The 57,671-nt window shown below is 59.8% G+C and carries 42 protein-coding genes, 2 tRNA genes, 1 other RNA gene and 1 riboswitch (1 of these 46 only partly in view); of the genes, 17 read left to right on the plus strand and 28 right to left on the minus strand.

The features are described from left to right. Positions 1-600 precede the first annotated feature (600 nt). Positions 601-3,612 (minus strand): DNA polymerase I, encoded by a 3,012-nt coding sequence (gene polA, locus HMPREF2927_RS07705; protein ID WP_070686919.1) that lies wholly within the window; start codon positions 3,610-3,612, stop codon positions 601-603. A 426-nt stretch (positions 3,613-4,038) separates the two neighbouring features. Here polA and HMPREF2927_RS07710 point away from each other — a divergent pair, with 426 nt between their 5' ends. The 3 genes from HMPREF2927_RS07710 (at position 4,039) to HMPREF2927_RS07720 (ending at position 6,316) form a co-directional block, all read left to right on the plus strand. After that, positions 4,039-5,316: a dicarboxylate/amino acid:cation symporter gene (locus HMPREF2927_RS07710; RefSeq protein WP_070686921.1), complete on the plus strand. Its 1,278-nt coding sequence runs from the start codon at positions 4,039-4,041 to the stop codon at positions 5,314-5,316. Between the two features lie 132 nt (positions 5,317-5,448). Further along, positions 5,449-5,955, plus strand: a complete 507-nt coding sequence (locus HMPREF2927_RS07715; protein ID WP_070686923.1) for a PaaI family thioesterase — start codon at positions 5,449-5,451, stop codon at positions 5,953-5,955. Between the two features lie 112 nt (positions 5,956-6,067). Further along, positions 6,068-6,316, plus strand: a complete 249-nt coding sequence (locus HMPREF2927_RS07720; RefSeq protein ID WP_070686925.1) for a hypothetical protein — start codon at positions 6,068-6,070, stop codon at positions 6,314-6,316. Between the two features lie 267 nt (positions 6,317-6,583). Here the strand turns inward: HMPREF2927_RS07720 and HMPREF2927_RS07725 are convergent, their stop codons facing one another. Next, entirely contained in the window at positions 6,584-7,195 is a 612-nt protein-coding gene (locus HMPREF2927_RS07725) for an ANTAR domain-containing response regulator (RefSeq protein WP_070686927.1), read from the minus strand. Between the two features lie 439 nt (positions 7,196-7,634). Between HMPREF2927_RS07725 and HMPREF2927_RS07730 the strand changes: the two genes are divergently transcribed. Then, positions 7,635-8,537, plus strand: a complete 903-nt coding sequence (locus HMPREF2927_RS07730; RefSeq protein ID WP_070686929.1) for a PIN-like domain-containing protein — start codon at positions 7,635-7,637, stop codon at positions 8,535-8,537. 140 nt (positions 8,538-8,677) lie between these two features. Here HMPREF2927_RS07730 and HMPREF2927_RS07735 read toward each other — a convergent pair whose 3' ends face one another. Further along, positions 8,678-9,724, minus strand: a complete 1,047-nt coding sequence (locus HMPREF2927_RS07735) for a glycosyltransferase (protein WP_070686931.1) — start codon at positions 9,722-9,724, stop codon at positions 8,678-8,680. A gap of 676 nt (positions 9,725-10,400) precedes the next feature. On the opposite strand from HMPREF2927_RS07735, the gene HMPREF2927_RS07740 reads away from it, so the two are divergent. The 3 genes from HMPREF2927_RS07740 to HMPREF2927_RS07750 all read left to right on the plus strand — a co-directional run bounded on the left by HMPREF2927_RS07740 (position 10,401) and on the right by HMPREF2927_RS07750 (position 12,750). Next, positions 10,401-10,604 carry a hypothetical protein gene (locus HMPREF2927_RS07740; protein ID WP_168165231.1) on the plus strand — a complete coding sequence of 68 codons (204 nt, stop codon included), beginning with the start codon at positions 10,401-10,403 and terminating at the stop codon, positions 10,602-10,604. A 122-nt stretch (positions 10,605-10,726) separates the two neighbouring features. Further along, entirely contained in the window at positions 10,727-11,644 is a 918-nt protein-coding gene (locus HMPREF2927_RS07745) for a hypothetical protein (protein WP_070686936.1), read from the plus strand. 209 nt (positions 11,645-11,853) lie between these two features. Further along, on the plus strand, positions 11,854-12,750 hold the full coding sequence (locus HMPREF2927_RS07750) for a hypothetical protein (RefSeq protein ID WP_070686938.1): 897 nt from the start codon (positions 11,854-11,856) through the stop codon (positions 12,748-12,750). An 86-nt stretch (positions 12,751-12,836) separates the two neighbouring features. Here HMPREF2927_RS07750 and HMPREF2927_RS07755 read toward each other — a convergent pair whose 3' ends face one another. Beyond that, positions 12,837-13,640 (minus strand): hypothetical protein, encoded by an 804-nt coding sequence (locus HMPREF2927_RS07755; protein ID WP_070686940.1) that lies wholly within the window; start codon positions 13,638-13,640, stop codon positions 12,837-12,839. Between the two features lie 234 nt (positions 13,641-13,874). After that, a complete protein-coding gene (ftsY, locus tag HMPREF2927_RS07760; protein WP_044150495.1) occupies positions 13,875-14,984 on the minus strand; it encodes a signal recognition particle-docking protein FtsY in 1,110 nt (369 codons plus the stop codon). A 180-nt stretch (positions 14,985-15,164) separates the two neighbouring features. On the opposite strand from ftsY, the gene HMPREF2927_RS07765 reads away from it, so the two are divergent. Further along, complete coding sequence (locus tag HMPREF2927_RS07765; protein ID WP_070686942.1) at positions 15,165-16,583, plus strand: MFS transporter; 1,419 nt, start codon at positions 15,165-15,167, stop codon at positions 16,581-16,583. 303 nt (positions 16,584-16,886) lie between these two features. Here the strand turns inward: HMPREF2927_RS07765 and trpC are convergent, their stop codons facing one another. From trpC to HMPREF2927_RS07865, 20 genes are all read right to left on the minus strand, one after another. Further along, positions 16,887-17,702, minus strand: a complete 816-nt coding sequence (gene trpC / locus HMPREF2927_RS07770; RefSeq protein ID WP_070686943.1) for an indole-3-glycerol phosphate synthase TrpC — start codon at positions 17,700-17,702, stop codon at positions 16,887-16,889. Positions 17,703-17,716: 14 nt separating this feature from the next. Beyond that, positions 17,717-19,327 (minus strand): anthranilate synthase component I, encoded by a 1,611-nt coding sequence (locus HMPREF2927_RS07775; RefSeq protein ID WP_070686945.1) that lies wholly within the window; start codon positions 19,325-19,327, stop codon positions 17,717-17,719. A 297-nt stretch (positions 19,328-19,624) separates the two neighbouring features. Next, complete coding sequence (gene ribH, locus HMPREF2927_RS07780; protein ID WP_070686947.1) at positions 19,625-20,101, minus strand: 6,7-dimethyl-8-ribityllumazine synthase; 477 nt, start codon at positions 20,099-20,101, stop codon at positions 19,625-19,627. 87 nt (positions 20,102-20,188) lie between these two features. Beyond that, positions 20,189-20,995, minus strand: a complete 807-nt coding sequence (locus HMPREF2927_RS07785; RefSeq protein ID WP_070686949.1) for a GTP cyclohydrolase II — start codon at positions 20,993-20,995, stop codon at positions 20,189-20,191. Between the two features lie 8 nt (positions 20,996-21,003). Next, positions 21,004-22,296, minus strand: coding sequence for a 3,4-dihydroxy-2-butanone-4-phosphate synthase (ribB, locus tag HMPREF2927_RS07790; protein ID WP_070686951.1), 1,293 nt, complete (start codon positions 22,294-22,296; stop codon positions 21,004-21,006). 254 nt (positions 22,297-22,550) lie between these two features. After that, positions 22,551-23,861, minus strand: a complete 1,311-nt coding sequence (gene ribD / locus HMPREF2927_RS07795) for a bifunctional diaminohydroxyphosphoribosylaminopyrimidine deaminase/5-amino-6-(5-phosphoribosylamino)uracil reductase RibD (RefSeq protein WP_070686953.1) — start codon at positions 23,859-23,861, stop codon at positions 22,551-22,553. Beyond that, entirely contained in the window at positions 23,862-24,593 is a 732-nt protein-coding gene (gene pnuC, locus HMPREF2927_RS07800) for a nicotinamide riboside transporter PnuC (RefSeq protein WP_070686954.1), read from the minus strand. It abuts the gene before it with no gap. 372 nt (positions 24,594-24,965) lie between these two features. After that, a riboswitch (FMN riboswitch) is annotated at positions 24,966-25,163 on the minus strand. 1,414 nt (positions 25,164-26,577) lie between these two features. Next, positions 26,578-27,849: a beta-ketoacyl-ACP synthase II gene (gene fabF, locus HMPREF2927_RS07805; protein WP_070686955.1), complete on the minus strand. Its 1,272-nt coding sequence runs from the start codon at positions 27,847-27,849 to the stop codon at positions 26,578-26,580. Positions 27,850-28,118: 269 nt separating this feature from the next. Next, positions 28,119-28,361, minus strand: a complete 243-nt coding sequence (locus HMPREF2927_RS07810; protein WP_005507475.1) for an acyl carrier protein — start codon at positions 28,359-28,361, stop codon at positions 28,119-28,121. 222 nt (positions 28,362-28,583) lie between these two features. Further along, a complete protein-coding gene (locus HMPREF2927_RS07815; RefSeq protein WP_070686957.1) occupies positions 28,584-29,609 on the minus strand; it encodes a beta-ketoacyl-ACP synthase III in 1,026 nt (341 codons plus the stop codon). A gap of 117 nt (positions 29,610-29,726) precedes the next feature. Continuing rightward, entirely contained in the window at positions 29,727-30,626 is a 900-nt protein-coding gene (locus HMPREF2927_RS07820) for an ACP S-malonyltransferase (protein ID WP_070686958.1), read from the minus strand. Between the two features lie 250 nt (positions 30,627-30,876). After that, the gene (locus tag HMPREF2927_RS07825; RefSeq protein ID WP_070686960.1) at positions 30,877-32,010 is read right to left on the minus strand and encodes a tyrosine recombinase XerC; all 1,134 of its coding nucleotides are present in this window, start codon (positions 32,008-32,010) and stop codon (positions 30,877-30,879) included. 238 nt (positions 32,011-32,248) lie between these two features. Further along, positions 32,249-34,030, minus strand: a complete 1,782-nt coding sequence (dprA, locus tag HMPREF2927_RS07830; protein ID WP_070686962.1) for a DNA-processing protein DprA — start codon at positions 34,028-34,030, stop codon at positions 32,249-32,251. Positions 34,031-34,091: 61 nt separating this feature from the next. Next, positions 34,092-35,630 (minus strand): YifB family Mg chelatase-like AAA ATPase, encoded by a 1,539-nt coding sequence (locus HMPREF2927_RS07835; protein WP_070686964.1) that lies wholly within the window; start codon positions 35,628-35,630, stop codon positions 34,092-34,094. Beyond that, the gene (locus HMPREF2927_RS07840; RefSeq protein WP_083311235.1) at positions 35,630-36,100 is read right to left on the minus strand and encodes a YraN family protein; all 471 of its coding nucleotides are present in this window, start codon (positions 36,098-36,100) and stop codon (positions 35,630-35,632) included. The genes HMPREF2927_RS07835 and HMPREF2927_RS07840 overlap by 1 nt, the downstream gene beginning before the upstream one ends. A gap of 317 nt (positions 36,101-36,417) precedes the next feature. Continuing rightward, complete coding sequence (locus HMPREF2927_RS07845) at positions 36,418-36,744, minus strand: DUF2469 domain-containing protein (RefSeq protein WP_005506259.1); 327 nt, start codon at positions 36,742-36,744, stop codon at positions 36,418-36,420. A 98-nt stretch (positions 36,745-36,842) separates the two neighbouring features. Beyond that, a complete protein-coding gene (locus HMPREF2927_RS07850; RefSeq protein ID WP_070686966.1) occupies positions 36,843-37,664 on the minus strand; it encodes a ribonuclease HII in 822 nt (273 codons plus the stop codon). Positions 37,665-37,670: 6 nt separating this feature from the next. Beyond that, positions 37,671-38,828, minus strand: coding sequence for a signal peptidase I (lepB, locus tag HMPREF2927_RS07855; RefSeq protein ID WP_141754892.1), 1,158 nt, complete (start codon positions 38,826-38,828; stop codon positions 37,671-37,673). A 209-nt stretch (positions 38,829-39,037) separates the two neighbouring features. After that, positions 39,038-39,385: a 50S ribosomal protein L19 gene (gene rplS, locus HMPREF2927_RS07860; RefSeq protein WP_012903660.1), complete on the minus strand. Its 348-nt coding sequence runs from the start codon at positions 39,383-39,385 to the stop codon at positions 39,038-39,040. A 217-nt stretch (positions 39,386-39,602) separates the two neighbouring features. Continuing rightward, on the minus strand, positions 39,603-40,190 hold the full coding sequence (locus HMPREF2927_RS07865; RefSeq protein ID WP_070686968.1) for a single-stranded DNA-binding protein: 588 nt from the start codon (positions 40,188-40,190) through the stop codon (positions 39,603-39,605). Positions 40,191-40,536: 346 nt separating this feature from the next. On the opposite strand from HMPREF2927_RS07865, the gene HMPREF2927_RS07870 reads away from it, so the two are divergent. After that, positions 40,537-41,439, plus strand: coding sequence for an HNH endonuclease family protein (locus HMPREF2927_RS07870; protein WP_070686970.1), 903 nt, complete (start codon positions 40,537-40,539; stop codon positions 41,437-41,439). Between the two features lie 96 nt (positions 41,440-41,535). Here HMPREF2927_RS07870 and HMPREF2927_RS07875 read toward each other — a convergent pair. Beyond that, positions 41,536-41,611, minus strand: a tRNA-Arg gene (locus tag HMPREF2927_RS07875). A gap of 103 nt (positions 41,612-41,714) precedes the next feature. Next, entirely contained in the window at positions 41,715-43,388 is a 1,674-nt protein-coding gene (gene mptB / locus HMPREF2927_RS07880) for a polyprenol phosphomannose-dependent alpha 1,6 mannosyltransferase MptB (protein ID WP_070686972.1), read from the minus strand. A gap of 241 nt (positions 43,389-43,629) precedes the next feature. On the opposite strand from mptB, the gene orn reads away from it, so the two are divergent. The 3 genes from orn to def all read left to right on the plus strand — a co-directional run bounded on the left by orn (position 43,630) and on the right by def (position 45,298). Beyond that, positions 43,630-44,316, plus strand: a complete 687-nt coding sequence (gene orn, locus HMPREF2927_RS07885; RefSeq protein ID WP_070686974.1) for an oligoribonuclease — start codon at positions 43,630-43,632, stop codon at positions 44,314-44,316. Positions 44,317-44,422: 106 nt separating this feature from the next. Further along, positions 44,423-44,495 (plus strand) — tRNA-His (locus tag HMPREF2927_RS07890). A gap of 230 nt (positions 44,496-44,725) precedes the next feature. Further along, a complete protein-coding gene (gene def / locus HMPREF2927_RS07895) occupies positions 44,726-45,298 on the plus strand; it encodes a peptide deformylase (protein ID WP_049362109.1) in 573 nt (190 codons plus the stop codon). A gap of 131 nt (positions 45,299-45,429) precedes the next feature. Here the strand turns inward: def and rnpB are convergent. Beyond that, positions 45,430-45,835, minus strand: an RNA gene (gene rnpB, locus HMPREF2927_RS07900) — RNase P RNA component class A. A 114-nt stretch (positions 45,836-45,949) separates the two neighbouring features. On the opposite strand from rnpB, the gene HMPREF2927_RS07905 reads away from it, so the two are divergent. The 5 genes from HMPREF2927_RS07905 to HMPREF2927_RS07925 all read left to right on the plus strand — a co-directional run. Further along, a complete protein-coding gene (locus HMPREF2927_RS07905) occupies positions 45,950-46,741 on the plus strand; it encodes a YaaA family protein (RefSeq protein WP_070686976.1) in 792 nt (263 codons plus the stop codon). Between the two features lie 375 nt (positions 46,742-47,116). Then, a complete protein-coding gene (locus HMPREF2927_RS07910; RefSeq protein WP_070686978.1) occupies positions 47,117-48,187 on the plus strand; it encodes an S-layer homology domain-containing protein in 1,071 nt (356 codons plus the stop codon). 507 nt (positions 48,188-48,694) lie between these two features. Continuing rightward, positions 48,695-51,931 carry an S-layer homology domain-containing protein gene (locus HMPREF2927_RS07915; protein WP_246827391.1) on the plus strand — a complete coding sequence of 1,079 codons (3,237 nt, stop codon included), beginning with the start codon at positions 48,695-48,697 and terminating at the stop codon, positions 51,929-51,931. Between the two features lie 241 nt (positions 51,932-52,172). Beyond that, entirely contained in the window at positions 52,173-55,496 is a 3,324-nt protein-coding gene (locus HMPREF2927_RS07920; protein WP_070686982.1) for an S-layer homology domain-containing protein, read from the plus strand. A gap of 305 nt (positions 55,497-55,801) precedes the next feature. After that, on the plus strand, positions 55,802-57,671 hold the 5' portion of the coding sequence (locus HMPREF2927_RS07925; RefSeq protein ID WP_246827392.1) for an S-layer homology domain-containing protein. It continues 218 nt past the right edge of the window; 1,870 of the gene's 2,088 nt are visible here — the first part of the coding sequence; the start codon lies at positions 55,802-55,804; its stop codon lies off the right edge, out of view.

The raw sequence follows: 57,671 nt of genomic DNA on the forward strand, positions 1-57,671 counted from the left end.
GGCCGCTAACGCCTTTGAACGAGGTGAGGAAACGTCGAGCTGACGGATACTTACAATGTGTACCACCCGCCGGAAGCAAATGCTTTAAGCAGGGTGCACGAGCGGTCTGTGCCCGTTTTCTCCCCGTTTTCTTAAGGAGAAAAAGAGCATAGAAAAACCGTACGTTGGTACACGCGATTAATAGTGTACGGGAATCCCAGGCGTGTCGTCAATGGTTACGCGCCCGGGATTCCCGTACTTATTTGTGGTTTTGGAGTTGTGGTTCGCGGAGGGGTTTGCGGAGGGTACGGCGTTCGTCCTCGTTCCTACAGGGGCACCCGCCCTCGCTTCGCTTCGGGCACCCTGATGTCACTACGGACGACACCGCCCCTCCATGTGAGACGCCAAGCCTAGCCGGAACGCAGGGTAGCTATACCCTCCGGAAGCGACATCAGGGTACCCTCTCGGGTGCTCTCCGCAGCGAAGCAAGGAGAGAGCGGAGCACCCGAGAGGGTGGGTTCCCCTGCAGGAGCGGAGGAAGGGTATAGCGCACCCACCCCCTACCTGTAGGAACGAGGACGAATACCGCTTTCCGTGCGGAAGCCAATAAAGGTAGTGAGCCTAGTGGCCTGCCTCCTGCCAGGACTTGCCCCAGCCGACCTGCACATCCAGAGGAACACGCAGGGATGCGGCACCGCTCATCTCCTCGACCAGCACGCGTTCGGCGGCTTCACGCTCACCGGTGGCGACTTCGAGGATGATTTCGTCGTGCACCTGCAGCAGCATGCGGGTCTTCAGGCCCTCTTCGCGCAGGCGGCGGTGAATGTTGATCATAGCGATCTTGATGATGTCCGCGGCGGTGCCCTGAATCGGGGCGTTGAGGGCGGCGCGTTCGGCGGCTTCACGGCGTACACGGTTGGGCGAGTCCAGGTCGGGCAGCACGCGGCGGCGGCCGAAAATGGTTTCGGTGTAGCCGTCCTGGTGTGCCTGCTTGAGCACGCCGCGCAGGAATCGTCCCACGCGTCCGAAGCGTTTGAAGTAGTTGGTGCGCAGTTCGCCTGCTTCGTCAGAGCTGATGTTCAGCTGCTTGGCGAGGCCGAAGCGGGACAGACCGTATGCCAGACCGTAGGACATTGCCTTGACCTTGGAGCGCTGCTCGGGGGTGACTTCTTCGGGGGCTACGCCGAAGACTTCGGAGCCGACGTAACGGTGCAGGTCCTCCCCCGCTTCGTAGGCTGCGATGAGCTTCTCGTCGGCAGCGAGGTGCACCATAATGCGCATTTCGATCTGCGAGTAGTCGGCGGTGAGCAGGCCCTCGTACTCCACACCGTCGACGGGTGCGGGCGCGACGATGAAGGCGCCACGGATGCGGCGGCCTTCTTCGGTGCGGATTGGGATGTTCTGCAGGTTCGGTGCGGTTGAGGAGAGTCGACCGGTGGAGGCGGCACCCTGCTGGAAGGTGGTGTGCACGCGTCCGTCGTCGGCGGCTGCTTTCTGCAGGCCTTCGACGGTCTGTACGAGTTTGATGTTGTCGCGGTAGGCGGCGAGCGCACCGAGGAATGCGGCGCCGTCGGACTCCGGGGAGATTTTGGTGAGCAGTTCGGTGACGGATTCGGCGTCGGTGGAGTAGCCGGACTTGATTTTGCGGGTGTGAGGCAGGGCGAGCTTGTCGAAGAGCACGGTCTGCAGCTGTTTGACGGAGGCGAGGTTGAGGGGTTCTTCGCCGTCGTCGGTTTGGACGGTGTCGCCGATGATGGTGCGTGCGGCGTCCTGCGCCCGGGCTGCGCGCGCGGAGAAGGTGTCGTGCAGTTCGGCCAGGAGCGCGTCGGAGACGGCGATACCTGCCTGCTCCATGTCTGCGAGGACGTAGAGTAGCGGCAGTTCGATTTCTTCGTATACCTTCAGCTGGCCGTGTTCTTCCATTTCGTAGTGCAGCAGGCGTGCGAGTTCGTGGATGATGCGGCTGATTTGCGTGAAGTAGCGCAGGTTGTCGACGGGTTCGGCTTCGCCGGGCATGCTGAAGAGGGAGGGCTCTGCCTCATCTTCTTCGGGCTGGAAGACGAGCTGCGCGTAGGGGTCCTTGGGGATCCAGAAGTAGCGTTCGGCGAGGTCTTCCATGCGTTCGGAGAAGAGCTTGCGGGTTGCGGTGGGGATGAAGCCGCACATGTAGGAGGACAGGGCGGGGTCTTCGACGGCGCCGGCGAGTTCGTAGCCGTAGGCGCGCAGGAGTTTGCGCTGAACCTTGAGGTCCATGACGATTTTGCGGGCGGCTTCGTCGGAGAGCCAGGCGGCGAGGGCGGCGTCGAGTTCCGGGTCGATGGTGCGGGTGTCGATCCAGAGGCTGGTGTTCTTGCTGGTGAGGAGCACGCCGAGCAGTTCGGGGTTTTCTTCGGCGGCGCGGATCTTGGTTTTGGTGACCTTGACGGCGGGTGCGTCGCCGATGGCGGGGCGCGCTACGGGCAGGTTGGTGACCGGGTAGAGGGTCACGGCGCCTTCGAGGCGTTCGGGTACGGCGATGGGCGCGCCCTGTTCGTCGTTGCCGTAGTTTTCTTCGGCTGCGGCGGCGCAGAAGGCGCGGAATGCTGCTGCGTCTGCGTTTTTGGTGGGTGCACTGGTGGCAATGGGTGCGTAGACGGGGCCGGTGGGTGCCTTCTTGGTGGCGCCCTCCTCCCCTGCTTCTGCGGTGGAGCTTGCAGAGCCTGCGGTTCCGGCGGCGCGCACGATGGGGCCGAGGGTGTCGGAGGCACGCTTGCGGATGGTGCGGAACTCTACTTCGTTGAAGAAGGTGTTGAGTGCATCCAGGTCGGGGGTGAATGCGGTGTCTTCGAGGGTGATGCCCAGGTCGAGGTCGTTGACGAGCTGGTTGAGGCGGCGGTTACGCACCACGTTATCCACGTTCTCACGCAACGCCTCGCCCTTCTTGCCGCCAATCTTGTCGCGGTTGTCGAGCACGCCCTGCAGGGATCCGTACTCGCCGAGCCACTTGGCGGCGAAGCCGGGACCCACACCGGGTACGCCGGGCAGGTTGTCCGCCTGTTCGCCGGTGAGGGCGGCGAGGTCCGGGTACATGTGCGGGGGTACCTTGGTTTTCTTTTCGACGGCGGCGGGGTCCATGCGCTGAATACCCTTGGAGGGGCCGGTGGTGACCGGGTAGAGCAGGGTGACGTCGTCGGTGACGAGCTGGAAGATGTCGCGGTCACCGGAGAGGATGAGGACCTTGTAGCCGGCTTCAGTGCCGCGGCGGGTGAGGGTTGCGACAATGTCGTCGGCTTCGTAGTTTTCGTAGGTGAGCGCGGGGATGTTGAGTGCGCCGAGCATCTTTTTGATGAGGTCGATCTGGCCGCTGAAGGCTTCGGGGATGGCGTTGCGGCCGCCCTTGTATTCGCCGTATTCGGCGGTGCGGAAGGTGCCGCCGGGCAGGTCGAAGGCTACGGCGATGTGGCTGGGCTGGTTATCTTTGATGATGCTCAGCAGGGTGGAGAGGAAGGCGTGGACGGCTTCGGTGTGCTGGCCGTCGCTGCGCACGAAGATGTGCTGTCCGGTCTTTTCGGCCATGGTGTAGATGCCGAAGAAGGAGCGTAGGGCGAGGGAGTGTCCGTCAATGAGCAGGAGGGTTTTGTTCTCAGTAGTCACTCCTCTAGTGTATCGAGTCTGAGTTTTCTCGGTGGTTGCGCTTCGTGACAGAGGGTTTCGTGACGGGTGGTTTTGTGATGGCTGGCCAGCCCTGTGGGGAGGCGCCTGCACCGTATTGGGTGCCGGTGCTGTGCCATATAGCGGAATAACGGGGTGTATGGAAAGAGTTTTACCTCATATATAGGTGCCTGTGGGGTGCGTTTGGTGGGTTTTCCTCCCAAAGATTGTGCCCTAAGCCACTATGTGAGGTGGATAATAATACAGTTTCCAGATAATATATAACCTTATTATCGCCTCCAGCGTAGGAAACCCCCACACCCCGTGTATTCATAGGCAGAACTCTACCCAGAATTCACCGGCAGGATCCACCGGACAGTGAGGGCACATCCCGCGCTTAACACACAACGAACCCTCATTTAGGAAACTATGAAGGCACTCAAAAAACTTCCCCTCCTCGCGTGGATTATCATCGCGATCGCATCGGGTGTGCTCATTGGCATGCTGACCCCCGGAATGATTAGCGGCATCAATGACGCAACCGGCGCAGCCATCCCCACCGATTTCATTGTGCAGCTCTTCGTCTCCTTCTCCACCGTGTTCAGTGCCTTCCTGAGCTTCGCGATTCCGCTGATTATTATCGGCTTCATCGTGCCCGGCATTGGTTCCCTCGCGCAGGGTGCAGGCAAGATGCTCGGCATCACCGTGGGTCTGGCGTACATCTCCAGCATCCTTGCTGGCTTCCTGGCACTGACCTGCGCACTACTGCTCTACCCCATCATCCTGAAGGGTCAGCAGCTCGCCTCCTTCGATAACCCCGAGAACGCACTGTCCAAGGGCTACATCTCCTTCGAGCTGACCCCGATTATGGGCGTGCTGAGCGCACTGATTCTCTCCTTCATCCTGGGCCTGGGCATTACTGCCCTGAAGACCCGTGCGATGCTGAACCTCTTCGAGGACTTCCAGGTCATCGTTGAGAAGATGCTCGGCTACGTGATTATCCCCCTGCTGCCGGTGCACATTGTGGGCGTGTTCGCAAACATGACCCTCGCCGGTCAGGTGGCGAAGATCCTCTCCGTCTTCGGTCTTGTGTTCGTCATGGTGATTATTCTGCATTGGGTCACCCTGGCGTTGCAGTACTCGGTGGCTGGCGCGATTTCTCGCCGCAACCCCATCCAGATGCTCAAGACCATGCTCCCGGCATACTTCACCGCAATCGGTACCCAGTCTTCGGCTGCGACCATCCCGGTGACCGTGCGTTCGGCGAAGAAGGCTGGCATCTCCCCCCGCGTGGTGGACTTCGCGATTCCGCTGTGCGCGACCATTCACCTCTCCGGCTCCATGATTACCATTACCTCCTGCTCGGTGGCAGTGCTGTTCATGACCGGTCAGCACCCCGACTTCGGTAGCCTGATCCCCATGATTCTGGTGCTCGGCGTGATGATGGTTGCCGCTCCCGGCGTTCCCGGCGGTGGCGTGATGACTGCAATCGGTCTGCTGCAGTCCATGCTTGGTTTCGATGCCTCCATGATTGCCCTGATGATTGCCCTGTACCTGGCTCAGGACTCCTTCGGCACCGCAACCAACGTGACCGGTGACGCGACCATCGCAGCCCTGACCGAGCGTATCTCCAAGGCAAGCGGCGTGAACCCCGATAAGGAAATCCGCGACGAGGACATCGAAAAGGCAGAAGCTATTTCCGCCTAATCCTCTCCGCTTCCATAGCGTTTTTCAGCCCCGCCTCCTGAGTTCAGGAGGCGGGGCTGACCCGTACCCGGAAGCACTCGCGAAAAGCTATCCCGCCAAAAGCAACAAAAACCGAGGAGTACACTGGAAGTCATGACTGAAAACAACACACACCACGCACCCGTCCGCGCGGCAGCGCCCACCACCCTCACCGCAGAAGAAATCAAGGCGCAGCTGACCGAGAGCGGCATCCCCGAGCACCTGCATTCCTACTTCCCCCGCGGTCTGGGTGAGCTCATCCCCGCCATGGGCATTAAGTTCCAGGAACTCACCGCAGAACGCACCGTCGCGACCATGCCCGTCGCCGGTAACACCCAGCCCATCGGCCTGCTGCACGGCGGCGCCAACGTGGTCCTCGCCGAGACCCTCGGCTCCCTCTCCGCAGGCGTGCACGGCGGCGAAAACCTCGTAGCAGTCGGCGTGGACATCAACGCAACCCACGTGCGCCCAGCAGTCTCCGGCGTGGTCACCGCAACCTGCACCGCCGTCAAGCTCGGACGCACCCTGTGCATCCACACCATCGACATTGTGGATGAGCGCGGCCGTACCACCTGCACCGCGCGCATCACCAACATGCTGATCCCCCGCCCCACCGCCTAAACTCCCACCGCCTAACGTCCTACAACTTCAGCAAGTAGCCTAAAATCGTAGAAGCACGGGGTACACGGCACCCCGCCAACACCCACCAGAAGGTACGACCAGAAGGAGCACCATGGCCCGCGAGCGCACCCCCTATTTCAAGCGTTACCCGAAGATTGTGCGCGCCAAGCGCATTGTCCTGCCCATCGCAATCGGCGTGATGCTGGTGTGCCTGGTCACCGCGATTAACAACCCCGGCACCTTCTGGTGGCTGGGTGTGATGCTCGGTACCGGCGGAATGCTTTGGGCTGGCTCCCCGACGGACCGCCCCATTAGCGGCCCGAACAATAACGACGACGATTTGAACCGCTACCTGCGCTAAGCCCGTCTGACGCTGCACCTCTTGCAGCGTTGGGTTGCCTGCAGTACCGGCGTAGAAACGCTCCGACTGCCCCGGCAGGGTGCGAGCTTCAGAAGTTAAACGTTAACGCCCCGTCCCTCAGCTTCATTGTGAGGGATGGGGCGTTAGTGTGTCATGAAAAGGTGCTGGTCAGATTCTGACCAGTTGAAGGCGCATACGGGCGAATCCTAGTCTTCGCCGTAGCGTACGTTCGCACCTATACCGATATGTACTATGTACGTCTCGTATTTAGGAGAGCTGCTTGATGATGGTGTCGGAAACTTCGCGCATGGACAGGCGACGGTCCATGGAGGTCTTCTGAATCCAACGGAAGGCTTCCGGCTCGGTCAGGTTCATCTTGGTAATGAGCAGCGACTTTGCGCGGTCAACCAGCTTGCGGGTCTCGAACTGGTCGCGGATGGTACCAACTTCCTTCTCGAGGGCGCGAATCTGCTCGTAGCGGCTGATTGCCACCTCGATTGCGGGAACCAGGTCGTTCGGGGAGAACGGCTTGACGACATACGCCATAGCGCCTGCCTCAACGGCACGGTCAACGAGTTCCTTCTGGCTGAAGGCGGTCAGCAGAACGACGGGAGCAATATGCTCCTTCGCGATTTCTTCAGCTGCGGTGATGCCGTCCATAATCGGCATCTTCACATCCATGAGGACGAGGTCGGGGCGGTGCTTCTGCGCTAGCTCGACGGCGGTCTTGCCGTTATCGGTTTCTGCAACAACATCGAAACCCTGGTCCTTCAGAATTTCAACGATGTCGAGGCGAATCAGTGCTTCGTCTTCTGCTACGACAACAGTGCGGGACGGGGCCTGCTCCTCCGCCTGGTTTTGAGTGGTCAGCTCTGACATTACTCTTCTCCTTTATCAAATTTGAATCACTTAAAGTCTACAGGAGGGAATAAATGTTCATCTACTTTCTCGCCTTGTCCCCCGCGTGTTATATGCGTCCTATGTGCAGGTGGGGGGAGTTTTCTTTCGTCATTTTGGAGCCACCACGCGGATTTTACACCTTAATGCATGTTTTTGTTCTATACTACTCATAACTATGAAAACAAAACCGCACAACATAGAGGTCACGCGGTGAAATTCACACCTAAAACATAGACCCGAAAATGACTCTGACATGCACTAACACGTCATCGGGTTAGATAAAAACGTAATAAACAAAATATTTATACCGAAACTCCATCACCTGCCAAAGAAGGCCGATACACTGGAATGGATTATTCTCCTCGACTTCTCCGGCACTCGCATTTGACCGACCATACTCGATACCCGGAGGGGATTCATGTCAATCACCCGTCAAGCACGCACCCTGTACTCAGACTTCGTTGAGTACAAGGAACTCGACCGCAAACCGCTGACTTCCATTCACCCCGGAATTCTCGTCGCCTTCGACTCCACCGCGCTTGCAAGCCTCTACAACTACCCAACCCACATTAGCGACGAAATCCTCCGCGCCTACTCGCAGCTCCGCGGACACGCCTTCCTCCCCCACCAGGCACTCAAAGAATTCTGGGCAGCACTCGACGGCGCCTCCCCCGTACCCGCCGCCGCAGACCGCGTCCGCTCAGCACTCGCATCCTTCAAAGAAACCCTGCCCGAAGAACGCAACTCCCCCTGGAGCGCACTGCGTTCAGTCACGCACCAGCTGGACCACTCCATCGCGCAGATTATGAGGATCCTCGAACCCACCACCGACACCGGATCCATCAACGTGGCACGCCGCGAAGACGACACGATTCTGCCGCGACTGAACCGCATCTTCACCGGACACGTGGGTGCAGCACCCAGCCCCGAACGCCACGAACAGCAGTGCCGCGAAGCCCTCGCACAGGGCCACCCGCTGCTCGCTAACGCCAGCTTTGACGCCGACTTCGCGCTCTGGAACCAGTGCGTTACCGAAGCAACCACCCGCGTGAAGGGCACCGACTGCGTCTTCGTCACCGGCGGTGTGCGCGACACCTGGCTGCGCAACGGTCAGCAGGTACGCGCCGCATCGGGCGGCGAACCCGTGCGCCAGCTTGCAAACCGTCAGCTGTTGCGTGAATACGCTAAGGCAACCGGAGGCGGCGTGTTCCGCATCTACACCGTTGAGGAGATCCTGCACCTCGCCTCCAACCAGTACGGCGTGGCCGTCAGCGACGCGACCTATAGCGCGATTCGCGCGGAACAGCCCGTAGCTGTGTAGGCAAGCAGTGTAGGCGCCCACCCATACCACCTTTAACAGCGAGAAGCCACCAAAAACGTGGCTTCTCGAAACACATGTGGCTTTTCAGCGTCTGCGGGTAGAGCGCCTACAGATTCAAAGTATCCATAAGGCGTGAAAACCTACTTCTCGCGGCTGGCGCGGTACAGCTCCGCGGCATGTTGCTCCAAAGACTCGTCATCACCCAGAAGCAGATAGCACAGGTACAGGGTGAAAGCGGCGCGGCGGTCGTCAGCGTGCCCCTCCGCGTCATCACCCTCAGGGGCGCTAAAAGCGATAACCTTGTGCGCCTGCGGCAGGGCGACAATCAGGTGCGCGGCAACCTCGTAGCCCTCCCGATTAGCGGGCAAAATGAAGTTGCTCGGCTCCTGGTTCTCGTCAGCAGTACCGGCTTCCGCTCGAGCGGCGGAAAAGTTAGCTTTGAGGACGTCCTCAACACGGCTCATCAGCTCATCATCGGGCAGCGCGCGGTCTGCATCTGCCAGCGACACGTGGATGCCGTTCAGGGTCTCGTAGGGGTGCTCACCCGCATAGTATCCGGCGGCGAGCGCGTAACCGGTCAGCAGCTGCGCCTCGGTGGCGGTGAAGGTGCCGCGCGCCTCACGCAGGGCGGGCAGCAGAAGCTCGGTCAGGAGGGGGTGCAGGGACTCGGGGGCGTTTGCGATAGCCTCCTGCAGGTACTCTTCCGCTTCCGCGGTGGGCTCAGAGTTGAGCAGGGTCAGGAAATCCTCATCGGCGCCTTCACCGTAGCGTGCCAGGAGCACGAGGGTTGCAATGAGCGCGAGAAGTTCGCGGTAGTTGCCCGAACGGTCAGCGCCGAAAGTGTCAGCAACAACGCGTGCCAGCATGCGTGCGGCAATATTCTCGAGGACGAACTCGTCGTAGGCGTTGCTGCCGGGCCAGTTCGCGGGATCGGGCAGGTAGGTGTCGTCCAGGTACCGCAGCACGGGCTCGAGGGGCACGGGAGCATCCGCAGCGAGGTCAGGGTAGCACTGCTCAATCCAGCTGTTCACGGTCGCCTCATCAGCGATGCCGCTAGCCTCAGCAAGCTGGGTACGCGAAAGGCTGTACGGCGCAACGAGCTGGGCGAGGTCGTCGCACGCGCCATTGGAGCGGTAGGTGGGCCGGTAGTTGGGGTCAGGAAGAGTTCCAGGGAGGGTGGCTGCCATGGTGGCTCCTTCGCTGAGGTTCGGGGTGAACTGGGTTGTATGGTGTGCGATGTTCAGGCCTGTTTGAGGGTCCTGTGCGCCTTCTTTCTACGCATCTTCTAATTTCAGAATATCCCAGAGCCCCGAATCGTATGCTGCCCGTCGTCATTACCCCTGCATTAACCGCGAAAAGCCACATGTGTTTCGAGAAGCAACATGTTTGGTGGCTTTTCGAAACACATGTGGCTTCTGGAGACTGCTAAGAAGCGCCCGCTCGCAGGAATTCAAAGAATATATTCCCTCTCTCTCCCCCCCCCGCCCCTAGTTCGACAATTTTTCGCTTACCCCGGGGTAAACCAAAAATCTCAGCACCCCTAAACCCTCACCCTATCATGGAGGTACAAAGTCACTGCACGGCCACCAACCCATCTGCCCCGGTGCAGACCCAAACGGGCCGGGGCAGCAACAACCAAAGGAGCACATTATGAGCCCCACCTTGACTCAGCGCATCCGCGCATTCATCAACCCGCCGGCGGAAGCTGCCTCCCCCGATACGCTCCCCCATGATTGAGCTACCGAGAATTACGAGGAGGCAAACCAGCACGAATTTAATGGCTACACCTTCATCTCCCTGCCGATGTACAACGCAGGCGTGAAGCTCAGCCGCCAGGTCCTCGCACTTCAGGTGGCCTGCAGTATGCACTGGGGCACCGACCACGAGGATGTTCAGATCTACGACCCCGAGTCGAAGAAGCTGATTGCCGAGAGCCTCGTAGACCTCACCGAGTTCGGGAAGCAGAACGGCTGGTTCCACGCCGGTTACGGTGGCCGCTACAACATCAACTGGAGTGCTGTTAAGGGGTCGCTCAAGACGGCGAGCTTCCCGCTGAAGGCCGAGTAACGCCTCCCCCCCCCGCCGAGAAGCCACAAGTGTTTCGAAAAGCCACCAAACATGTTGCTTCTCGAAACACAAGTGGCTTATCAGCACTGACCAAATCAACTACCACCTATAAGGAGAACAAATTGTCCTTTGAAGAAGTCCTGTCCATTATTGGAGCTGCTGCCCCGCCGATTACCGCCATCGCGGGAACCGCAACCGCCTGGGTAAAGCTCGGTGCAGCACGTAAGGACGCCAAGAAGGCAGCCGCCACCCCCGGAGCCGGAAATACCACTCAGAAGCTCAGCGTCGGCACCATCAACGGCAATGGCAACCGCGTACACAACACCCACCAGCAGGTAGGCAACGGCTCCGCAGCCATTAGCGGCGACGGTAACCGCACCACCATCGACAACAGCCAGCACACGCACAACCATGCACCTTCCAAGAAGGGGCAGGCAAGCAATGAAGACACCTTCGGCTTCGGCCTTGTCGCGGTATTCATCGCACTGTTTGCCGCGGCAGCGTTTCTCGTTAGCTGGCCTAATGTCAACCTGACCCTCATCATCTGCTGGGTGTTTTGCCTCGCCATGGCTGGTTTGCTCATCAAGAAGTATGCGCAGTCGGGTACCGAAACCAGCATTAATGCTCTGATGTATATGCTCTACCCGGGTATTCTGTTGGCCATCACTGCATGGATCTGGGTGTCCCTCAATGGTTCCGGCAAGTACAACATGTCCACCATTCACACCGTTATCACTGGCTATATGAGTTCCCATCAGCAGGGTGTTTTCTTTGCACGGTTCATTGAAGCCGTCAATGCAACGTACGGATTCACCGGGTTCACTTTACTGATGTTGAATTTGCTCGCCACCATGCTTATGGTTCAGATTCTTGTACGCTGCTACTGGCGTATTCTGAACGCCGCCTGTGCGCGTTACCGCGGCTTTGAGCTTCACTTTCCTCTGCAGGAAGCGGGTGTAAGCATCATCCTGGCGATCATGGGATGCGTAGCATGCCAGCCCGCGCTTGCTGAACATCTGATTTCGCAGATTAACAAGTAGCATCCTGCAGATGAGATGCCGGGCCGTATTCACTCAACTTATCCACACCCCTCTCGTCGAGAAGCCACATGTGTTTCGAAAAGCCACCAAAAACGTGGCTTTTCGAAACACATGTGGCTTTTCGGCGTAATAACTAAACGTAACACTTGAACAAATATACTCTCATTTGATGCAATTAAAGCATGATTACTAGAGAAGAACTATCAACGATGATACGCACCCGCACCGAACTCATCACCTCAGCCACCCACACGCGAATCACCCTAAGCCACGCCCTCAATCGCGGCGAACTCACCCGCATCTCAAAAGGGCACCTTCTCCCCACCCAAACCTGGAACAACCTACATCCCAACGACCAGCACTACGTGTGCATGCTCGCCCACCTCAACGAATACCCCGCCAACATCCTCGCCGCTCAAAGCGCCGCCATCGCCTGGGGTATCTCCTCCCTCAGCCCACCACGTCACGTTCAAGTACGAGGAGCCGGAGGCGGCCGCCGAGAAAACATCCAACGCATCCAAGACACCCTCACCGCGGACAGCCCCATCGTGTACACGCCCGAAGGGATCCCCACCGTCACACCGCTAACAGCTATCACCATTTGCGTGAAAACGCTCCCCTTTCGCGACGGGCTCGTTCTAGCCGAAAGCGCCCTTCAACGCTTCGCTCAGGAACCGGATATGCTCACCTACGAAGAGCTCAAGAAAGAGCTCTCATCTGCATCAGGCCGCGGATGCCGCACCGCCCGCCTCGTCGGACATGAGCTCAGCCCACGTTCAGAATCCGTTGCTGAAACCTGCATGCGGTTACTTCTCGATGACCAGGGAATCCGATACAAGCAGCAAGAAACCATCATCTGCGAAGGTCATGCCTATCGAGTGGACTTTCTGCTACACGCCACTAGCCTCCACGGCAGGCCCGTCATTCTGGAGGTAGACGGCAACGTCAAATACAACGCCAAAGAGGACCTGGTTCGGGAGAAGAATCGACAGGATCGGCTACTCCACGCGGGGTATGCTGTCGTCCGCGTTTCTGCTAAGGATGCTATTTACCGTCCGAGGCGGGCCCTGCAGGTGCTACGTGCTGCTGGGGTACCCCAAACTTAACCGCGAAAAGCCACATGTGTTTCGAGAAGCCACTAAAAATGTGGCTTTTCGACACACATGTGGCTTCTCAGCGAGTAGAGAGGCGGCTACCTAGCCGACAAACCACTCGATACCAGGAACATCGCCAGGTAGAGAGCTATACTCACCGTGAAAAGACGCTGCGCACTTTCCGACTTTGAACCAACAATTACAGCACGACCTCCCAGCGCACTACCTGCAAGGAAGACAGAGTGCAACAGAACTTCCGGAACGAGCAGGCCCCACACAAAGAACAGCACGGTATACACAGCCAGAGTGACCAACCCCGGAACACCGTATGCACCCATAACACCGTTCACGAAGTCCACGTCAGTCGAACCCGCCGAAAGCCCCGCCTGGATCAGATTAGCCATCGACCAATGTTCGCTCGTCTGCAAGCCATTCGACAGCGTAGAGCTGAGAGCCGTACCGGACGAAGTCACATACATCAGACCAAGTAAGGCGTTGGGCTTCATCTTCTTACCCTTAGCCCGTGCACGTTTGGAACAACGCACCATTGCAGTCACGCCCAGCAGTAGCATCGCCCATCCCATAATAGCCGCGCTCCACTGCAAAGCTTCTTCTGCAGAACCTCGCAGTAACATGACCACCCACATCGCTACAGCTATAAATCCGCCCATCACGACATTGATGATGAGATCCGGGGTACCCAAAATGGAGAAATTCGAGATACGGTCTTCGTCGTCCGATTCTTGCGCGTACTTCTCACCCTTCATCGTGGCTCGCAAATAACGAATCGAAGCGAGCAAGCCCCGGAGAGCAGATATTGCAGCCGCCCCAAGGAGGAAAATTACGCCCACCCACATCAGAATTGTTGTTGTTGAGTGAATCCACTGTGACAACCAGTTCATATCATGCCTTTCTCCAGGGTGGCCTTGTAATGCAGTGACCACCTATCCAATATGTCCTCTTCAGACTATTCCTGATGTGGGGGGCCGACCCCTTGTTCGCAATTTACCCCGGGGTAAATCAGGCTATGCCCTTTCCTTTCAGGTAAGCGAAAAGCCACATGTGTTTCGAAAAGCCACGTCTTTGGTGGCTTCTCGAAACACATGTGGCTTCTCGGCGCAGAGGCAAAGAGGATGTTAGTCCAGCAGCGCGTCCACGAATGCTTCCGGGTCGAACGGCGCCAGGTCGTCCGGGCCTTCACCCAGGCCGATGAGCTTGACGGGAACGCCGAGCTCCTCCTGGATAGCAACCACGATGCCGCCCTTTGCGGTGCCGTCGAGCTTGGTCAGCACGATACCGGTGACATCCACGATATCGCCGAAGACCTTCGCCTGAACCATACCGTTCTGGCCGGTCGTCGCGTCGATAACGAGCAGAACCTCGGTGACCGGCGCTTCCTTCTCAATCACGCGCTTAATCTTGCCGAGCTGATCCATCAGACCGGACTTATTCTGCAGGCGGCCCGCGGTGTCCACGAGCACGGTGTCAACGCCCTGTTCCTTGCCAGCCTTCACGGCATCAAACGCGACGGATGCGGGGTCGGCGCCTTCCTTCTCGGAACGCACGGTCTTCACGCCCACGCGGTCACCCCAGGTGGTCAGCTGCTCAGACGCGGCCGCACGAAACGTATCCGCGGCTCCCAGGAGCAGGGTCTGACCGTCAGCAACCATCACGCGGGCAATCTTGCCGACCGTGGTGGTCTTACCGACGCCGTTCACGCCAACGACCAGCACCACGCCGGGGTTGCCGTCGCTGCCGGCGGTCTTCAGTTCGCGGTCCATGTCGGGGCGAACAATCTTCACGAGCTCTTCGCGGAGCATCTTCTTCACGGCGGCGGGGTTGCTCGTACCCTCAACGCGCACGCGCTGCTGCAGCGCTTCCACCAGGCGGGTGGTCGGTTCAGAGCCGAGGTCGGCGAGCAGCAGGGTTTCCTCAACTTCGTCCCAGACGTCCTGGTCGATGCGGTCGCGAGAAAGCAGAGCCAGCAGGCCCTTGCCGAGCATGTTGTTGGAGCGTGCCAGGCGGGCGCGCAGGCGCACCAGGCGACCCGCGGACGGGTCGGGCATATCAAGTTCAATAGCGCGAGGTGCCGAGCTTTCGGGTTCTTCCGCCGATCCGCCGGAGGCTTCTGCCGCCTCCTGACGCAAAGACTGCAGGTTCGCGGTCTTCTTGGGTCGGCGCAGAACGGCGAAAAGTACACCGGCGATAACCAGTACACCCAGCACGATTGCGCAGATTATCATCATCGTTTCATTCACACTACTAGCTTACCGGTTTGGGCGGTTTGGCTGGTCGAGATGACGCGCATGCCCGGCTGTCGGCGGAGTAGACTGGACACTGTTAAGTTTTTTAGCCGAACACATGATGGGCAGTTGCGGGTGGGGCCCGCGACTGCCGCACGGCACCGCACGATTTCGAGGATGAGTATGAGGAACCCTGCCAAAACACCGCCTGTTTTTGACCCGGGCACGATTGATCCGAACCGTGTGCCCACCGGTTTGAAGGTTCTGATTGCTGCGTCGTTCATGATTGCGGTGGGTTTTGGTTTGGTGGCGCCGGTGCTGCCGAACTATGCGCAGAATTTTAATGCCACGGTCACTATGGCGACGATGGTGGTTTCTGCGTTGGCGATTACGCGCCTGATTTTTGCGCCGTCGGCGGGTCAGATGATTACCCGTTGGGGTGAACGTCCGGTGTACACGATTGGCATGCTGATTGTGTCGGTGACGTCGTTTATGATTGCGTTCGCCTGGGATTATTGGGTTCTGCTGGGTTCGCGTGCGGTGGCGGGTATCGGCTCGGTCATGTTCACGGTCTCTGCGATGGGTCTGCTGGTGCGCCTGTCCCCGGCGCATATGCGCGGCCGTATTTCGGGCTATTATGCGACGGCGTTCCTGCTGGGTAACCTGCTGGGCCCGGTGATTGCGAGCGCACTGGCGCCTTTTGGCATGCGTGCTCCGTTCATTGTGTATGGTTTTTCGCTGCTGGCGGCGGGCCTGATTGTGTGGTTCTTGATGCCGTCGCAGGCGGCGCTGGAGGCGGAGCGTGACGCGATTATGGAGGCGGCGGCGCTAGCGGAGGGTAAGGGTACCGGGGTGTTGCCGTCGGCGGTGCCCTCCCCTGCTGACACTCAGGCTGGCGCATCCGGCAAGGCGGCTAAGCCTGCTGCATCCGGCGGCGCTTCGGGTAAGAGTGACCTGCCTGCAATGACGGTTCGTGACGCGTTGAAGTTCTCGAATTACCGTTCTGCATTGGTTTCGAACTGGGCGATTGGCTGGTCGGTGTTTGGTGTGCAGTCGTCGATTATTCCGTTGGCGGCGGCGTATTTGGCGACGGGCGGCGACATGTCGAATTCGGTGGCGGGTACCCTGTTGGCTTCGTTGGCAATGGCGACGAATTCGTTTGGTAATGCGTTGACGCAGACGTTCTCGGGTCGTTTTTCGGATCGTTTTGGTCGCCGTGTGATGGCGTTTTCGGGTCTGCTGTTGGCGGGTTCTGCGGTGACGTTTATGGGTTTCGCGCCGGTGGCGTGGGTGTTTGTGTCGTTGACGGCGTGTCTGGGTATTGGTGCGGCGTTTATGGGTCCGTCGATTCAGGCTGCGGTGTCTGATGTGATTGGTACTCGCCGTAGTGGTGGCCAGGTGTTGGCTGTGTATCAGATGTGTAGTGATTTTGGTATGATTTTGGGTCCGCTGGTGGCTGGTTTGATTGCGGATGCGTGGGGTTTTGTTCCGGCGTTCATTGCCAGTGGTTTGTTGTTGGTGGCGGCGGCGTTCACGTGGGCGCCGTTCCGTAAGGCGCGCTGGCCGAAGGATATTGCGGACGCGGACTATACCGGCCGCTAAGCACTCTATAACATATGAAAAGCCGGTGCCTGCTGCGAAGCAGGCACCGGCTTTTCACGTACCAGGCTTATGTTCAAGAAATAGATAAAGAATCCAACAGGATAAATAACCCCAGAATCGGGTGAGCCGACAGCAACACCCGACCCCAGACCAACCCATCTATATCTTCCTCTGATGGGATAGGCGACCTAGAGGGCGTACCGGACACGCGAAGCGGGGGCTCCGTCCTCGAAGCGCCCCCAGGCGCTGAAGAGGGGGCACTCCCCCGCGAGCGGCGTCCGATACGCCATCTCTTAGCAACCCTTATCGGGTCACAGGCACCTTGGAGAATTCACGCACGGTACCTTCCGGGTCGCCGGAGCGTACCAGTGCTTCACCGATGAGGACCGCATCCGCACTGGCGCCGGCGTAGGCGCGTACGTCTTCGATGCTGGCGACACCTGATTCGGCAACCTTGATGACAGAGTTGAGTAGGTGCGCTGCGAGGGATGCGTAGTGTTCGTTGTTGACTTCGAGGGTCTTGAGGTTACGCACGTTGATGCCGACGATTTTGGCGCCGATGCGCTGGGCGACCTCGATTTCTTCGGGGGTGTGGGTCTCGACGAGGGCGTTCATGCCAAGCGACTCGGTGAGCTCCAGGAACTCGCGCAGGGTCTGCTCGTCAAGGGCCGCCACAATCAGTAGCACCAGGTCAGCGCCGTGTGCGCGGGCCTCCCAAATCTGGTACTCGTCGACGGTGAAGTCCTTGCGCAGGACGGGGATGTTCACCGCGGCGCGCACAGCGTCCAGGTCGGCGAGGGAGCCGTTGAAGCGGCGCTGTTCGGTGAGTACCGAGATCGCTGCGGCGCCACCTGCCTCGTAGCGTGCGGCGAGCGCGGCGGGGTCGGGGATTTCGCCGAGCGCGCCCTTGGACGGTGAGGAGCGCTTCACCTCGGAGATAATGCGTGCGGTCGTACCGTTGCCGCCGCCGGGTACCTCACCGCGTAGGGAGGCGAGTGCGTCGCGGGCAGGTGCAGCTGCGAGGGCGCGCTTCTTCATTTCTTCGAGGGAAACCTGCTGTACGCGGGCGGCGAGGTCTTCGCGGACGCCGACAATAATCTCGTCGAGAACGGTGCTCATGGTGTCTCCTTGGGTTACTTGGTGGCGTTGACGGCTGCGTCTGCGTCCAGGGGTGCCAGGCCGGAGGCGGTCAGCACGGCGCGCAGCGGGGCGGCGGACTTGTTGACGGTTTCGAGGGTTTCGGAGTCCGGGTTGGAGTCCATGACGAGGCCCGCACCTGCCTGTACGTAGGCGGTGCCTTCCTTGAGGACGGCGGTGCGGATGGCGATTGCCATGTCCATGTTGCCGGCGAAGTCGAAGTAGCCGCATACGCCGCCGTAGACGCCGCGGCGGGTGGGTTCGTATTCGTCGATGAGCTGCATGGCGCGCGGCTTGGGCGCGCCGGAGAGGGTGCCCGCCGGGAAGGCGACACGCAGCACGTCGTAGGCGCTGAACTGCGGGTCGAGTTCGGCGCTGACGGCGGAGGAAATGTGCATGATGTGGCTGAAACGCTCAATGATCATGAACTGGTCGACGGATACGGTGCCGGGCTTGGCGATGCGTGAGAGGTCGTTGCGTGCCAGATCGACGAGCATGAGGTGTTCGGAGCGTTCCTTTTCGTCGGCGAGCAGTTCCTCGGCGAGTGCGAGGTCTTCTTCGCGGGTTGCGCCGCGCGGGCGGGAACCGGCGATGGGGTGGGTGCTGGCGATGCCGTCCTTGAGGGTGACGAGCGCCTCCGGTGAGGAACCAACGATGTGGAAGGGGATGCCGTTGCTGTCTTCAAAGTTGAAGAGGTACATGTACGGCGAGGGGTTGGACTGGCGCAGTACACGGTACACGTCGAGGGGCTTGGCGTTGGTTTCGGCTTCGAATCGGCGTGAGAGCACGATCTGGAAGACGTCGCCGTCGATGATGTTCTTCTTGGAGCGGTCGATGGCGTCCTTGAAGCCCTGTTCGCTCCAGGTGAGGGTGACGTCTTCGCGGACCTTACGGTCAACGTCAGCCACGCCGGAGAGAATGGAGGTGGTTGCGGTGGCGCCGCGCTGCAAGCGGCGGAGCATGCTGTGCAGGCGCGCAACGGCATCCTCGTAGGCGCCGTCGACGTTTTCGCTGGTGCCGTTGAAGTTGATGGCGTTGGCGACGAGCAGGACGGTGCCGTCCTTGTTGTCGTGAATTGCCATGTCGGAGACCATGTTGAGTGCGAATTCGGGCAGGTTCACGTCATCGGCGGGCGGGAAGGGCAGGTGCTCCCAGTGGCGCACAACGTCCCAGCCGAGGTAGCCGACCAGGCCGGAGGTGAGCGGCGGCAGGGACGGGTCGGGTTCGGTGTAGAGCATCTGCAGGGTCTTTGCGATGGCTTCTACGGGGTCGCCGTCGACGGGTGCGCCGGCGGGGGTGCGGCCCTGCCAGTGGACTGCGCCGTCAACGGTGGTGAGGGTGGAGCGAGAGGATGCGCCGATGAAGGAGTAGCGGTCCCAGGCTGCGGATTCGCCTTCTGCGGAGATTTTGGCGGATTCGAGCAGGAAGGTGCCGTGGGCTGCGTCGACGGGTTCGCCCTGGTCGTTTTGGAGTACGAGGGATCGGTAGATGCCGATGGGGGTGAGTGAGTCGGCGAGGATTTTGATGTGTACGGGAATGACGCGGGTGCCGGCTGCGCGGGCGCGGAATTCTTCGAGGCTGGGGGTGATGGTGCCCAAATCCTGCATTGCTGTACTCCTTGGTGTTGGGTTGGGAGCGCGTCGGTGCGCTGTGTCCCTTAGCTGCCGCGCGGGGTTTTACCGGTGCATGCGGTTTTACCGGTACATGGGGTACCGGGACATATATGCCGGTGTGTATCTCTCTGGCGCATACTTGCCAGATCCATAGACGCCCGATAATGCCTGATAAATCCCGGTAAGCCCGGTGCGCGCGTTGTTTCAGTTTAACCGGTGCTGCGGCACAGTTCCACGGTGAAGATTCAATAGTTCTCTTCGTGAAACTGAGCCGCGTACCGTTCAGCCGTGTTAGTTGCTGAACTGCTTGAGGGTTGCTGCGGTCTGCAGTGCCGCTGCGGTCGCCTCGTAGCCCTTGTCTTCGTTGGAGCTTTCCAGGCCTGCACGGTCGAGTGCCTGCTGCTCGTTGTCGCAGGTGAGCACGCCGAAGCCGATGGGTCGGCCGGTCAGCACGGACACGTCGGTCAGGCCGTTGGTTGCGCCCTGGCAGACGTAGTCGAAGTGGGGGGTGCCGCCGCGGATGACCACGCCGAGCGCGACAATTGCGTCGAACTTCTCAGCGAGGCGGGTTGCTGCGACGGGCAGCTCGAAGGTGCCGGGAACGCGCACGAGGGTCGGCTCGATGCCTGCGTCGCGTGCTGCACGCTGCGCACCGTCGATGAGGCCGTCCATGACCTGGGTGTGCCAGCTTGCCGCTACGATTGCGAGCTTGAAGCCCTTGTAGTCTTCGGGGTTGAGGGTGGTGTCTGCTGCGCCTACGCCGCTCATTGTGTTCTCCTTGTGGGTTGTGGGTTTTTGAAAAGTTTAGTGTGCAGGGGTTCCGCGGGCTATCTGCGGGGTTTCTACTCTGTGCCGCTACGCGCTTTTGAGCACGTGGCGCATGCGCTCACGCTTGGTCTGCAAGTAGTGGGCGTTCTCGACTCGGGCGGGAATTTCGTCCGGGATGAGTTCGGTGACCTGCAGGCCGAGGCTTTCGAGCGCCTCCTGCTTGGCGGGGTTGTTGGTCACGAGCCTCAGCTCGTTCACGCCGAGTTCCTGCAAGATTAGCGCCGCCTGCGAGTAGTCGCGCATGTCGCCGTCCAGGCCGAGCGCCAGGTTCGCGTCGAGGGTGTCGAGCCCGGCATCCTGCAGCGCGTAGGCGCGGAGCTTGTTGACCAGGCCGATGCCGCGTCCTTCGTGGTTGCGCACGTAGATGAGGTACCCGCCGGTGCGGCCAATGATGCGCAGGCCGTTCTCCAGCTGGGGTCCGCAATCGCATCGGAAGGAACCGAAGATATCGCCGGTGGCGCATTCAGAGTGGATGCGCACCGCGGGCACTCCCCCGTCCTCGGCGGGTACGGGGGTACCGTCACGGTCGAGGGCGCGGGCACTGATGTGTTCGGCACCGTCCGCAAATCGCCAGGCGCGCAGACCGAACAGGCCCTGCGGGGTGGGTACGGCAACCTCTTCGGTGCTTTCGACCAGCAGCGGGCTGGGGTTGGGCACCATGTCGAGGGGGCTGAGTTGGTAGCCTTCAGCAAGCTCGGAGGCGATGCGCAGTGATTCGGCGCTGAGCTCTTCAGCCTGCGCCTCAACCGGCTCGGCCAGGGCGCCCGGCTCTGCGGGGGTGCTCAGCTCTGCGGGGGTGCCCGGCGTTGCCTGGGGGTTAGGGGTTTCGCTCATGCGTTCTCCTACGCCTTAGCTACGTACTTGATGAGGTCTTCGATAGAGATCATGGGCAGGTTGTGCTCGGTTGCGAAGGCGCGCAGTGCGTCGAAACGCATCATGGAGCCGTCGTCGTGCACGACCTCGGCGATAACGCCCACGCCGGAAAGGCCCGCCGCGAGGGAGAGTTCCACTGCGGCTTCGGTGTGGCCGGGGCGCTCCGCCACGCCGCCGTCAACGGCGCGCAGCGGGAAGATGTGGCCGGGGCGGGTGATGTCCGCCGGGGTCGAGGATGCATCCGCGAGGATCTGCACGGTGCGTGCGCGATCTGCCGCGGAAATGCCGGTGCTCACGCCGGATGCCGCATCGCAGGAGACGGTGTATGCGGTGCCCTTGGGGTCCTCGTTGTTGGTTACCATGGGCGGCAGGTTCATCTCGTCGGCACGCTTGTTGCTCAGGGGTGCGCAGACCACGCCGGAGGTGTAGCGGATCATGAAGCCCATCAGCTCGGGGGTTGCGCGCTCGGCGGCGAAGATGATGTCGCCTTCGTTTTCGCGGTCTTCGTCGTCGACGACGACCACGGCGCGACCTGCTGCGATAGCGTCCACTGCGGTCTGCACGCTGTCGAGGACGCTTGCGGCGTCGGCGCGACGCGGCGCAACCTGCTCACCGGAGTGTGCAGAGTCAGCCTGGGGCACGCCTGCGAACGCGGTCAGACGCTGCACGTACTTAGCGAGCGCATCGGTCTCAAGGTTCACGCTGTCGCCAACCTTGAGGGCGCCGAGGTTGGTTGCCTTCAGGGTTTCGGGGATCAGGCCGACCTCGAACCATGCGGGGGTTTCGCCGGGCTCAGAAACGGCGGTGACGGTCAGGGACACGCCAGAAACAGCGATGGAGCCCTTCTCAGCGAGCAGGGGTGCCAGTTCGGTGGGCAGGTTGAAACGCAGGGTGCTCCACGCCTCGTGCGCGGTGACGGATGCGAGGGTACCAACCGCATCCACGTGACCCTGCACGACGTGACCGTCGAGGCGGCCACCGGCGGGTAGGCAGCGCTCCAGGTTGACGGTGTCGCCGGGGTTCAGGTTGCCGAGGTTGGTGCGGCGCAGAGTCTCACCCATCGCGTAGGCGCGGAACTGGCCGGGCTGCAACTGGTCGAGGTCGATAGCGGTGAGGCATACACCGTTGACGGCAAGGGAGCCACCGTGTTCGAGGTCGGCGACGATGTCACCGGCGTTGAGGGTCAGGTAGGCTGCGTCGCTACCTTCGATGGGGGTGATGGATTCTACGGTGCCGAGGGCGCCAATGATTCCGGTAAACATGTGTGCTTTCCTTTTCTCGCCGTGTCCGCCGGGGCGTCGTCGTTGAGGGCGACGGGCGGCGATGGTTTGTTCGTCGGTATAACTATACGTATTTTTCGAATATTCCCCGTGACGGGGAGCTTTTGTGCCAGCATGCGAACCAGCCGGCATGAATTAGCCGGGCGCAGACAGGCGGGGGTTCCTTGAGGTGCTACTCCCCCGCCCGCGCTCAACCCAAGGGAGACTAGCCCAAGCGGAGGCTAGTCCAGCCGCGACTAGTCCAGCCTCGGTTCGGGCGCGTGGCAGGCATCCAGCTTCGGCAGGGTACGCCGCTGCCCGGGGGCCTGCGCCGTTCCGCGAGGTGCCGGCACCAGGTGCGTTGCGGTGTCATTGCCCAGCACGCGCACCGCCGGGAACATACCCAGGTCGTCCAATTGCAGGCGCGGCGCCTGCGCGAGGGTGTCCACGAGCAGACCGTACACGGCGCTCTTACCCTGCCCCATGATCATCGGGGCGCGGTACCAGACCATCTCGTCGATGAGGTCTTCACCGGCGAAGAGGCCGACCATGCCGGGGCCGCCCTCAATCATGAGGTGCCGCACCCCGCGAGCGTACAGCTCGTCGAGCAATTCACGCGGGTCGTGGGTGAAGACCTGCAGGAAATTCTGCGGATCCGCCTCCACGCCTTCGGGCGGGTTGAGGCCGCGCACGCGGTAGTTCTCGGTAATCTCGGTTTTGCCCATGACCACGCGCAGCGGCTGATTCTCGAAGCGTTCCCCGTTGGCGTCGCGCGCGTCCAGGGTCGGGTCGTCCATGAGGGTGGTGCGGGTGCCAATCATGACGGCGTCGGCGCGGTGACGAATCAGGTGCCCGTCAATGCGCGCGGCGGGACCGGTAATCCACTTGCTCGTGCTGTCACCTGCCGCAATGAACCCGTCCAGGGTGGAGGCGCTCTTTGCGGTAATGAAGGGTCGGCGTTCGGCGGCGGCAATGAACCAGCGCTCGTTCAGCAGGTAGGAGGCGTTCGCGAACTCCTCCATGGCGTGCACGGTGACGCCCTGCGAGCGCAGGTAGGCGGCGCCTCCGGCGGCGTTTTCGGTGTCGTCGCTGTAGGCGTAGTAGAGTTCGCTGATGCCCGCCTCGGCGACGGCGTGGGAGCAGGGGCCGGTGCGTCCGGTATGGTTGCAGGGCTCGAGGCTCACGTACATGCGGGCGTCGGTGAGGTCGGTTCCAGCGGCGCGGGCGGCGGCGAGTGCGTCGGCTTCGGCGTGCGGGGTGCCTGCGCCTCGGTGGTAGCCCACGTGCAGCAGGTGCCCGTGCGCGTCAGTGATGACGGCGCCGACGAGGGGGTTCGCGCCACGGATACCCTGGCGTGCCGCCTGCAGTGCCAGGGTCATGGCCTCTGCGTGGCTGAGCGTCTGCTCGGGGTCGGGCAGCTGGAGGGTGCGTGCGGCGGGCAGCCCGGCGAGGTGACCGTACTCTGCGGCTGAGTAGTCCGCATCGTTGCGCGGCGAAGATACGCTCGGGGTGACGGTTACGGGCAGGTGCGCGCTCGCCAGCACCTTCAACGAGGGGTTCTGCGGCATTTATGCACGGCCCTTCTGCACGTCGGTTACCTCAACGGTCACGTCGGGGAACTGGGTCTGTACCTGGGTCTTCTGCGCCTCCAGGTTGCGGGTGCGCCACCAGACGAAGAATCCGACCAGGGTGAAGCATCCGTAGAACACGTACATGAAGGAGGTTGCGTAGTAGCCTGCGCTCCACAGCAGCGGCACGCCGACCAGGTCGACGGCAACCCAGATGAGCCAGAATTCAACCCAGCCGCGCGCCATGCCGTAGGTGGCGAGCAGCGAGCCGGTGAAGATCCAGGTGTCGGACCAGACGGGTTCGTAGGAGCCGAGGGCACGGAAGATGGGGGTGAGCAGCAGTGTGCCTGCAACCATGGCGACAACCAGGCCTGCGCGTTCGGTGTTGGTAGCCCACTTGGGGATCACTGCGGCACCTTCGGAGGCGTCACCACCGGCGGCGCGGGTGGCGTGCCAACGATGCCAGCCCCAGATGGACACGGCAATAAACATGATTTGGCGGCCTGCCTGGCCGAGCATGGTGACGGGGTGCGGGCTGCCGACGAGGGCGCCCAGGAAGACGGTGAGGAGCAGCAGGTTGCCGAGAATGCCGACGGGCCACGCCCATACTTTGCGTCGCATGCCGCCGAGCGCCGATGCCAGGCCGAATGCGTTTCCGAGAACTTCGCGCACGAGGAGGGACTGATTCCCCACGTGAATTTGTGCGTCGAAGAGCCACCGCAAGATGTCCATTGTTTCTTTCCTCTCTGAGTTGGACCGTGTGTCGGATGCGCTGGGTGCGCATCTGCGGCGGCTCCGGGGAGAGGAACAGAAAAGGGCGGCTACGCGGGCATCTTATGGAGTGCCCGGTATCCGTGGTGAGGCGGGAGCAGCGAATCAGCCAATCGTAGCTGAAACCAGCGGCTGCGGTCGAGGGGAATAACGTACCGGCACCTACGAAAGGTGCATTTCCCCTGTCTCGCAAAAAGCCGTCTTGCAGAAAACCGCCGTGCTCTCAAGTAACAGTTTTTCTAGCAACAGTTTTCTCAAGCAACCGCGTCGGTGCACCCAGCACACTATCCCGGTTTTCGGGAGGTGCGGCGGAGTGCGCTCCTGCCTTTTTCTGCTCGTGCTACCTTCCATCCAGACTGTACTGTCGGCACCGGATTTTCACCGGTTCGGCCTCTCTTGCGGACGGGCTTCTCTAGCGGAGTCTTGCATCCTGTGCGGATGCGAAGATTCGTACGATTTTTGCCTGCCTGCGAGAGCGGTTCGCGGGCTGTGACCGCCGGTTCGGAATTTCACCGACCCCGGAGCACGATGTTGATACTGATTATGCCACAGCGCACGCCGGGGGTTTAATTTGTTTTCTCTGGGATAACTTCCGTGACAAGATGACGTTTTATGACTGTACTCTCAGTGCGTTTTCAAGCCCCTCTCAACAAGCCCTTGCGGCAGCCACTCGCGGAACCGTTTTGAAACCCGATTCCTCAACTTTCGGGAATGATTTATCACGGTTTCATAACGGTGGAGAGTGCCAAACAGACCAAAGAGTTATGAGGGCCTCCAGGGGGCTACTCAGAGCACATTGAACACCCGTCAATACCTTTATGACAAGGAATTATAACAATAAGGTTAAATTATTGGTTTAAGGTTTACTCCAGGGGTTATTTAAGGTTATTCTTATCTACAGGAGCTCCCATCACCGATAAACCGGTTCGTTGAGAGCGACATGATTCGAACCATCCGAGCACTCACATCAAACCCTTAAGCTTCTGCCATTTGAAGCTGGAAAACTGGCCCGTGGACTGCATTCTTTGGATAGTTTTCATGCAACATCTGCGCGTACTGGATTGCGCAGTATTGCGGCACACGATGTTGATGTGCTTCACCATCGGGAGGCAACCACACCGAATTGTTTTCTCAACGGAACCGGCGTGGGAGCTCTTCCGAATAAACTTCCGGAAGATCGCATGGCGTGCGCCTTTGTATGCCTGTACGAGGGGGCGTTGTGCGTGTCAAACGGTCATAAGCTCCCGTTCTTCTGTCGTCGCCTACCGTGGTGCGCGATGGAGGTTACGGGAACCTTGCGGGATGGTTGATTCCGCGCGCTCTGCATTGTCTTGTGGAGTGTGGTGTGTTTGGGTGGCGTATTCGCAGTGCCGGAGCGGATACGCCACCCGTTTTTAACCTGTAAAACCTTGCCCACCCCAAACTCGGGCAAGCTGCGCACGAAACTCAGCCCCAGACCATCCTCATATACCCCAGACTGAGGCGAGCTAGCCCGAGAAGCTAACCACCTACCAGCCCCTTCTATCACCAATCCGAGGGGTAGGCGACCTCGAGGGCGTACCGGACACGCGAAGCAGGGGCTCCGTCCTCGAAGCGCCCCCCAGGCGCTGAAGAGGGGGCACTCCCCCGCGAGCAGCGTCCGGTACAACCTCTCCAAACAACTAACCCACGGAAGCCTCACTCCCCCCGCAAGCGTGAACCGATACAACCTCTCCAAACAACTAACCCACGGGTAAAACTTCATACGCAAACAGGGTCGCCTACGATAGATGTCTATCGCAGGCGACCCTGTTTATTTCTAACCTACAGAGGGCGCGGTCGGGAATGCGACGGGGCTCCCTCCTCAAGGCGGCTGGGCTATTTGAGGATTAGAGGCGCTGAAGAGGAGGCACTCCCCCGCTAGCATTGTCCGACGTACCCTTACCTATAAGGCTGTCGAAGAGTTTTAGTCCTCTACTGAGCGGAATGCTACAACCGCGTTGTGACCACCGAAACCGAAGGAGTTCGACAGTGCCACAATCTCACCGGCGGGCAGCTCGCGTGCCTCGGTCACCACATCCAGGTCAATCTGGGGGTCCTTGTTGTCCAGGTTGATGGTGCAGGGTGCGGTGCGGTGGTGCAGTGCCAGTACGGTGAGTACGGCTTCGAGTGCGCCCGCGCCGCCGAGCAGGTGGCCGGTCATGGACTTGGTTGCGGAGACGGCAATGTTCTTGGTGTGTTCGCCGAAGGTTTCGTGCATTGCGGTTGCTTCGGGCAGGTCACCGGCGGGGGTGCTGGTGGCGTGCGCGTTGATGTGCACGACGGTCTTCGGGTTGATGTTGCCGTCTTCGAGGGCTTCGCGCAGTGCGCGGGTTGCGCCGAGTGCTGCGGGGTCGGGTGCGGTGATGTGGTAGGAGTCGGCAGATACGCCGGTGCCTGCCAGTTCCGCGTAGACGCGGGCGCCGCGTGCCTTGGCGTGCTCTTCGGATTCGAGGATGAGCGCTGCTGCGCCTTCACCCATGACGAAGCCGTCGCGGTCGACGTCGTAGGGGCGGGATGCCTTTTCGGGATCGTCGTTGCGGGAGGAGAGTGCCTGCATCTTGGCGAATGCTGCCATGGGAAGCGGGTGGATTGCTGCTTCGGCGCCGCCGACGATGACGACGTCTGCCTTGCCGCTGCGGATCATTTCAGCACCGAGCTGCATGGCTTCGGTGGAGGATGCGCATGCGGAGACGACGGTCTGTGCTGCGGCGCGTGCCTTGAGGTTCATGGAGACGGCTGCTGCGTTGCCGTTGGGCATGAGCATGGGAACGGTCATAGGGAGGACGCGGCGGGGGCCCTTTTCGCGGAGGGTGTCCCATGCGTCGAGAAGGGTCCACACGCCGCCGATACCGGTGCCGAAGGCTACGCCGGTGCGTTCGGGGTCGACTTCTTCTGCGGATTCGGCGTCGGGGCCGGAGAATCCTGCGTCTTCCCATGCTTCGCGTGCGGCGATGAGGGCGAGCTGGCCCGAGGGATCCAGGCGCTTTGCTTCTACCTTGGTGAGGCGGCCGGATTCGAGGGCAGGCACGGCGAGCTGGCCTGCAATGTATACGGGCAGGTCGTATTCCTTGACCCAGGGGTAGTCGAGGGTGGATACACCAGATACGCCCTTGGTTGCGTTTTCCCAGGTGGTGGGGACGTCGCCGCCAATGGGGGTGGTCGCGCCGAGGCCGGTCACCAGCACTTTTCGAGACATTGTGGCACTTTCTCTTCGGTGGTCGATTTGGTGGTTTATCCGGTGGTGTGTGGATAAAAACCTGTAGGGCCCGGGGGTAAGCGGTGCACGTTTTCAGGCGGTAGAGGCGCTGTCGTTGCGCGCTGCGTATTCCGCACTGCGTGTTCCGTGCGGGGTCCGCACTGTGGATTCCACTGTGTGTTCCCGGGGTGTGTTGGATTGAAAGCTGAGTGAATAGCGATGCGGCGCGGGCCGGTGAGAGCCCGCGCCGTCTCGTTATTGGTTATAGCTTAGGCAGCGTTCGCGATGAACTCGACTGCGTCGCCAACGGTCTTGAGGTTCTTGACCTCTTCGTCCGGGATGGTCACCTCGAACTTCTCCTCAGCGTTCACGACGATGGTCATCATCGAGATGGAGTCGATGTCCAGGTCCTCGGTGAAGGACTTGTCCAGCTGAACGTCCTCAACCTCAACGCCGGTCTCTTCGTTAACGATCTCTGCCAGACCTGCGAGGATCTCTTCCTTGTTAGCCATTCAGGGGCTCCTTTGTTTTTTCGATGGTCATCGCACCCGCCGGGTGGGGGTACGCGTGCATTACCGAGTTTATCGTGTCTGCGTGGTGTACGCATGCGTCAACTCGGAGTTTGTAGAGATGCTTTCCCGCTTTATTTTCTTTCTCGCGCACCGGCGCTGTGCCGGTCGTGAGGGGCGGGCGAGCATCGGGCTCTGGTGGTTTTCCTTAGAGAGTGGTTTTCCTTAGGGAAGGACGACTACCTGAGCTGCGAATGCCAGGCCGGCACCGAAACCAATCTGCAGGGCGAACTTGCCGGAGAGTTCCGGGTTCTCCTTGAGCAGGCGGTGCGCGGCGAGGGGGACCGATGCGGCGGAGGTGTTACCGGCATCGACGATGTCGCGTGCCACTGCCACCGTGTCGGGAAGTTTGAGGGTCTTGACCATCTGGTCAATGATGCGGGCGTTTGCCTGGTGCGGGATGAGCGCGCCGAGCTCGTCGGGGGTGATACCGGCGGTTTCGAGTGCCTGCTTGGCGACCTTCGCCATTTCCCATACTGCCCAGCGGAAGACGGAGGGGCCGTCCTGACGCAGGGTGGGCCAGATCTTTTCGCTTTCTTCGACGGGGTTTGCGACGAAGTCGCGGTTGCGGATGTCCAGCAGGGAGTGGGTCATGCCGACGGTGCCCCAGCGGGAGCCGTCCGAACCCCATACGGTCGGGGCGATGCCAGGTTCGTCGGAGACGCCTACGACTGCTGCGCCTGCGCCGTCGCCGAGCAGGAAGGAGATGGTGCGTTCGGTGTTGTCGATGAAGTCGGAGAGCTTCTCAACGCCGATGACCAGCACGTGCTTTGCGGTACCCGCGCGGACGAGGGCATCTGCCTGGGCGATGCCGTAGCAGAAACCTGCGCACGCTGCGGAGATGTCGTATGCGGGGCACTTGGAGCCGATTGCGTCGGCGACCAGGGTTGCCAGGGAGGGGGTTGCATAGGGGTGCGAGATGGTCGAGATGATGACCGCCTCAATGTCCTCACCGGTTACGCCGGATGCTTCGAGAGCATCCTTGGCGGCACCGATGGCAAGGTCTGCTACCGACTGGTTTTCGCTGGCGCGGTGGCGGGTTGCGATGCCGGTGCGCTGCTTGATCCACTCGTCGGAGGAGTCGATTGCCTCAACGATGTCGTCGTTGGGGACGATGACCTCGCCGCGGGCTGCGCCATAACCGAGGATGCGGGAGTAGCGGTTGATTTCGTACTGCTTGAGGGTAGTCACGTATTCAATCCTTAGTGCTGATGCTCGCAAGGCACTGTGTGCCTCGCAGGTCTAAAGTGCATGTCTAGTGTGAAGGGTTCCCAGTGCGGGGTGGGCGGGGGTGCTCTCCCCCGGCATTTAGCCCTTCAGCGAGGCGAGGTCCTCGGGAGTGTTGATGGAGGTGCCGGGCACGCCGCGCATCGCGCGCTTTGCCAGGCCGACCAGGGTGCCTGCGGGGGCGACCTCGATAATGCCGGCGACCTCACGCTCAAGCAGGGTTGCCATGCACAGGTCCCAGCGGACGGGGCTGGTGACCTGGGAGACGAGGGTCTTGACGAACTCTTCACCGGATGCCACAGCGGAACCGTCGCGGTTGGTCAGCAGTGCGGAGGTCGGGTCGGAGACCTGCAGGGATGCGGCGAACTCCTCCAGTGCGGGCACGGCGGGTGCCATTGCCTCGGTGTGGAATGCGCCAGCGACCTTCAGGGGGATAACGCGAGCGCGTGCGGGCGGGTTCGCGGCGAATGCTTCGATGGCGGGGATGGGGCCTGCGGCTACGATCTGGCCGCCGCCGTTGGAGTTTGCTGCGACGAGGCCTGCTGCGTCGATGGCTTCGCGGACGTTTTCTTCAACGCCGCCGATTACTGCAGCCATGCCGGTCGGGGAGGCAGCTGCCGCCTCCGCCATGCCGTTGGCGCGCACGCGCACGAAACGCATTGCGTCTTTGTCGCTGAGCACACCGGCGAGGGCTGCTGCGGTGATTTCACCGACGGAGTGACCCGCGAAGATGAGTTCTTCACCGTCGAGTTCGCGCAGGGCGAGGCGGCCGGTGACGATGCCTGCAGCCACGATGAGTGGCTGGGCGATTGCAGTGTCCTTGATGGTTTCTTCTTCGGCTTCGGTGCCGTAGTGAATCAGGTCGATGCCTGCCGCTTCGGAGAGTCGTTCCAGGTGCTCACGCACACCTTCAATCTCGAGCCAGGGGCTCAGGAAGCCCTTCTTCTGGGAGCCCTGTCCGGGGCAAACGAGTGCGCGCATGCGGTGCGACCTTTCTGGTTTTTAGTACTCGTACGCGGTGCCATTATAGAGACGGAGACCACGGTTAGTCTGTTACCTATGCTACCTTGTTCAGCCGCCCTGTATAAACATCACTGTGCAGAAACTTTGGGCTGCGCGGGATATTTAGGCAGACATTGAACAGTGTATAGCTTAGATTGAACTTGCCTATTCGTACAACCCGAACGGGCAAGGTTCAAATAGAGAGACAGCTAACTTTCGGGTTGCCACCCTATGCTCGCGGATGCGCCCGCGCGTACGTCTCCGCCAGACGCTTCATCGACACGTGCGTGTAAATCTGCGTGGTCGCCAACGACGAATGCCCCAAAAGCTCCTGCACCGAACGAATATCGGCGCCACCATCCACCAGGTGAGTCGCCGCCGAATGACGCAAAACGTGCGCACCCGACGCCTGAGTATTCTCCACCGTGCGCAGCAGGCGGGTCAGGTCCTCACGAATCTGACGGGCATTCGCACGCCCGCCCCGAGGGCCAATAAACAGCGCAGTCACGCCCTGGGACCCTTCCGGAATCCACTGCGGACGACCATAGGACACCCAACGATTCAACGCCTTAAGCGCCGGGGTACCCAGCGGCACCACGCGTTCCTTATTGCCCTTACCCAGCACGCGCACCGTCTTATTCGCCCGGTCCACGCTCTGCAAATCCAGGCCGGTCAGCTCAGAAATACGCATGCCCGAGGCGTACAGCACCTCAACCACAGCTTCGAGGCGCAGCAGGCGCGCATCCCGAGGATCCTGCGCCCGACGCTCCTGCAGGGTAGTCAGCAGCTGGTTCATCTGCTCACGGCTGAGCACCGGCGGCAGGTGATTCTCCCGCTTGGGGGTGCGCATACCGCGCGTGGGATTGGCGTGCACCAGTTCCTCATCCTGAGCCCAGGTGAAGAACGTACGCAGGGTCGAGCCGCGGCGAGCCACCGTAGAACGAGCCGCCTGCCGCAGATGTAGCGAACCCAACCACTCACGAATCAGGGACGCATCAATACTCTCCAGATGCCGCACACCGCGGCGCGCCATATATCCGAAAAAGCCCTCCAAATCCGAAATATAGGAACGAATCGTCTCTTCAGAACGGTGCTTCTCATAACGCAGAAAACGCTCAAAACGGTCCAGGACGGGGCGGAATACTTCGCCAGAAACGCCCAGCGCTGATTCAGGTAAGGCGGAGCCAGGCAGGGCTGAATCCAGGCGTTCGCCGTGCCTCTGTGGGTTATCTGCGGCGAGGCTGCGGGTATAGGTCACCGGCAGGGTCGCAGAGGGAGCATCATCCCGGTTCTCATCCCGGTATTCTTCCGGGTTCTCGTTCCGGTTTTCAGCCCAGTTTTCGTGCTGGCGGGCGGGAGTCATGCGTCCCTCCTTTCGTGGTTCCGGCTCCTGGGTCTAGCGGCATTGATGTTTCTCGACGTTGTATTTCTATTCCCCACGCATCTGTCGATAGGGCGGCGGGGTAGGCTCCGCACCAGTACGCGCAGGCCTACCCCAATTGTAGAGAGGTCCAGTCTCCTCTACATGCCGCCCTGTCATGACCGGCTCTCACAACCCGCTACTGCCTCAGGTGTTCAGTAGGGGTGTTCAGGGGGCTCTTCTACGCTGCAACAGCCGGGCGGACCTTTCTCCAGCTTGTTCCGCTACTCTCCGCTAGGCCGCAGCGCTCCAGGTGGAACAGATCAGCCATCACGTCGCGAGCACTCAACCCAAGGGCTGCGGCAATCTCGTCCACGCCACGGTAGGAGCGCGGGCTCAAGTCATCCCAGACCCTGCCCTGCCGTTCGGTCAGCTCATCCAGCGTGCTAGAGGAGGCAGCCTGATCCCACTCGCTCTCGTGCTCGGTGCCCAGCTCGAAACCCGCGGCGGCATCGTATTCGAGAATGTCGGCGGCCTCGGTAAGTGTTTGCGCTAGTCCATCACGTAGCAGACGGTTCGTGCCCACCGAATTCGGCGAGTTAATCTGGCCCGGAACCGCCCAGAGAGTACGCCCAATCTCCATTGCGTGACGAGCCGTATTCAGCGCACCGGAACGCCAACGTGCCTCCACCACAATGGTATGCCGCGCTAACGCCGCAATCAGCCGGTTACGCTCCAGAAAACGCCACCGCGTGGGGGTATTACCCACGCTCACCTCGCTCATGATGAGCCCTCGGTCAATAATCATGTTCAGCGCATCCGAGTTCTGCGCCGGGTACAGCCGGTCCAACCCACCCGCCATGAAAGCGATGGTCGGCAGGTCGCTACCCTGCTGGGTCAGCGCCGCCCGATGCGCCGCAATATCAATGCCCATCGCACCGCCAGAAATCACCGTGTACCCGTGGCGCGCCAGCTCAGCGGCGAGGTGGGTCGTCGCCTCCGTACCGTAGATGCTCGGGTCACGCGAACCGACCAGCGCCACGCTCGGGGTAGAGGCCAAATCCAGCAGGTGCCGCGAATCGCCTCGGCACCACAGCCCGTATGGTCGAGCAGCCCCCAAATCGTTCAGCTGCGGCGGCCACAGCGGATCAGCAGGAGTGACCAGCCACGCCCCGCAGGTTGCCGCCATATGCGCCTCCGCGTTCAGGGTGCGTTCCATGCGGCGGTTCCAGCGCAGGCGGCGGGTCGCGAGCAACTTGCCGAACTTATCGCGGCTCATCTGATGCTCACCCGGCGTGTAGTAGCCATTCGCGCTGGAGAACAGGGCGGACTCTCCTGCCGCAGGCGCACCCACCGAGTGCAGAAATTCGCTGAGCTGTTCGTCCGGTTCGCCGTTCTCCCAGGTGTACTCATCCGGGATATGCCCGGTCAACAGGTAGTGCAGGGTCAGCGGCGCACCCAGGCTGGCGAGGGATTCGACTACGAGCTCATCGGCGGGCTCCGCGTAGCGCATCAGTTGAGCGGTGCAGCAGCGGATGTACTCACGACACGCCGCCTCAAGCTCCGGCGCGCTGAGGGCGGGATTGAACAGGGGCTCAGGAGTGAACAGATGTACAGGATCAGAGCCGCTGGAGGCTGTGCCCACCGCCGGTTCGGGGCGCTCGCTCTGTAGCCCCTCACCCTGTAGCTCCTCTCCCGGCTGTTCCTCCCGGCTCAGTTTCTGCTGATTCATCTCTTCCAGATACACCGGGTTCAGGCAGGAGGCGAGGAATCCCGGCAACCGCGCCCCGTTGTATGGGCTCGGCGAAGGCTCCTGCCCCAGCGACAGGATATGAGCCGCCCTCTCACGCACCAGGGCGTGCACATCCAGAGTGCGACCGGGCAGGCGGATTTGCAGTACCTCCTGTACAAAATCCTCAGCCGCGCTCTCTTCTGGCGCTTGCTCTTCCAGTGCTGTTTCTCTCAGCCCATAATCTTTCAATTCGGTATCTTCAACTCGTTTTCTCAGTTTCTTCTCACTCATGACGTTCTTCTCCTCTCGTGGGTGATTCCTTCTATAAACCAGCACGCTATGTCAACTGTCTCTATTTCAGCTGCCCCTGCTGCCGCAGGAAAAGCGCCACATCCAGATGCTCCCGGCTCGGGTAGGCGGCACCTTCCAAATCAGCGAGGGTCCAGGCGATACGCAACACCCGGTCATAGCCGCGAGCCGTCAGCGTTCCTCGATCCACGGCGGCGTTCAGCTCGCCGGTGAGCTTCGCATCCAGACGCAGCGGACCTCGCAAAATTTTGCCGTTCATCTCCGCATTCGTTTTCAACCCGTACGGTTCCAGGCGCTCCCGCTGAGCCTGCCTCGCCGCCATAACGCGCTCGCGAATCTGCGCCGAGCTCTCATTCACCTGACCGCCCGCAAGCTCCGTGGACGACACCTTCGGAACCGTCACATTCACGTCAATACGGTCCACCAGCGGGCCGGACAGCCGCCCAAAATAGGCGCGACGCTCACGCGGAGCACACGTGCACTCCGTACCGGTACCCACGTTCATGCCACAGGGGCACGGGTTCGCCGCCAGAATCAGCTGAAAACGCGCCGGATACGTCGCCGATGCACTCGAACGGTCCAGAGTCACGGTCCCCGACTCCAGGGGTTGACGGAGCGAATCGAGCACCGTGCGTTTAAACTCCGGCGCCTCATCGAGAAAGAGCACGCCGCGGTGCGCTTTAGACACGCAGCCTGGGCGGGGAATGCCGCTGCCGCCACCCAAAATCGCTGGCGCGGAGGCGCTATGATGCGGCGCCTCAAACGGCGGCTGACGCACCAGCTCGCTCAGGTGCTCCCCCGCCGAGCAGAGGGAACGAATCGCGGTCACCTCCATCGCGGCATCGTTGTCGAGGGTCGGCAGGATGCTCGGCAGGCGCTCCGCCAGCATGGTTTTACCCGAACCAGGCGGTCCGGTCAGCAGCATATGGTGACCACCCGCAGCGGCAATTTCCAGGGCGAAACGGCCCTGTGACTGACCGGCGACATCGCTCATATCCGAGGGAATTTCAGCCGGTTTCACTACCGGTACGCTCGCCTCAGTCTGCGGGGCGGGCGGGTAGGTCAGCTTCTGACTCTCCGCGCCGAGAGCGGCAAAAACCTCTGCCAAGCAGCGGAAACCGCTCACCTGCGCGCCGGGGATGAGCGCCGCCTCCTCAGCATTTTCGGCGGGCACAATCACGCGGTGGTGTCCGGCATCCACGGCAGCTTTGACTGCCGGCAGGATGCCCGGCACGGGGCGTAGCGTTCCGTCCAGTCCCAGCTCACCCAAAAAAACGCTATCGCCGCTGGGGTGCAGTTTCTTCTCCGCCTGTAGCGCCGCAACCACAATGGCTAGATCAAACGCAGAGCCGCGCTTGGGTAGGGTCGCCGGGGTCAGGTTCACGGTGAGTCGGTGCTGAGTGAGGGTGATGCCGGTATTCTTCGCGGCGGAGCGTACACGCTCTTTCGACTCGTTAAGGGCGGTATCGGGCAGGCCCAGTAGCACGAAGCCGGGCAGGCCCTGTGAAATATCAGCCTCGACGTCAACAATGTGCCCGCGCAAGCCAACCAGCGCCACGGAATAGGTGCGTGCGAATCCCATTACGCCACCGCCTTCAGATGCTCGAAGGTGAAGGTTTCGCAGGTTCCGGTCACCGCAATTGCGTCAATGCGAAAGCGCGGAAAATCCAGGTTCTCGCGCAGCCTGCACCAGAGAATCGCCAGCGAGCGCGTGCGGCGCGCCTTATCGCGGTCAATGGACGCGAACGGGTGCCCGAAGTCTTCGCTGCTGCGGGTCTTGACCTCAACGAAAACCAGTTCGTCCTCGGGGTCAATGGCGATCAGGTCGAGCTCGCCGCGGATCTGTTCGTGTTCCAGTCCGGCGGGCGGCCGCCAATTCCTCTCCAGAATCCGGTAGCCGTTCGTCTCCAGGATGCGGGCGGTCAGCTCCTCGCCCCACCTGCCGACGCTGTGGGCGCGGGGCTGGGTTCGCTGGAGCTGGGTTCGCGGAGTCAGGGGTCTGTTGGGTGTGCCTCGGGTTGCGGCGCGGGCTGTTATTCGGGCTGTTGTCATGGGTCTCTCCCCCGGTAGATAGCGGTAATGCTTCTACTGTGCCCGCCGCGCGCGTGCCCGAAGGCGGTTAACGAAAAACTGTGGATAACCTCAGCTTCCAGAAGGAATTAGAGGTTATCCACAGTCGGTTATTTGAAATTTTGGGGCATATTTTTCAAAAACGCCGCTCGGGTGCCGATTCGACGCGTCATATTTACGCAGGTTCGCCGCCTGGTTCTGCGCGCACTTTCATCACTCAGTCCCGCCGCATTCCAGACACCCGGCACCGGCGCGCCTACCCGCGCTTACCTCCGGCAAGGCGTTGAATCGGGCTTGAGCTAGGCGTTAAAGTCCGGCATTTCCGGCACGGTGAACTCCTGGTTGGGCAGGCGCTCCTCCACGTTCACGTCACGCACCGAATAAGCGTGCACCTTCTTCACAAAGCGGTTGGAGCGGAATACATCCCACACCCACACGTCGCTCATGCTCACCTCAAAGTAGAGGGTGCCGTCCTGCACGTGCGGGGTGACGTCCACCTGGTTTGCCAGGTAGAAGCGTCGGTCGGTTTCTACCGCGTAGCTAAAGAGCGACATGACGTCTTTGTATTCGCGGTAGAGCGCCATTTGGGCGTCGGTCTCGTAGTTTTCGAGGTCTTCTGCACTCACTACTCTTCCTTTCCTGGGCTTTTGTAGTACTAATTCAGCGGTGGCACGTTAGGCTTTCGCAGGCTTCCAAGGCGCGGTTTTCAGGAACACCACGCACTCTAGCCGCGCTGTGCCGCAGCCGCCTCAATCTGCTCGGCGGTCGCCGGAAGCGACCATGAGAGTCGATGCTGCGGGCTGGGGCCCTGCACGCTAATCGCCTCGCGGTGAGCGGCAGATCCGTAGCCCTTGTTCTTTGCCCAGCCGTACCCCGGGTAGCGGGTATCCAGCTGAACCATCAGCTCGTCACGTTCCACCTTTGCGACCACCGATGCTGCGGCGATGGAGGCGCACTTGTAGTCGCCCTTAATGACCATGGTCACCGGCATCTGCGCGGGCTCACCTGCGCCTTCCCACGCCTGGGCGAGCAGTTCGTTGTAGTGTGCCTGCGCTGGGTCCGGTGCCAGCGCACTGAACAGGTCCTCCTGCGGAGGGGTGAACCAGTCGTGCTTGCCGTCCAGCAGAGCGGCGTCGGCACGGTATCCGCTGCGCGCCAGCTCGGCGAGCGCACGCTGGGCGGCAAGCCTCAGCGAGAGGGTCATACCGAGCCGGTCAATATCTGCCGGTTCCACGTGCCCGACCGCCACGGCGCACCACTGGCGGATTTCGGGAACCATGGATTCGCGGCGTGCCGGTGAGAGCGCCTTGGAATCGATCAGCCCACCCACCTCGAGGGTGGCGTCCGGGGTGAGGATTGCGACGCCCACGGTGACCGGGCCCGCCATGGAGCCGCGGCCTACCTCGTCGATTCCGGCGACCGTGCGGGCACCGGAGGCGAAGAGCTGCTGCTCGTACTCGAGGTCGGCTGCTGGCGGGGTTGTCTTCGCGGGCTTAGCTTGAGCGGGTTTCGTTGCGCTCTTCTGGGCGCTCACCGTCATTGCCACGCTCGCTTACTCGCTCGGGGTGGAGGACGGTGCGGGAATCGAGGAGAACACCGAGCTCTGATCCTGCAGCAGACCGAAGTGGTTCAGCGGCCATGCCACCACGAACACGTTACCCTGCACGTCGTCCTTGGAGATGAACGCGGTGCCGTCGCTAATGTGGTAGCGGGAGTCGGCGGAGTTGCTGCGGTGGTCGCCCATCACGAAGTACTTGCCGGCGGGCACGGTCACCTTGAAGGGGACCTCCGAGGGCGGGTTGCCCGGGTACAGGTACGGTTCGGTAATTTCTACGCCGTTGACCTTGATTTTGCCGGTGCCGTCGCTTTCGACCACGTCACCGGGGGTGCCAATAACGCGCTTGACCAGGAAGTTCGAGGAAGTATCCGGCAGAATACCCGCGAAGGACAGGGCGTCCTTGAGCGGGCTGCTGGTCTTCTGGGTGGAGGGAATCCAGCCCTGAGAGTCCTTGAAGACGATGACGTCGCCGCGCTTAGGCTCGCTAAAGTAGGAGCCCGCCACGTTAATGAACACGCGGTCGTTAACCTGCAGGGTCTGCTCCATGGAGCCGGAGGGAATATAGAAACCGCGCAGCAGGAAGGTCTTGACCAGGAATGCGATGACCAGCGCGTACAGGATGACGGTGCCACCCTCGCGTGCCTGCACCCAGAGCCATTCGCCGAGGCGGCCTTCTTCCTGCGCCTGGGAGTAGGTCAGCTCTGCCTGTTCGGCGCGCTTTGCCTTGCGGCGTTCCTTGGGGGTCATTTCAGAGAAGTCCTTGGTGGTTTCCATGTCTACGGCACTCTCCTCATCGGCGGATTCTTCACGCTCAGTATTCTTCGCTGGAGCGCTCTTCTTCGCATCCTTTGCGGAAGAAGTCGCGGCGGTGCTGCTTGCGGTTGCATCTGCGGAGGCGGCGCTCGCCTCGGCGCTAGCTACCACCTCGTGATCGCGCTCAGATGCACCCTTGGTGTCGCTTTCGGTCGCCTCAGTAGCGCCCGCGGATGCCGCCCAGGGGGTGGTCTTCTCGGTCGAGGCCTTCTCAGCTGCAGCCTTTTCGGCGGCGAGGCGCGCGAAGTATTCTTCCATTTCGCGGCGCTCGCGGCGGCTTTGAGGCTGGTATCCCTCAGGGAAGGGGCTGGTGTTCGCAGTGTTCTTGTCGTCTGCCATGCTGGAGTGAGCCTTTCGTTTGAGAGATACCTAGCTCGAGTGAAACGGTACCTAGCTATTGTATCGAGAGTGTTTACGCTCTTGGGCTTTTATTTTCTGAGAGCGGCAAGGTTCTCAGAAAGCGGGGTCTCAGAATATGCAAAAACCGCTCCTTGCCCGCGGAATGCGGTTGGGGAGCGGTTTGCAACAGAATTCTGTATCTATAAAGATTAGAACTCGCGCTTCTCGCGGATACGAGCAGCCTTACCGTGGCGGTCGCGCATGTAGTACAGCTTTGCACGACGGACGTCACCGCGGGTCACCAGCTCGATCTTCTCGATGGAGGGAGAGTGAACCGGGAAGGTACGCTCAACACCAACGCCGAAGGAAACCTTGCGGACGGTGAAGGTCTCGCGAACGCCTGCACCCTGGCGGCCAACGACGAAGCCCTTGAAGACCTGGATACGGTGGTTCTTACCTTCAACGATCTTAACGTGAACGTTCAGGGTGTCACCGGGGCCGAATGCGGGGATGTCGTCACGGAGGGACTTCTTGTCGAGAAAGTCAAGAGTCTGCATAGTTGTAGATCTCCAGAGTCATCTGCCGCAGGTCAAATAGACTCAGATTGCTCTGCCCCACTGCGGGACAGAAAACTTCATGCTTCGGACAGGATTGGTGCCCGAAGGTTGACATCGTTGGTCGCTCTTCCCCCTGCGGCAGGGGCGTGCCCGATGTCAACACAATGCTCCATTATCCCAATGCACCCGCGTTTATGCAAGCATCCGGGGAGCACTTTTAGAAGGGGGGTTCGTCACTCTGCGCTCCCCCGCCCTGGGATGCGCCGTTCTGTGCCGGAGTACCCGGAGCGGTCATACCCGGCGCCTCCGTGTTCTGCTGGGGTGCATGCGCAGGAGCATACTGCTGCGTGTACTGAGACATGCCCGGCTGAGGCGCCTCCTGCAACGGCGCACCCGGCATACCCTGCTGAGGCGTACCCTGCATGGAGCCCTCATTGACCGTGCGCTTCTCCACAGTGCGGGCGAAGGTGCTCGTACCGTAGTTCAGGTCGTGACCGATGCCGAGGGCATCCACCTCTACGGTAGTGCCCTGCGTGCCGTCTTCGCGGTTCCAGCGGCTAATGCGCTGGCGGCCACTCACGACCAGCGGCTGCCCCTTCTCAATGGAGGTGGCAATGTTCTGCGCGAGGCGGCGGTAGGCTTTCACGGTGTACCAGTTGGTGGTGCCTTCTTTCCAGGTGCCGGTGGCGTCCTGCCAGCGCGGGGTGCTGGCGAGGCGAAAGTTCACGACGGGCACCCCGTTGGGCAGGGTGCTCAGTGCCGGGTCGGAGGCGGTGAATCCGCGGATCAGGATGGTGTCGCTCATGGTTTCTCCTTAGAAACTAGTGGGTGGGTTCCTTCACCTTGCCAGGGCTGAGCCGACCCTGCACCCGGCGGTTACCGGTTCTGTGGATAACCGCGCGTTTTGCGGTTTTGAGCACCGCCTGTGGATAGAGTTTTTGAACTTTTCACCCCGTTTTTTCAAAAATCGCCCACGGGCAACGCACTCCCTGCAGAAATATGACGACCACTCCCCATCCGGCATCGTGATAGGTATCTCAGCGTCGGGGCGGCTATTTTTGCCCTCAAGTTCACTATTTCAGCTCCGCGCGCTCTATCCTTGATGATGCGGTGCACTCAGCCGCATCCCGTCTACCCGCCTTGGAGAACCCGTGAGCAAAAAGCCCATCAACAGCAACGACCTGCCCACGCTGCAGGATCTTCAGCGGATTCAACGCAACCTGCCCAAGCTGCCCGATTCTATGGACCCGCAGAAGAAGCGCCTCATTTACGGTCTGCTCGCTGTGTTTGCCGTAATCGTGCTAATTATTGGTCTGGTCTACGTGAGTAAGAACGGCGTGGACGGGCTGCTCGGCACCGATAAGAGCACCTCTTCTACCACCGATGATGAAGAGACCACCGTTGCCACCGAAACCCTCGCCGAGGTCAAGAACCCGTACAAGGCGGTTGATCCCGCGACTGCGCTCGCACCGGATCTGGCGACCGCGAAGAGCGAGCTGGCGTCCCTGCAGGTGAAGGAACGCGCGTCGAAGGCTGGCTACTCTCGTGATCAGTTCGGTCCCGCCTGGGATGACGTTGACGGCAACAAGTGCAATACCCGCGACGACATTCTGCGCCGCGACCTGACCAATGTTCGTTTCAAGGTCAGGACCCACGCATGCACCGTGATTAGTGGCACTCTGAACGACCCGTACACCGGCAAAACCATCGAGTTCAAGCGCGGCAAGAAGACCTCCTCGGCTGTGCAGATTGACCACGTGGTGGCCCTTTCGAACGCATGGCAGACCGGCGCGCAGGATTTGACCGCAGAGCAGCGCCGCCAGCTGGCGAACGACCCGGAGAACCTGCTCGCTGCAGACGGCCCGGCAAACCAGCAGAAGTCCGACGCGGACGCCGCCGACTGGTTGCCGAGCAACACCGCCTACCGCTGCACCTACGTGGCACGCCAGGTGCACGTAAAGGCGAAGTACAAGCTGTGGGTGACCGCGGACGAGAAGAAGGTTATGGAGCGCGTCCTCAACTCTTGCAAGGACACGAACCCCACTAAGAAGTAGCCCCGACCAAGAAGTAGCTTCCCGGCACGCACGCAAAAAGCATAAAGAAAAACCGCCCCGCACCCTGAGTTTAGGGTGCGAGGCGGTTTTTACATGTGGCGCCCCAGGAGGGAATCGAACCCCCGACCAAGAGATTAGAAGGCTCCTGCTCTATCCTCTGAGCTACTGAGGCCTTCCTCTAGGGTACATGAGAATTTATGCTTCTCATGCACTGCGCATCTCACGCGGGGGCTGTTCCACTGAGCTAAGCCAGGCTGGCGAACTAAGAGTTCGCGCTAGGAGCCTACCTTGGCGGCTTCCCGCTCCGCCTTCTTCACCTCGCGGCGGCGTGCACGGCGGCTTGATGCGCCGGGGAACAGCTGCCACCACAGGCGGATGGTGGTGCGGCGAATCTGCGTGGGGTGCAGGCTCACGTACACCAGACGGCAGGTTGCCGGGTCGAGGGCGACCAGGTAGATGATGTACCCCAGGCAGATGACCGTCGCGATGAGTCGACCCATGTCCTGGTTGAAATCGCGCAGGTAGGGCGAGACGTTCAGCTGGTCGCTCACACCGTACGCCATGAAGAACAGCGTGGTGATGAAGTACCACATGAGCTGGAAGTGCGAGCGCAGGCCGGTTGCGGCGAGCATCGGGATTGCCCAGAGCAGGTACCAGGGCTGAATCATGGGGCTGCACAGGAGCATGAACAGGATCGCGAGGCCGGCGTGGCGCACGATGTTGCGGTCGCGTCCAACGAATGCCATTGCCATGGCGCCGAGCATGCCGATGCCCTTGCCGACGGTTTCGATGAGCTTGCGGATGACCTCGAAGGCGTCCCCCTGAACGAACAGGGAGGCGGCACCGATGACCAGGCCGAAGGGGGTGTACCAGATGTACTGGCCGCCGGTGGTGGACAGTGCCTTGATCCAGCCGAATTCCAGTCCGGTCACCCAGCCCATGAGCGCCATTTCGGCGAGCAGTAGCACGCCGGAGAGCGCCCAGAAGATGAACTTGCGCGGCCATGAGGCGTTCTTACCCGCCCAGAGCAGACCCACGAAGGGCAGCACCACGAGGGCGAGCGGCTTGACTGCAACACCGAGGGCTACGAAGGTCACGCCGAGCGGGCCGCCCCACCAGGTGTCGCGGTAGCGCTTGGCGTAGTAAAGACCGCCGAGCATGAACATAGTCATGAGCGAGTCGTTGTGGCCGCTGGCGATGAACGATGCGATGAACAGCGGGTTCGGGCCAATCTGCCAGAGGGCACGGACCTGGTTGAAGCCGTGCGCCTGGGCGAGTTTTGCCACGTAGAAGAGAATGCCGATGACCGCGAGCACGGAGAGCAGGCGGAAGTAGAAGAGGGAGAGGTCGATGTTCTCCCCCGCCAGGCGCACAATCCACTCTTCGAGCTTGAGGGAGACCGGTCCGTACGGGGGCGGAGATTCCGCCCACATGGGGTCCGCACCGTTCTGCATGAAGTTCGAGATTTCGGAGACACCGTGCTTGTACGGGTTGAGGCCGTGCGCCATGACCATACCCTGACCGTAGTAGGAGAACATGTCGCGGCTGTAGATGGTGAAGGCGAAGACCTGCGGCAGGGACCAGCTGGTGATGACGGCAATCATCCAACGCATGGTGTTGGGTTCGTTCCAGTCGCCCATTTTCTGGTAGATGCGCAGCCATTCGCGGCACATGATCATGGCGCCGAGGGCGAGCATGATGATGCCGGTGATGACCCATGCGGCTTCGAATCGGATGGCGCGGACAATGTCGTAGCGCCAGAAGCTGGAGCTGTCGGCGAGCCAGCCGACGGCGTAGGAGCCGAGGGTGACCATGATGGAGCCGATGGTGCCGATAATCAGCGTGCGCAGACGGTGATTATTGACGTAGTCCAAGAGTTTGGGTGAGAGAGGTGCGTCGTGTGCGCCGGGGGTGGTGAGCCGGTGTGCGAGCTCCTTTGGTGCGCGCATAACTCCCTTTCTGTCTGCATCGTCGTTCTGGTTTTTATCATACCGGAGCCCTTGGATGCACTTGCGAGAATCACTGCGGCGAAGGCGGTCGTGGACGTTCCTCACGGGCACGCAGAGTGGCGCTATTCTCCCCCGCTGCCACCGTTTGCGCATCCGCTCGTACCTTTCTTGCGCCCTCTTGTACCCCTTTTTGTGACGTGCTGCCCGCCGGGCCAGCGGCGTTTGGGGGTAGAGTGGGAGGGTGAGTATTTCTAGTGAACGTATTGTATGGATTGACTGCGAGATGACCGGCCTGGACGTGGAGAACGACGCTCTCGTCGAGGTGGGCGTTCTGGTCACGGATGCCGATTTGAACATTCTGGGTTCTGGCGTTGAGTTCGTCATCAAGCCCGGTGATGAGTCTCCTGCCGGTGCGCTGGAGAACATGAATGACTTTGTGCGTTCGATGCATGAGGCGTCGGGTCTACTACCCGATATTGAGCACGGTGTGTCGATGGATTACGCGCAGGAGCAGGTGCTTCGATACATCAAGAAGTATGTTCCGGTGGCGGGCAAGGCTCAGCTGGGCGGCAACTCGGTGGGTATGGATAAGCGTTTCTTGGAGCGTTACATGCCAGAGGTCATGGCGCACCTTCACTACCGCGTGATTGACGTGTCCACCATTAAGGAGCTGGCGTCGCGCTGGTACCCGGCGGCTCGTCATAGTGCCCCGGCGAAGACCGGTAACCACCGCGCGCTGGGCGATATCAAGGACTCTATTGATGAGTTGAAGTATTACCGTCGCGCTATTTTTGTGCCGCAGGGCCCGGATGCGATTGCTTCGGCGCAGATTGCGCGTGAGGTGGAGGCTGAGCGTGCCGCACGCAAGGCTGCTGAACGCGAGGCTGAGGCTTCCGTTTCTGAGGCGGCTAAGGCATCCGAGGCGTAAGCACAACATGTAACGAGCATCACGGCTTTTCAACTTGGCAGGTTTCTGAATCTCCTGTACAGTAGTATCCGTTGCATATCGCAAGGGAAACCAAGCGAAGCACATGGTGGTCGTAGCTCAGTTGGCAGAGCGCCTGGTTGTGGTCCAGGAGGTCGCGGGTTCAACCCCCGTCGATCACCCCGATGGAAAGGGTCGTTATGGTTATCCGTAACGGCCCTTTCGCTTTACCCTCTGTTCGCGTTATCCCCTGTTCGGTTGCCCCGCACACGGTTTACCGGAACAGAGCTTTTACACCCGCACTTTAAACCAGCGAGCGGAAACAGGGCATGCCCCGCATCCTCATGCGACAGGGGCACCCGGCAAGTTCCCGTTCAACAGTTCCCATTCAACACAAGCAAAGGATAATTCCGTGGCTATTCGCCCCATCGTTATTCACGGCAACCCCGTTCTGCACCGCCCCGCGGCACCCGTCACCGAGTTTAATGATGAGCTCAAGGAGCTCGTGGCTGACATGTACGAGACCATGGACGCATCCAACGGTGTGGGCCTGGCGGCACCGCAGATTGGTGTGGGCCTGCGCATCTTCACCTACAAGATGGAGAATGAGGACGGCGTTCCCCCGCGCGGCTGCATCATCAACCCGGTACTGACCCTGGGCAAGATTTCTACCGCTGACCCGGACCCCTACGAGGAGGAAGAGGGCTGCCTGTCCTTCCCCGGTTACGGCTTCCCCCTCAAGCGCGCCGAGTGGGTGACCGTGAACGGTCTTGACGAGCACGGCAACCCCGTCCAGTTTGAGGCGACCGGCTGGTTTGCACGCTGTATGCAGCACGAAACCGACCACCTGGACGGCAAGCTGTACGTGAACCGTCTGAACAAGAAGTGGACCAGCAAGATGAAGAAGGTCGTGAAGAAGGAAGGCTGGACCGTCGACGGTAACTCGTGGATGCCCGGCGTGGATCCGGATCCGTTCGGTCACTAATCACGAGCACTTCTGAAGGTCAGAGACCTTTCGAGAAGTTTAAAACGAAGACCGCGAATGCACTCTCAAGCGCATTCGCGGTCTTCGTTTTCCATCAGCCGATGATGTTTTTCATCAGTCAACGGTAGCGTGAAACGGGTCATCCTATGAGCCGGGTTCTGTCTAAAACGCCGCCCGAAGGGGCGTTTCGAGGCAATCATCTATCTAGAACGTACGTTGCCGCACGTCTCAAGCAGCCTACCCGAATACGCACCCCACCTCCGTGAAGGAAGCTGACGGGGATCGGGCGCACTACCCTACCATGGCGTATTCTGTTTGACCTTGCTCCGAATGGGGTTTACCTAGCCGAGCGCGTCACCGCGCCCGCTGGTGGTCTCTTACACCACCCTTTCACCCTTACCGCGGCGAACCGCGGCGGTTTACTTTCTGTGGCACTGGCCTGCGGGTTACCCCGAGTGGATGTTATCCACCATCCTGTGCTGTGGAGCCCGGACTTTCCTCGAAGCACGTATGCCTCGCGATTGCCCAGACGGCCCGTTTCACCCAACCCATTATACGCACACCCTTGGAGGTGGCTATTTTCCGGGTTCGTCTCGCGGGTACGCTGGAATCTCGCGGATGCGCTGGTAGCCTGCCAGGTACACTGGAGAGATGCTGATTCTTCTTCCCCCTTCTGAAGGTAAGACCCCCGCCCCCGCAGGCAACGCGCCCGTATGCTTTGCTGACCTCTCGTTCCCCGAACTGACCGCTGAGCGTGAGAGCGTCCTGGAGGAGCTGGCGACTGTCAGCTCGGGTCCCGACGCCCTTGCAGAGCTCAAGGTGGGCACGTCCCTCGAAGCAGAAGTGGATCGCAATACGCGCCTGCTGACCGAACCGGCGCAGCCCGCGATCCGCACCTACACTGGCGTGCTGTTCGAGGCACTGGATTATGCGAGCTTCTCCCCCGCCGAACGCGATGCCGCGCACTGGTCGCTGCTGATTTCTTCGGCGCTGTGGGGTATTCTGCGCCCCGAGGACGCGATTCCCGCCTACCGCCTGTCCATGGGCGTGAAGCTGGGTTCAATTGGTGCGCTCGCCTCCTTCTGGAAGGGCGCGCTGGGTACCGCACTGGAGGCAACCGCGAAGGACCAGCTGATTCTGGATTGCCGTTCTGCAGCCTACGCGAAGTCGTGGGTGACTCCCCCGTCGCAGACTCTGGCAGTTCGTGTGGAGCGTGTGGCGGCTGATGGTTCGCGTAAGGTCGTCTCGCACATGGCGAAGCATTACCGTGGCTTGTTTGCGCGTTACCTGATTCAGTCGGGTTTGGCGGCTCGTCCTATTGATGGCTCCACGGCTGGTATTGCCGAATTTTTGGAGGCGGTCAGCGAGGACTGGTCGGTGGAGTGCACCCTGCCGACGGCGCGTAAGGCGGGCGTTTTGACCCTGCTGGTGCATGAGCAGTAACGGCTGTTTGCTGTTATTTCTAACTATTTTCATGTGTCAGCACGAAGATTTTTTAACTATTTTTCGGGGATTTTTAATGTATTTCCCCCTGTAAAACCACTTTTTCCCACATTTTTTGGACTGGTTTTAACACTCACAGAAGGCGGATAGTGTCTATCTATCCGCCTTCTTTTTATGCACAAAAGTGCTTATAGTATTTAATGACTCGCCACTGGTGGCGGGCACTTCACTCACAAACATTCACATTTTCAACTCAACGCACATGGAATACGAAACACCACATACGTAAAGCACATAGTCAGCGGATCACTCCCCTGGCTATATGTTTGCTAGCGTAAAAATAACCACTCAGAAACACATCGATGGGACAACGTTATGTCTACTTTTTCCTCTCGTCGCGCCCTCATTAAGGGTGCGGCAGCACTAACAGTCGCCGGCGCGTTGGGCGCGCACCATGCCGGTGAGCAGGGCGCTCAGGCTGCCACCTTGGACGTTAAGACTACTCCGCTGACGTTCAAGATTACCGAGGCGTCGTTTGATATTAGCGGCTTCAACCTCAGCTACGAGATTACCGGCTTGCAGGCTGTGCTTGATACCGGTCTGTACACCCCGTACATTGAGGTCGGCTACTACACCAAGAAGAAGGGCTTCACCCAGTTCTATTTCTTCTCTCTTGAGCCGAAGAAGCGCATCGAGAATGATGTCTACATTAGGCATCACGTCATTGATCCTGAGATCACCGGCGGCCCGAATGCAGACTATGGTGTTCGCCTGTCTCTTCGTCCGCGCCGTGAGCAGTACACCATTCTGCGCACTCTTGAAGTTCGCCCCAAGATTGACACGGAGTTCGCGTGGGCACCTTTCATTGTGGACATTGATTTGGATGGCGAGTACGCCCCCGATATCTACAGGTCATGTAAGGCAAAGGTTCTGCTGCTCGATAAGGAACGTTGCTTCTACCCTAAGCGTGCGGTGACCCGCGGCGACCTGATGGATGCAATCTACCGAGGCGCCTGCTCGCCGAAGGTGAAGCTTCCTGCGCGTTCTCCTTTCCCGGATTTGTCCCCGAAGGATGAGCGTTACCCGGCGTATATTTGGGCGTATCAGAACGGTCTGACTTCCGGCTGGTCTGACGGTAAGATGCACCCGGAGGCGGTGGCTAGCCGCGCTACGATGGCTGCGTTCTTCTACCGTTACTTTATGCTTACCCCCGGTCGTCGTTCTTATTGGTTCCGTCCCACTACCCCGCAGGATATGAAGCCGGGTGCCCCGTTCTACACCGAGTCGGTGTGGCTGCACTCGTCGGTGAATATCGATACGAGATATCACTATAAGAGCAAGGATTTCCGTCCGACCAAGACTGCTACCCGCGAGGAGCTGGCTCGTGTCCTGTCAATGCTCGACATGCTTGACACCATCCCCAGTAGCCCCTATATCGATGATTAGGATTCGGCAGGTGCCGTGAACCAGGCGGTTGACCCTACACGTTTTAGCTTGGGTTAGTCTCTGAGAACAGTAGCTGAAGATAGTGGCTGTAGCCTATATAAGGGGCGGTGAGAGTTTTTCTTTCACCGCCCCTTCTATGTGCCCGTTTTCTGGTGCTGGCGTTGCTGTTGCAGGCGCTGCTGGGTGCCGTTTTTGGCGCTGGTGATATGTCCAGTTTTTGTTTCTCTGTTGTGTGGTCTTTTTGGGGTTTGGGCTTTGTGTAAAACATGGGCGTAATTTTTGAATTTTTTGTCTTATAACTCTCATCGGCATGTTTTTCTCGTGTTTTCATTGAATGTTTAAGACGCGGGTTGGTAGGCTGAGATTGCACTTCAGCATGCCGCCGCTACGGCTCCTCTACGATGTGGATTCGGTGCGGGCTCAGCGCGGTGGACTGTCACTCATTTATCCTCTCAACTTCTTTTCTCATTCGCCCTCTTTCATGCAGAAAATTCAGATTGGATAATGATGTCCTCCTTCTTTAAGCCTGCTCGTGGCACGCGCCGAAAAGTTGCGGGTGCTTCCCTGGTTTTGGGTTTGTCTCCGCTACTGGCTTTGACGCCGGTGGCGGCCCAGCCGGCGCCCGCTTCCCCCGCCCAGCAGGCAGATACGCAGCAGGCAGCACTTCAAGCAGCGCCCGTGCAGAACGAACCTGCCCAGAACGAACCTGCGCGGGGTGATAAGCAGGATGCTTCCCTGCCGACCCTGCGCATATCCAGCGGTTCCCTCGACATTCTTCGCGGCGGTACCGTGCACGTGGAAGGTACCGGGCTGAGCCCCGAGTTCTTGGCGCATCATGAGCTACGTAGCCTCACGATTGCCCCGAAGGGCTCTTCGACCTACACTAACCCCTACCAGAAGGTCGATCACCGCGGCCTTGTCTTTGACGCCCCGAAACCGGCTGCTGACGGCAGTTTCAGCGCTGACCTGACGGTTCCGGCGAATAGCCTGCCGGCAAACCTGGAGTACGAGGTCATTCTGACCTACCGCCCCGTGGATGAGGCGCACCCCTATGCGTGGAACACTGAGGATCGCGTCCGTACGGCGCTACCGGTGGAGCATAACCTCCCGGAGGCGGTGCTCCCCTCCATCACCTACGATGTTTCGGCTATTTCTGAGGAGCAGATTGCTTCGGGTCGGCCGGTTGAGGTGACGCTGACGGGTACCGGTTTTCAGGATGTCAGCTCCGTGAGTTTCACCCTATCCGAGCATGATGAGCAGGGAAAGGTTACGAACGATAACGTGGCTTCGCTGGGCAAGTTCCAGGCACCGGATACGGAAGAGAATCAGCGCATTTTCAAGGGCCTGATTCCTAACGGCTATTTCCAGAAGAAGATCACGATCCCTGCCGGAGTCCTGAAGTCTGGCAAGGGTTACTCCCTGGGCGTTTACGGTGTGGAAACCCACAGGTGGGGCAAGGTATCGCGTAAGTTCCCCTTTGTCCCTGTGGGCAATAACCCTGCACGCATGGCGTACCAGGATAATGCGTTCAGGAACACCCTGCCGAAGGTATCTGTTGCTGCGCAGGATTTTGATCCCGGTCAGGACCGCGTCTATAAGGTGACTATTTCTAATATTTCACCCGAGTTGGATCTGGGGTACTACATTCAGTCCGTCAAGATTTACAATGCGACTTCTAAGGAAGTCGAGCCCTTTGCGGTCAACGATATTGCGGGCAAGTACTACAAGCGCGACGAGATCATAACCCGTAACCCCGACGGCACCCGTACGGTGGAAATCGAATACAAGGCGCAGGCTGATGACGGGTATTATTCTCCCTCTCACGTGGGCTCTACGGCAGAGGTTCAGGTGACGTTCTCGGATTCTAAGTACTCAGGTGGTGCCCACACGTTCACGGTGAGCGCGGAGCTTCCGATGGTGCCGCCTCCTGCTGATGTTGTTCGCCCGGCAAACCCCGAAAACGTTCAGTTGAAGGTCGATTCGGGAACCCTCAATATTTCTCAGGGCGGCACGGTGTCGGTGACGACTTCCCCGTTGAGCGCTGAGTTCCGTCAGAAGTACACTTTCTACGAGCTGGCTCTGGTGGAGCGCGGGTCGGCGTACGTGCACGGCGGGGGACACTATCGTTCTGGGCCTCTTGACGAATACGGCGGGGAACTCAGGTATTTTCCGCATCAGGTGCGTGAGAATCCGGACGGTAGCCTCACCTACACGTTCGACGTTCCGCCGCAGTACGTTGAGCCTGCCGACGGTGAGCTCTTTGACGTGGTGATGACGTACTACCCGTCGAACGAAGATACGCCGGATCCGTTGATTCGATCGAACCGTCTTTACCTCCGCGCCCATATTGATGTGGTTCAGGATGCGCAGCCTACCCGCGCGACCTACCGTTTCAGCCGGTCTGCGATTGATAACCCGTGGAAGGATACGACGCTGAGGGTTGAGGGTTGGCATGTCCTCTCGCAGGCTAAGAACTTCGCGGGGGATGGTGAACAGCCGGTTCTCGCCCTGTATGAGGTTGACCCGGCAACAGGCAAGATGGTGGGTCAGCCCGTGTTCACGCACACGCTGGAGTTCACTAACCAGCAGGATTACTACAGCACATTCCGTAACAACTACCTCAACACGGAGATGACGATTCCGGCGGGTACGTTGAAGCCGGGCAAGCTGTACTTCATGGGCGTGTACGGTGGCGGGTTGCCTTACCCCGGCTTGGAAGATTCTCCGGGTTCTATGCTGAATGATGTTGTGGAATTCCTTCCGGTGCGTTCCCCCGAGCAGGAGTCTGCACGGCCTACGTTGCACCTTGGCTCAGTGAGTTTGAACCCCTACGTGAAGACGAACTTGTTTACGGCACGCGCTACAGGGCTCTCTGCGCAGGGTGAAGGATCGTATCGCCTCTCAGTGCAACATGTTGATGAGCAGGGGCGTTTGACCGGTCAGACGGTGTTCCAGCAGGCGATCCCAGCTGACCTCATCAAGGACGGCAGGGCGGAGCTGAATCTGACGATTGCTCAGCAGTTGAGCTATTCGGGTGCTTATCGTCTGGTTTTGGAGAAGGTCACCCCCGGTAAGGATGGTGCCGGTGAGTCGGTAGAGCAGCTTGCTGTCGAGGATATTCCTCTGAAGCTGACGCGTGAGGATGAGTTGCAGGCGGCTGAGCAGTGGTTTGCTGATCGTCAGATTCTGCCTAATCCTTCGCCGATGTCCTGGCATAGCGGTATGACGCGCCACGATGTGACGGTGTCGCTGTACCGCCTGGCGGGTTCCCCGAAGGTTGAGTTGCCTGCTTTTAGCCCGTACGCGGATGTGGCGACGAGCGACCCGGACTACGCCGCGTACATTTGGGCTCGTCAGAGGGGCATTACGTTCGGTTGGGCGGATGGCAAGTTCCACCCGGAGGCGAAGCTTTCGACCCCGTCGACGGTGGCGTTCCTGTACAGGTACCAGAAGGCGATGGGTCAGATCACGCCGAAGGCACCGACCTCTTCTTCGTTGCCCGATAACTCGTCGCTGCCGGGTAGCCAGGATTCGCCCCAGAGTTCCTCCGGCGGCTGGCAGCATAAGGTTCGTCAGGGTAGCGCTTTCTGGCGTGAGGCTCAGTGGGCTGTTAATCACCGCGTGTGGGGTTACCGTGTTGATGGGGAATACACCTATGAGGACTTTGATAGGTCTTTCGTTTCCTCTGGTGATTTGAAGTTGATGCTGTACCGTATGGAGCACGGCGGCAGCCACCTCAAGTAGCGTCCGGTCGTGGTGAGGGGTAACCGGTGGGCTGGGATGCTTGACGTAGTTCGACTTTTCAGCCCGCCGGTGCCGCCCGCGGTTTTTCTTCCTTGCCTCTGCGACTTCTTGTGCCCGGCACCAGGCTTTACGGGGTGTCTTCTCCCCTAGTCTGGCTTTTCAGGTTCTATCCGCTCAACTTCTTCACTCACTTCATCTACGCACTCACTTCAATCACCGTATAAATTTTGTAGATGGGATTATGATGTCTTCATTCTTCGCCCCACGAGGTGCCCCGCACCATTCTGATACCCCGCGCCACCCGGCGAGCGCCCGCGCGCTCAGCCTTTCCCTGTTGCTGGGTTTGAGCCCGCTTGCAGGTATTACTCCTGCGGCGCTCGCAACACCAACCCAGGCGGCACCTGAGCAGCAGGCGCAACCGGAACAGGCGACCCCCGCCTCCCCCGCTGCAACTTTGGTTCAGGAGCAAGCAGACAAACAGCAGATTCCTGCGGCTCAAGGCGAGCAGACCAATTCGCTACCGACTCTGCGGGTCACTAGCGGAGCACTAAGAATTTATGCTGGCGGCACGGTGCATGTTGAAGGCACCGGCTTCACTCCCGAGTTCTTGGCACACAATGAGCTACGTAGCATCATTATTGCACCCAAGGGTTCCTCTACCTACGTGGGTCCTCACCAAGAGCCAACATATCAGGGACCGCGTTTTGACGTTCCGACGCCTGCCGCAGACGGGACTTTCAGCGCTGATTTGGAAGTATCCTCCAACGGCATCCCTGTGGGCATGGAGTACGAAGTTATTTTGACCTACCGCCCGCTAGATGACGCACACCCCTATCAGTGGAATACTGAGGACCGTATTCGTACGGTGCTCCCTGTGACGAGTAATTTCCCGCAGTCTGTTTTGCCTTCTATTACCTATGATGTGGATTCTAGTTCTGAGGAGCAGATTAATTCCGGAAAACCGATTGAAATCAATATGACGGGTTCGGGTTTTGACGGGATGAATAAGCTAAGTTTTACTCTTGTGGAAATCGACCCGAATAATCCTGAAAGTTATCATCGTTATTTAGATTTCGAGGATTTAGTTCCTGCAGATTCTCCGTACTTGAAGCGGGTTTTTCATGGTCTGATTCCTAACGGTCATTTTCAGCGTAAGATTACGATTCCTGCCGGTTTTTTAAAGCCTGGTAAGGGGTATTATCTGAGCGTGGTTGGATCTTATCCCTCCGGGGTTGATTCTTCTCCCTTCGGCATTAACGCTATATCGCGCGATTTCCCCTTCATTCCTGTGGGTAAGAACCCCGCGAAAATGCCTTACCAGAGCAATACGTACCGCAATACTCTTCCGAAGGTTTCACTGTCTCCTCAGACCGTTGACCCGCACCATGCAGGGAAATATAAAGTTATTATTTCTAGCATTTCCCCGGAAGTTGATTTGGGGTATTACGTCAAGTCCGTCGACATTTATAGTAAAACCGCTCGAAAGACTATCGTCGAAATTACTGACATTCCTTACTTTGATCATGACATTATTGTTGTCCGTAACCCTGACGGTACCCGCACCGTAGAACTTGAAATTGACTCTGCAGTCATCAAGGAGTTGCAGAATGTGTACCTTGGTTCTGAGGCAGAGCTGAGGGTAACTTTCTCAGATTCTCTTTATATGAAGGGAAGTCACATTTTTACGGTCACTGCGCCCGTGCAGCTGGCTGCTCCTCCGACCCCGATAAATCCTCCCGCATCTGATGAAGTGCGTTTAAGTGTCACCTCAGGTGCCCTCAATATTTCTGAGGGCGGTACTGTCTCTGTGACGACTGCACCGCTGAGTGCTGAGTTCCGCAAGAAGTACACGTTCTTCGAGTTCGGCATTGTGGAGCGAGGGAAGAACTACGAGTGGTCAAGCTACGGCAGTAAGCTACCTGAGGCCCAGTACGGTAAGAGAGTCGCTACCCTTCGAGATCAGGGGAAGGTTCATGAAAACCCTGATGGAAGCGTTACGTTTACCTTTGATGTTCGAAAGCAAATCTTTGACGTCCCCGAGGGCACGCTCTTCGATGTCGTGTTGACGTTCTACCCGTCTGATGAAGCTGAGCCAGATTTGCGTTGGGACTCGACAGACCGCCGTCTTACAGCACGAGCTTCTCTGCCGGTAGTGCGTGACCCTGAGCCGGTTCAGCCAACGTACCGCTACAGTCTCTCTGCAATTGACAAGCCGTGGCAGGATACAACTCTGACGGTTGAGGGTTATCATATCCTCAGTCCTCATGCGGTAGGCGGTCATGAATCGGTTGCATACCTCACCCTCTACGAGGCTGACCCGGCCACGGGAAAGATTATGGGACGCCCTGTTTTCTCCGACATCATTCCGCTGACAGAGTGCGGACAACTTTGCAGCGGATTCCATAATCGTTACTTCAGCACGGAGATGACAATTCCGGCGGGTACATTGAAGCCGGGCAGGCTCTACATGATTGGCATCTACGGTTCTAATCTGCCTCGTCCTGGCGAAGAGGAGTATAGCGGTAGCCTACTGACCAGTGTCGCTGAGTTCCTTCCCGTGCGGTCTACGCAGCCTAACCCTGACCAGCCTGTAGCGCGTCCGGACTTGTACATTCTGAATAAGCGCATCAGCCCGTACCAGGAGATGAATACCCTCACCGCACGAGTCTCGAATCTTCCGAAGCTTACCGATGGTCATTACCGTTTCTCGGTTCAGGCAACGGATGATTCTGGCGAGCCAACCGGCGAGAAGGCGTTGGAGCAGGTGATCCCTGCTGAACACCTTCTGAGTGGTTCTACGGATGAGAAGCTGAATATTCCCGGTAGCTCTCTGAATTATGAGGGGTCTTACAGGGTTGTTCTGGAGAAGGTAATCCCCGGCAAGGATGGTGCCGCAGATACGGTCGAGCAGGTCACTTCTGAGGGCCTTGAGCTTTTTGTAAGCTACACTGCGGAGCGGGAAGCGGCTGTTGAGTGGGTTAAGCAGCAGGTTCTTCTGGATAAGCATAAGGCTGTGCTGAGTCGCCGCGATGTCACGGTGGCGCTGTACCGTCTTGCGGGCGCACCTCATGTTGAGCTGCCTGCAACCAGTCCTTACGCGGATGTAACCCCGGACGATCCGGACTATGCCGCGATTGTGTGGGCTCGTCAGAAGGGTATTACGTTCGGTTGGGTCGATGGTAAGTTCCACCCGGAGGCGAACCTTTCGATTGCCTCGACGGTGGCGTTCCTGTACAGGTACCAACGAGCGCTAACCCCTGCGTCTTCGCCGGAGTCGAGCAGTTTGCCGTCTTCGCCTATACCGAAGAGCAATACGTCAGATAGCAGTAATGTACCGGAGGAGTCTCCCACACGGGATTCACGTTCGCGGGTGCACTGGCCCGAGTATGAGCGTATGGATACTGCGTTCTGGAGGGAATCGCTGTGGGCTACCCAGCAGATTATCTGGGGATACGCAGAATATTATCGAGGCCACGGTGAGAATTTCAGCTCGGATACTGTTTCCTCTTGGCAGTTCTCACTGATGCTCTACCGCATGACGCACGGCGGCAGCCACCTCAAGTAGTTGCCCTGAAGTAGTTATTTGAGAGTCGCCTTCCGCGGCCACGCAGCCTGATGCTGTGTTGCTTTACAATCGGTGATGGCGGGCTGAAATTTTCGGGCTGATTCGCCCGGCTTTTCAGCCCGCCAGCACTTTCGCTAAGACGCACTGTGCACCCCTCTTCCACTCAACGTTTTCCCTCACTCACTTCAATCACCTCGCAGAAAACCACTGTGCAGAAAACCACCGTGTAAAAAGCACAGTGCAGAACATTAGATGGGATAACCGTGTCTTCCTTCTTCCGACCAACCACAACTCAGGGTGCTAAGGTGCCCGCCCTAAAAGCCCCTACCCAAAATGCCCGCGCTCTAAAGACTCAGGGCAAGAAGGCAATCAGCCTCTCCCTATTGCTGGGCATGACCCCGGCGCTGGCGGTCACCCCTGTTGTGCATGCTGATGCGGCACCGGTGAAACCCGCACAGACTGCTCAAGCGGCCCCTGTTCAGGTAGGCCCTAACTCCCCTGCCGCATCGTTGCAGGCAACCCCCGTAGCTGCCACCCCCGATGCCGCAGCCACTGGCGTCAGCGATGCTGACAAGATTGATTTGAAGGTCACCACCGGCACTCTCAATATTTCTCAGGGCGGCACGGTGTCCTTGACGACTTCCCCGTTGACCCCCGAGTTCCGTAAGAAGTACAAGCTCTTCCAGTTCGGCCTCGTGAACCGTGGTACCGGTTACGAGTGGTCCCGCACCGGCGAGGCAACCCAATATCCTCTGTACCGCGGCAAGGTTGATCATCTTCGAGATGACGGTATTGTCCGCGACAACCCGGACGGGAGCCTCACCTTCACCTTTGAGGTCAAGAAGCAGACCATCCGGGCTACCCCTTCGCCTGCCCTTGACGTGGTGCTGACCTACTACCCAGCGGGTGAGCGCGAGCCGAACGCCGAGGAGTATGAGGACCCCCGCCTTACTGCCCGCACTCCGCTCAGCCTGACTCAGGACCCTGAGCCGGATCATACTACTTACGTGTACAGCATGCCGGCGGTTGATAACCCCTGGGTTGATACGCAGCTGACGATTGAGGGCTACCATATTCTCTCTAAGCAGCTTCTTGAGCCGGGGAGTGCCCCGGCGTATCTGATGCTGTATGAGGTTGACCCCGCTACGGGGCTGATGGTGGGCAAGCCTGTTTTCACTCATGCAGTTCGTTATACGGATTGCGGTGAATACTATTGCTGGAGTTTTCTGAACAACTATTTCTCTGCGGATGTGACAATTCCTGCGGGTACTCTGCGACCGGGCAAGTCGTACATGATCGGCGTCTACAGCGGCTTCTTCCCGAATCCGGATGAGGAGAAGGTCCCCGGTAGCCTTTTGACGGATGTTGCCCCGTTTATTCCGGTGCGCTCGCCTAACTCGAACACCGAGGTGAAGGATGCTGCCCCGGTTCTGCGCGTTGAGCCGCAGCAGATGGACCAATATCGTTCTGATTCACCGCAGGTGAGCCCCTATTGGGAGAAGAACACGTTGCAGGTGCGTGCCGTGAATCTGCCGAACCTCGCTGAGGGCCATTACCGTTTCTCTATGCAGGCTACGGATGTTTCTGGCAATCTGACGGGTCAGAAGGCGTTGGTGCAGGATATTGCGGCTGACCGTATCCAGAGCGGTTACACGGAGGCGACCCTCACTATTCCCGGTGAGGCGCTGAATTATCAGGGCGGTTACAAGCTGATGGTGGAGAAGGTTCTTCCCGGTCAGGGTGGTTCCGCGGATTCTGTGCAGCAGGTTGTTTCTACTGACCTTGGTTTGGTGGTGAACGCGTTTGAGGAGCGTGAGGCTGCGAAGAGGTGGTACAAGGCTCAGCAGCTTCCCAAGTCAGAGTCCTATTCTTCTGAGAAGTTGATGCGCCGTGATCTGACGGTGGCTCTCTATATGTTGGCGGGTTCGCCGAAGGTTGAGCTTCCGGCAACCAGCCCGTATCCGGATGTTCTGCCTAGCGACCCGGACTATGCAGCGATTGTGTGGGCTCGTCAGCAGAGCATTACGTCCGGTTGGATTGACGGTAGTTTCCACCCGGATGCACAGCTTTCTACTCGCTCTATCGTTGCGTTCTTGTACAGGTATCAGCGTTCGCGCGGTAAGGTGTCCCCCAGTTTGCCGACTGCCGCGCCTCAGCCTCGTAATGGCAGCTTGC

The sequence above is a fragment of the Rothia sp. HMSC061E04 genome (assembly GCF_001813685.1).
GTDB lineage: Bacteria > Actinomycetota > Actinomycetes > Actinomycetales > Micrococcaceae > Rothia > Rothia mucilaginosa.

Bases quoted from the DNA above. Each gene is read 5' to 3' on its own strand.
- ribD (WP_070686953.1), bottom strand. From the start codon at position 23,861: ATGCCGCAGAACCCCTCGTTGAAGGTGCTGGCGAGCGCGCACCTGCCC.
- HMPREF2927_RS07710 (WP_070686921.1), top strand. From the start codon at position 4,039: ATGAAGGCACTCAAAAAACTTCCCCTCCTCGCGTGGATTATCATCGCG.
- HMPREF2927_RS07840 (WP_083311235.1), bottom strand. From the start codon at position 36,100: ATGACAACAGCCCGAATAACAGCCCGCGCCGCAACCCGAGGCACACCC.
- HMPREF2927_RS07750 (WP_070686938.1), top strand. From the start codon at position 11,854: ATGATACGCACCCGCACCGAACTCATCACCTCAGCCACCCACACGCGA.
- ftsY (WP_044150495.1), bottom strand. From the start codon at position 14,984: ATGATGATAATCTGCGCAATCGTGCTGGGTGTACTGGTTATCGCCGGT.
- HMPREF2927_RS07915 (WP_246827391.1), top strand. From the start codon at position 48,695: ATGTCCTCCTTCTTTAAGCCTGCTCGTGGCACGCGCCGAAAAGTTGCG.
- HMPREF2927_RS07775 (WP_070686945.1), bottom strand. From the start codon at position 19,327: ATGCAGGATTTGGGCACCATCACCCCCAGCCTCGAAGAATTCCGCGCC.
- HMPREF2927_RS07835 (WP_070686964.1), bottom strand. From the start codon at position 35,630: ATGGGATTCGCACGCACCTATTCCGTGGCGCTGGTTGGCTTGCGCGGG.
- pnuC (WP_070686954.1), bottom strand. From the start codon at position 24,593: ATGGACATCTTGCGGTGGCTCTTCGACGCACAAATTCACGTGGGGAAT.
- HMPREF2927_RS07905 (WP_070686976.1), top strand. From the start codon at position 45,950: ATGCTGATTCTTCTTCCCCCTTCTGAAGGTAAGACCCCCGCCCCCGCA.
- mptB (WP_070686972.1), bottom strand. From the start codon at position 43,388: ATGCGCGCACCAAAGGAGCTCGCACACCGGCTCACCACCCCCGGCGCA.
- HMPREF2927_RS07825 (WP_070686960.1), bottom strand. From the start codon at position 32,010: ATGACTCCCGCCCGCCAGCACGAAAACTGGGCTGAAAACCGGAACGAG.
- HMPREF2927_RS07820 (WP_070686958.1), bottom strand. From the start codon at position 30,626: ATGCGCGCACTCGTTTGCCCCGGACAGGGCTCCCAGAAGAAGGGCTTC.
- HMPREF2927_RS07755 (WP_070686940.1), bottom strand. From the start codon at position 13,640: ATGAACTGGTTGTCACAGTGGATTCACTCAACAACAACAATTCTGATG.
- HMPREF2927_RS07715 (WP_070686923.1), top strand. From the start codon at position 5,449: ATGACTGAAAACAACACACACCACGCACCCGTCCGCGCGGCAGCGCCC.
- HMPREF2927_RS07725 (WP_070686927.1), bottom strand. From the start codon at position 7,195: ATGTCAGAGCTGACCACTCAAAACCAGGCGGAGGAGCAGGCCCCGTCC.
- HMPREF2927_RS07730 (WP_070686929.1), top strand. From the start codon at position 7,635: ATGTCAATCACCCGTCAAGCACGCACCCTGTACTCAGACTTCGTTGAG.
- dprA (WP_070686962.1), bottom strand. From the start codon at position 34,030: ATGAGTGAGAAGAAACTGAGAAAACGAGTTGAAGATACCGAATTGAAA.
- fabF (WP_070686955.1), bottom strand. From the start codon at position 27,849: ATGTCTCGAAAAGTGCTGGTGACCGGCCTCGGCGCGACCACCCCCATT.
- HMPREF2927_RS07865 (WP_070686968.1), bottom strand. From the start codon at position 40,190: ATGAGCGACACCATCCTGATCCGCGGATTCACCGCCTCCGACCCGGCA.
- HMPREF2927_RS07910 (WP_070686978.1), top strand. From the start codon at position 47,117: ATGTCTACTTTTTCCTCTCGTCGCGCCCTCATTAAGGGTGCGGCAGCA.
- HMPREF2927_RS07810 (WP_005507475.1), bottom strand. From the start codon at position 28,361: ATGGCTAACAAGGAAGAGATCCTCGCAGGTCTGGCAGAGATCGTTAAC.
- trpC (WP_070686943.1), bottom strand. From the start codon at position 17,702: ATGAGCACCGTTCTCGACGAGATTATTGTCGGCGTCCGCGAAGACCTC.
- ribH (WP_070686947.1), bottom strand. From the start codon at position 20,101: ATGAGCGGCGTAGGCGCAGCAGACACCACCCTCAACCCCGAAGACTAC.
- HMPREF2927_RS07735 (WP_070686931.1), bottom strand. From the start codon at position 9,724: ATGGCAGCCACCCTCCCTGGAACTCTTCCTGACCCCAACTACCGGCCC.
- lepB (WP_141754892.1), bottom strand. From the start codon at position 38,828: ATGGCAGACGACAAGAACACTGCGAACACCAGCCCCTTCCCTGAGGGA.
- HMPREF2927_RS07765 (WP_070686942.1), top strand. From the start codon at position 15,165: ATGAGGAACCCTGCCAAAACACCGCCTGTTTTTGACCCGGGCACGATT.
- HMPREF2927_RS07785 (WP_070686949.1), bottom strand. From the start codon at position 20,995: ATGAGCGAAACCCCTAACCCCCAGGCAACGCCGGGCACCCCCGCAGAG.
- HMPREF2927_RS07740 (WP_168165231.1), top strand. From the start codon at position 10,401: ATGCACTGGGGCACCGACCACGAGGATGTTCAGATCTACGACCCCGAG.
- ribB (WP_070686951.1), bottom strand. From the start codon at position 22,296: ATGTTTACCGGAATCATTGGCGCCCTCGGCACCGTAGAATCCATCACC.
- HMPREF2927_RS07720 (WP_070686925.1), top strand. From the start codon at position 6,068: ATGGCCCGCGAGCGCACCCCCTATTTCAAGCGTTACCCGAAGATTGTG.
- rplS (WP_012903660.1), bottom strand. From the start codon at position 39,385: ATGCAGACTCTTGACTTTCTCGACAAGAAGTCCCTCCGTGACGACATC.
- HMPREF2927_RS07920 (WP_070686982.1), top strand. From the start codon at position 52,173: ATGATGTCTTCATTCTTCGCCCCACGAGGTGCCCCGCACCATTCTGAT.